Consider the following 55,413-nt stretch of genomic DNA (forward strand, 5'->3'; position numbering starts at 1 on the left):
TGCAGGAAGCGCATGGTGCCCCAGGGTGTCTCGTTGGACAGGCCGACATGGCGGATCTTGCCGGCGCGGACCTGCTCGTCGAGCGCTTCCAGGGTGTCTTCCAGTGCGGTGAAGTCTTCTTCCTTGTGCTGGTAGCCCAGCTGGCCGAAGAAATTGGTGCTGCGCTCGGGCCAGTGCAGTTGGTAGAGGTCGATCCAGTCGGTTTGCAGGCGCTTCAGGCTGCCGTCCAGTGCTGCGACGATGTTCTTGCGGTCGAGCCGGGGCTGGCCATCGCGGATATGGCTGATGGAGTTGCCTGGGCCTGCGATCTTGCTGGCGAGTACCCAGTCGGCGCGGTCACCGCGCTTCGCGAACCAGTTGCCGATGATCTGTTCGGTGCGGGTATAGGTCTCCGCGCGCGGCGGTACCGGGTACATCTCGGCGGTATCGATGAAATTCAGACCGGCGGCCTTGGCCCTCTCGATCTGGACGAAGGCTTCGCTTTCGCTGTTCTGCTCGCCCCAGGTCATGGTCCCCAGGCAGAGGGCGCTGACTTTCAGTTCGGTGCGGCCTAGCGGGCGGTACTCCATGCAGCTCTCCTCATGAAAACAAGTGCGTAAGACGGTTGAAAATTCTGCCGGAATCTGCATAATTCCGCAGCCTTTCATCGGTGGGGGATGCCAAAGCCTGCCGATCGATACATCTAGTCGTTACGGACGCACACCGACCCGAGCCCCAATTCGTGTCTGTCTTCGGCTGTCCTTGACTTGTCAAGGCAACCACTGTCCAGTAAGATTCGCCGTCTTATTTTCAGGCGGCCCCTGAGGCTATAACGAATGAAAACTTATACCGCGAAACCAGAAACTGTTAAGCGCGACTGGTTCGTCGTCGACGCTGCTGGCCTGACCCTGGGTCGTCTGGCTACCGAAATTGCTACCCGCCTGCGCGGCAAGCACAAGCCGGAATACACCCCGCACGTTGACACCGGCGACTACATCGTCGTCATCAACGCCGAGCAGGTTCGTGTCACTGGCGCCAAAGCTACCGACAAGATGTACTACCATCACTCGGGCTTCCCGGGCGGTATCAAGTCGATCAACTTCGAGAAGCTGATCGCCAAGGCTCCTGAGCGTGTTATCGAGACTGCCGTCAAAGGCATGCTGCCGAAGAACCCGCTGGGCCGCGACATGTACCGCAAGCTGAAAGTGTACAAGGGTGCCAACCACCCGCACACCGCTCAGCAGCCTCAAGAACTGAAGATTTAACGGGATAGCTCATTATGTCGGCGACTCAAAATTACGGCACTGGCCGTCGTAAGACCGCTACCGCTCGCGTCTTCCTGCGTCCGGGTACTGGCAAAATCTCCATCAACAACCGCTCCATCGAGCAGTTCTTCGGTCGTGAGACCGCTCGCATGGTTGTCCGTCAGCCGCTCGAGCTGACCGAGAACACCGAGAAGTTCGATATCTACGTTACCGTCGTTGGCGGTGGTGTAAGCGGCCAGGCCGGTGCGATCCGTCACGGTATCACCCGCGCTCTGATCGAGTACGACGAGACCCTGCGCAGCTCGCTGCGTAAAGCCGGCTACGTCACTCGCGATGCTCGCGAAGTTGAACGTAAGAAAGTCGGTCTGCGCAAAGCGCGTAAGCGTCCGCAGTACTCCAAGCGTTAATACGACGCTTCGAAAAAAAACGCCCGGTTCCTTTGGACTGGGCGTTTTTTTATGTCTTCAATAAGTTCGTGCGGCAAGGTGTCGCATCCGCGCAAGCCGCGCGGCGCAAGGGTTCCAGGGGTTGCGTAACAGGCTATTACCTTGTCATCACAAGGGCTTTTCTTTACCATTTGGCGAATTTTTTGCGCGGCTCGAATTTTTACTTAAAAGCCTGATTTGAACAGGCTTGAAGCTGATGGGAGACGACTGAATGAGTAATGACGGCGTGAATGCAGGCCGGCGTCGCTTCCTTGTCGCGGCCACTTCGGTGGTTGGTGCGGCAGGAGCGGTCGGAGCTGCGGTCCCGTTCGTGGGGTCATGGTTCCCTAGTGCCAAGGCGAAGGCTGCCGGCGCGCCGGTGAAGGTCAACGTAGGGAAGATCGAGCCGGGCCAGCAGGTCATCGCCGAATGGCGTGGCAAGCCGGTATTCCTGGTGCATCGCACCAAGGAAATGCTCGACGCGCTGCCGACCCTGGATGGGCAACTGGCTGACCCCGAGTCGAAGGCTTCGGACCAACCGCCCTATGTCGATCCCAAAGTGCGTTCGATCAAGCCGGAACTGGCCGTGATCGTCGGCATCTGCACCCACCTGGGCTGCTCGCCGACCTTCCGCCCGGAAGTCGCTCCCGCAGACCTCGGTCCGGACTGGAAAGGTGGCTACTTCTGCCCGTGCCACGGCTCCCATTACGACCTCGCCGGCCGCGTTTACAAGGGACAGCCCGCGCCCCTGAACCTGCCGATTCCGCCTTATTCGCTTGATGGTGACGAGTTGACCATCGGTGTGGACCAGGAGAAAGCCTGATGAACAAGTTCATGGCTTGGGTCGATGCCCGCTTCCCCGCGACCAAGATGTGGGAAGACCATCTGAGCAAGTACTACGCCCCGAAGAACTTCAACTTCTGGTACTTCTTCGGCTCCCTCGCACTGCTCGTCCTGGTTAACCAGATCCTCACCGGTATCTGGCTGACCATGAGCTTCACTCCGTCGGCCGAAGAAGCTTTCGCGTCCGTCGAGTACATCATGCGAGATGTAGATTACGGCTGGATTATCCGCTACATGCACTCCACCGGTGCATCGGCGTTCTTCGTGGTCGTCTACCTGCACATGTTCCGTGGCCTGCTGTACGGTTCGTACCAGAAGCCCCGCGAGCTGGTGTGGATCTTCGGCATGCTGATCTACCTCGCCCTGATGGCCGAGGCCTTCATGGGCTACCTGCTGCCCTGGGGCCAGATGTCCTACTGGGGTGCCCAGGTGATCATCTCGCTGTTCGGCGCCATCCCGGTCGTTGGCGAAGACCTGGCCCAGTGGATCCGTGGTGACTTCCTGATCTCCGGCATCACCCTGAACCGCTTCTTCGCCCTGCACGTGATCGCGCTGCCGATCGTCCTGCTCGGCCTGGTCGTGCTGCACATCCTGGCGCTGCACGAAGTCGGCTCGAACAACCCCGACGGCGTGGACATCAAGAAGAAGAAGGACGAGAACGGCATCCCGCTGGATGGCATCCCGTTCCATCCGTACTACACCGTGAAAGACATCGTCGGTGTCGTGGTCTTCCTGTTCGTCTTCTGCACCGTGATCTTCTTCTTCCCGGAAATGGGCGGTTTCTTCCTCGAGAAGCCCAACTTCGAGATGGCGAACCAGTTCAAGACCCCTGAGCACATCGCTCCGGTTTGGTACTTCACGCCGTTCTACGCCATCCTGCGCGCCGTTCCGGACAAGCTGATGGGCGTCATCGCCATGGGCGCCGCCATCGCCGTGCTGTTCGTGCTGCCGTGGCTGGACCGTAGCCCGGTTCGCTCGATCCGCTACAAGGGCTGGCTGAGCAAGATCTGGCTGGTGATCTTCGCGGTGTCCTTCGTGATCCTCGGCTACTACGGCTCGCAAGCGCCGTCGCCGCTGGGCACCACGCTGTCCCGCCTGTGCACCATTCTGTATTTCGCCTTCTTCATCCTGATGCCGTTCTACACCCGGATGGAGAAAACCAAACCGGTTCCGGAAAGGGTGACTGGCTGATGAAAAAGCAATTCGCTGCATTTGTTCTGGCTCTGCTGCCTGTCTTCGGCTTCGCCGCCGAAGGCCATGGCCCGGCCCTGGATCGTGTCGATATCGACCTGACCGACAAGGCCGCCATGCAGGATGGCGCGCGTACCTTCGCCAACTACTGCATGGGCTGCCACAGCGCCAAGTTCCAGCGTTATGAGCGTGTCGGCCGTGATCTGGGGATCCCGGAAGAGCTGATGATGAGCCACCTGGTGTTCACCGGTGCGAAGATCGGCGACCACATGGACATCGGCATGAAGCCGGCTGACGCCAAGGCATGGTTCGGCGCCGCGCCGCCGGACCTGACCCTGGTAGCCCGTGTGCGTGGTGCTGACTGGCTGTACACCTACCTGCGTTCGTTCTACGAAGATCCCAAGCGCCCGTGGGGCGTGAACAACAAGATCTTCCCGAACGTCGGCATGCCGAACGTGCTGGTGAGCCTGCAGGGCCGCCAGGTCGTCGGTTGCAAGCAGGTTCAGGTCGTCGAGGATGGCAAGAAGCAGTACGATCCGCTGACCGGTACCCCGCTGACCCACGAGGCCTGCGACCAGCTGACCATCGTGCCGAAGTCCGGGCAGCTGACCGAAGCTCAGTTCGACGAAAAGGTAAAGAACCTGGTGACCTTCCTGGCTTATTCGGCTGACCCGAACAAGCTGGACTCTCACCGCATCGGCACCTACGTCCTGCTGTTCCTGGCCTTCTTCTTCGTATTCGCCTACCTGCTCAAGCGCGAATACTGGAAGGACGTGCACTAAGCACCACCCGTCGTAGTAACAAGCGCGCGCCCTACGGGGCGCGCGTGCGTTTTTCTACCTCCCACAAGAAGATCCTGCGAGGAGGCGCGCGGCATGGCCGCAATCAACAAGCTCACCTGCTTCTCCGACCCTTCCTGCCATTACAGCCATCGCGTGCGCCTGGTGCTGGCGGAGAAGAGCGTCGTCGCCGACATCATCGACGTACCCGCCGGCAACATCCCGGCCAAACTCGCCGAAGTAAATCCCTATGGCAGCCTGCCGACCCTGGTGGATCGCGATCTCGCGCTCTACGAATCGACGGTGGTCATGGAATACCTCGACGAACGCTATCCGCATCCGCCGCTGCTGCCGGTCTACCCGGTGGCCCGCGCCAACAGCCGCCTGCTCGTGCACCGTATCCAGCGCGACTGGTGCAGCCTGGTGGACCGCATCCTGGACAAGCGCCAGAAGGAGGCCGAGCGTGCCTTGGCGCGCAAGGAATTGCGTGAGAGCCTGACGGGTGTTTCTCCGCTGTTCGCGGACAAGGCGTTCTTCCTCAGTGACGAGCTGAGCCTGGTGGATTGCTGCTTGTTGCCGATCCTCTGGCGTCTGCCGATCCTGGGCATTGAGCTGCCGCGACCGGCGAAGCCTCTGCTGGATTACATGGAGCGGAATTTTGCACGGGAAACTTTCCGTGCCAGCCTGTCCTCTATCGAACGTGATATGCGCTAAGGAGCCTGATGATGAACTCCAGTCGTCCCTACCTCGTGCGAGCCCTCTATGAGTGGATCGTCGACAACGGCTGCACGCCGCATATCCTGGTGAATTCCGAGTATCCGGGCGTACGGGTGCCGCCGGGTTATGCCAGCGACGGCCAGATCGTGCTCAATGTTTCGCCGACCGCGGTGCGCCATCTGCAGATGGACAACGAGGCGGTCAGCTTCGAAGGTCGCTTCGGTGGCGTCGCCCAGAGCCTTTATGTCCCGTCACAGGCGGTGATGGCCATCTATGCGCGGGAGAATGGCCAGGGCATGGTCTTCGACCTGGAACCGCCGGTACCCACTGATGATGAGGATCTGCCCGATGACGGCCCCTCCGACGAGCCGCCACGCCCCAGCGGCCGCCCGAGTCTGAAGGTGGTGAAGTAATAAAAAAGGCGACCCGAGGGTCGCCTTTTTCATGCCTGCAATCGGGTGATCAGTCGATGTACTCGAACAGGCGGACGATCTTCTGTACGCCGTCCACGCTCTGCACCACCTGGGTGGCCAGGTCGCCTTCCTTGCGGGTCACCAGGCCCAGCATGTAGACGATGCCGTTCTCGGTCAGGACCTTGATGCGGGTCGACGGCACGTTCGCGTCAGCGAGCATCTGGCTCTTGATCTTGGTGGTCAGCCAGGTGTCGTTGCTGCGGGCGGCCAGGGAGGAGGGCTGCAGGATCTGCAGCTCGTTGTGCACGGTCTTGACCTTCTGCACTTCCTTGGCGGCCTGTTCGGCCTTGTTCTTCAGGTCGGCGCGGGGCGTCTGGCCGGCCAGCAGCACCACGCCGTTGTAGCTGATCACCACGACGTGGGAATTGCGGTCGAGGTCCGCATCGGCCTTGGCGACGTTCACCGCCACCTTGGTTTCGATCAGCGAGTCGTCGATCTTGCTGCCAAGGGTGCGAGTGCCCTTGTCATCGTCGATCGGCTTGTCGCGGGTGGCGCTGACGAAGCTGCTGCAGCCACCCAGTGCCATGGTCACGGCCAGTGCGGCTGCGATCAGAGGGGTACGGGTCATTCTTCACTCCCGAACAGTTGACGGTCGATTAGGTCGCACAGGCAATGGATGACCAGCAGGTGGACTTCCTGGATGCGTGCGGTGACCTTGGCCGGAACGCGGATTTCCACGTCTTCGGGCAGCAGCAACGATGCCATGTTGCCGCCGTCGCGGCCGGTCAGAGCTACGACAACCATTTCGCGATCATGTGCGGCCTGAATCGCCTGAATGACGTTCGCCGAGTTGCCGCTGGTGGAAATCGCCAGCAGTACATCGCCGGGCTGACCCAGTGCGCGGATCTGCTTGGAGAACACTTCGTTGTAGCTGTAGTCGTTGGCGATGGAGGTGATGGTGGAGCTGTCGGTAGTCAGGGCGACCGCCGGCAGGCTCGGGCGCTCGCGCTCGAAGCGGTTCAGCAGTTCGGAGGAGAAGTGCTGCGCGTCGCCGGCGGAGCCGCCGTTGCCGCAGGAGAGAATCTTGCCCTCGTTCAGCAGGGCATTGACCATGACCATGCTGGCCTGCTCGATATGCGGGATGAGCACCTCGGTAGCCTGTTGCTTGGTCTCGATGCTGGCATGGAAGAGCTGGCGGATACGGGATTGCATGTCCATCAGGTGTGACCTTTCGTCGGGCGTCTGATCAGGTGTCAAAAGCGTTGGGAATCCAGTTCAAGTGCCCTGCGGAGCCTGGGGCGCACGCGTCGATGGCGACGATGTCGAACCGGCAGGGGTGACTGCTCCAGCGGGCGTTCTGTTGCAGGAAGAGTTCGGCGGAGATGGCCAGGCGCTGTCGCTTGCGCCAGTCCACGCTTTCCAGCGCTCCTCCCCAGGCCGAATGCCGGCGGGAGCGAACTTCGACGAATACTACTGTATCGCCGTCCAGCATGACCAGATCAAGCTCGCCTCGGCGGCATGTCCAGTTCTGCGCCAGGAGGCGCAATCCATGCTGTTCCAGGTGAGCCAGGGCGGCGGCTTCGGCCTGCCGCCCGGCTTTCTGGGTGGGGCTGTTGCCGATCAAATACCGCTGTTCTCCAGCGGCTGGACCTGGCCATTCTTGAACTCGGCCCAGGGCAGGCGGCGCTCGACGCGCTGGCTGGCACTGACGCTGAGGGTGCCGGTCAGGCCGTCTACCTGCATGCTCGGCACGGCCTTGAGTTCCGGCAGACGCGGGGCCAACTGGTAGGCGTCGGCGCCCATGGCGTACAGGCGGCCGAGGCTGCCGTTGGCGGCCGGCCATTGCGCGGCGACCTGCTGGCGCAGGGCGTTGTTCGGGTTCAGCAGCCACGGGGTCTCGCAGAAGCGGATGCCGTTCAGGTCCTGGTCCTGCGCCGGGTTGTTCACTCCGGTGTACAGGTTGGAGGTGGCGTAGACCGGCAGGTCGCCGGCGTACTGGAAGGCCAGGGTCGGCTTGATCTGGCGGGCCTGCTGCGGGGTGGCGGCGAGGAAGATGAAATCGATGTCCTGACGGCGCGACGGCTGGGTATCGACGCTGCTGTCGAGCACGCCCTGCAGGCGCTTGGCGCGGCCTTCGCTCTGGCGCAGTTGCAGCAGGTCGGCGATCTGTCGGGCCAGTTCCACCGGCTGGTCGACGTGCTCGGCGGCGATCAGGGTGCCACCGGCGGCCTGCCAGTTGCGGCTGAACGAGGCGAGCACGCGGTCGCCCCACTCGCCGCGCGGCACCAGGGCCACGGCGCGACGCATACCGTCATTCCAGGCGCGGTTGGCGACTTCGCGGGCTTCGTCCTCGGCGGACAGGCCGAACTGGAACAGCTGGGCCGGGCCTTCCTGGTTGCCGTCGGCGTAGTTCAGGGCCAGGGTGGTGATCGGCAGTTGCGGCTGGCTGCTCATCTGCTTGACCAGATTCTTCTCCAGCGGGCCTACGACCAGCTGTACGCCGTCGGCCTGGGCCTGGCGGTAGAACTCGTCCAGCGAGCGCACCTGGGTGCTGTCGTAGAGCTTGATGTCCGGCTGTGCCTGACCGCCCTGCTGGGCCTGGAAGTGAGCGGCGAGGAAGCCGTCCTGCAGGGCGCGGGCAACGGAGGCGAGCTGGCCCTGCTGTGGTAGCAGCAGGCCGATCTTGTTCAGCGGCTGGGCGGCCAGGGACTTCAGTTTGGTCAGGGCGTCCGGCAGTTGCTTGGCGGCCGGGTGATCCGGGTTCTGCGCGACCCAGTTGTCGATGTTCGACTGCTGTTCCTTCAGGGTCGAGGACGATTTGGTGATGCGTGCCAGCTCCAGCCAGCCGTTCAGGTCGCCTTCGTTGCTGCTGGCCTGCATCTGTTCGAGCGGCAGACTGGAGACCAGCTTCCAGATTTCTTCGTGGTTGGCCTTGCTGGCCTCGGCGTTGAGCAGCGGGTCGATGAATACGCGCTCGCGGGCGGCGCTGAGGGTCTGGCCGTCGGCGGCCAGGGCCAGGGATTTGACCATGCCGGCGCGGGCCTGCAGGTCCACCGGCATCTCGCCCAGGCGCTGGAAGCTGGGGTTGTCGAAGGCCTTCAGGGCGGCCTTGGTCTTGTTGCGGGCCAGTTCGAGCTGGGCGCGCAGGGTGCTGGCAAAGACCTGCTGGGCAGGCTTCAGGCTGTCCATCGGGATCTGGTCGAGGATCTGCGTGGAGCGGCCGAGATCCTTCTGCTTGTACGCCAGATCGGCTGCGGACAAGCGCAGGACGGCGGCTTCGTCCGGCTTGGCGGTGGAGGCCTGCTGCAGCAGCTGTTCGATGCTGGCGTCCGGGGTGCGCGGCAGTTCGCCGAGATTGGACGACGGGGAGGACGCACAGGCGGCGAGCAGGCCGGCCAGGAACAGAGCGGATAGCGGACGCAGGCGAGCGATCATATCGGGCTTCTCGTGACGCATTCAAAGAGCTGCCGATTGTACCCAAGCGGCGAGGGTGACGCGATGGCGGCTGCCGGAATCGGGATACAATGCGGCTTTTTCAGATACTTCCGGCGAGGTTAGCGCGTGACCCTTGGCACTCTCTATGTGGTGGCCACTCCCATTGGCAACCTGGACGACATCAGCGCCCGGGCGCTGAAGGTGCTGGCCGACGTGGCTCTGATCGCGGCCGAAGATACCCGTCACTCGGTGCGTCTGCTCCAGCACTTCGGTATCCAGACGCCGTTGGCGGCCTGTCATGAGCACAACGAGCGCGAGCAGGGCGGTCGCTTCCTCACCAAGCTGCAGGCCGGTGAGGACGTCGCGCTGATCTCCGACGCGGGCACGCCGCTGATCTCCGATCCGGGCTACCACCTGGTGCGCCAGGCGCGCGCCGCGGGCATCGCCGTGGTGCCGGTGCCTGGGGCTTGCGCGCTGATTGCTGCACTGTCCGCCGCCGGCCTGCCGTCGGATCGTTTCGTCTTCGAGGGTTTCCTGCCGGCGAAGGTTGCCGGTCGTCGCGGACGCCTCGAAGCGCTGGTGGACGAGCCGCGGACCCTGATCTTCTACGAGGCGCCGCACCGGGTGCTGGAGTGCATCGAGGACATGGCGGCGATCTTTGGCGACGAACGGCCGGCGCTGCTGGCGCGGGAGCTGACCAAGACCTTCGAAACCCTGAAAGGGCTGCCGCTGGGCGAGTTGCGCGAATTCGTGGCGTCCGACAGCAACCAGCAGCGCGGCGAATGCGTGCTGCTGGTGGCCGGTAAGCCGGCACCCGAAGGCGATGAGGCGGTGGATGCGCAGACCCTGCGGGTGCTCGATCTGCTGCTGGCGGAACTGCCGGTCAAGCGCGCTGCGGCGCTCGCTGCGGAGATCACCGGGGCACGCAAGAACCAGCTTTATCAGCTCGCGCTGGAGCGTCAGGGCAAGGCTTGAGCTTGTCCTGAGCGCCGGCAGCCGCTAATCTTGCGGACTGAGAGTCGATTGGACAGTCGCTGTTCCGTGGTGTTCCACCACGGGGTGGAGGAAAGTCCGGGCTCCACAGGGCAGAGTGCCAGGTAACGCCTGGGAGGCGCGAGTCTACGGAAAGTGCCACAGAAAATAACCGCCTAAGCGCGCAAGCGCCGGTAAGGGTGAAAAGGTGCGGTAAGAGCGCACCGCACGGCTGGCAACAGTTCGTGGCTAGGTAAACCCCACTCGGAGCAAGATCAAATAGGAACCCATTGGCGCGGCCCGCGTTGGGTTCGGGTAGATCGCTTGAGGCATGCAGTGATGTATGTCCCAGAGGAATGGCTGTCCTCGACAGAACCCGGCTTACAGATCGACTCTCAGCACTTTTCCTCCACTTCTTCCCACATGACCATTTGTCGCTGACCGGAAGAAGTTACAAACTTAAGAAATCACTTTAAGTGTGAAAGCCCAGTGTTTTGAAAACACTGGGCTTTTCTCTTTTCTGACGCGTCAAATTCCCTCCCCGAACATCGCAAAAGTACGCTAAATCTCGGTCCTGTAAGGATTTTTCCCCTCCGGCTCGCCTTGACGGTGGGGATCGCGGATTTCTATAGTGTGCGGAAGTGGTACGAAGTGGGTAAAAGTGGGATTAACAGGCATGGATAGCCAACCACAGGGGAAGCGCTGACGTGTTTCGCGGAGCTAACGCCATCAGTCTCGACGCCAAAGGGCGCCTCGCGATGCCGAGTCGGTATCGTGACGAGCTCGTTTCGCGTTGCAATGGCCAGCTCATCGTCACCATCGATGCCGTCGACACCTGTCTCACCGTATACCCCCTCCCTGAATGGGAACTCATCGAAGCCAAGCTGCGCGAGCTGCCCTCGCTGCGTGAAGAAACGCGGCGCCTGCAGCGTTTGCTGATTGGTAATGCCGTTGACCTGGAGCTGGATGGCGCCGGGCGTTTTCTCATTCCGCCGCGCCTGCGCGAGTACGCCGGTCTGGACAAGAAGGCGATGCTGGTCGGCCAGCTGAACAAGTTCCAGTTGTGGGACGAAGACAAATGGAATGCGGTTGCCGAGGCCGATCTCGCAGCCATCAAAGAACCCGGCGGCCTGCCGGATGAATTGCGCGACCTTATTCTGTGAGCCTGCCTGTGACCAGTACCTTCCAACACATCACCGTTCTGCTCGAGGAGGCCGTCGAAGCGCTGGCCCCCCTGGAGGGCGGCCGCTATGTGGACGGGACCTTCGGCAGGGGAGGGCACAGCCGGGCCTTGCTCGGCAAGCTCGGCCCGGGCGGTCAATTGCTCGGGTTCGACAAGGATCCCCAGGCGATTGCGACGGGAAAAACACTGGCGGCCGAAGACGGCCGCTTCGTCATTGTGCAAAGGTCCTTCGCCGAGATGGCGGAAGAGTTCTCCGCGCGTGGCCTGCAGGGCGCTGTGAATGGGGTTCTGCTGGACCTGGGTGTGTCCTCGCCGCAGCTGGATGACCCCGAGCGTGGCTTCAGCTTCCTCAACGACGGCCCGCTGGACATGCGCATGAACCCGGATCAGGGCGTCAGCGCTGCGCAGTGGATCGCCACTGCCGCGGAAGACGAGATCGCCCGCGTGTTCAAGGATTACGGCGAAGAGCGCTTCGCCAAGCGCATGGCGCGCGCCATCGTGCAGCGTCGTGCGGAAGCGCCGTTCGAGCGCACCGCCGATCTGGCAGCCGTGATCACCGAGGCCAACCCGGCCTGGGAGAAGGGCAAGAACCCGGCTACCCGTGCCTTCCAGGGTTTGCGCATCTTCATCAATAACGAACTGGGTGATCTGGAACGTGGCCTCGAAGCTGCACTGGAAGGCCTGGCCGTGGGTGGTCGCCTGGTGGTGATCAGCTTCCACTCGCTGGAAGACCGCATCGTCAAGCAGTTCATGCGTAAGCAGGTGAAGGGCGAGGCGGATAACCTGCCGCGCAACCTGCCGATTCAGGTCAAACCCTTTGACCCGCGCATGAAGCTGATCGGCAAGCCGGTCTACGCCTCCGAGGCTGAGCTCAAGGCCAACCCGCGCTCGCGCAGCGCGGTCATGCGCATCGCGGAGAAGCTCAGATGAGCCGGCTCTTCTCCAAGCGCCTGCCGACCGGCAGCTTCTTCATGCTGCTGCTGTTCATCGGCGTGCTGCTGTCGGCCATCTCCGTTTCCTACAGTGCGTACTGGAATCGCCAACTGCTCAACTCGCTGTACACCGAGCTCAACATTCGCGACAAGGCGCAGGCCGAGTACGGCCGACTGATCCTCGAGCAAAGTACCTGGACGGCCCATAGCCGTATCGAAGGCCTGGCGACTGACCAGTTGAAGATGCGCGTGCCCGATCCGACCGAAATCATCATGGTGGCGCCATGAGAGACCTGGCCGGCGCTCGCTATCCCTGGCGCTTCCGCGTCGTCATTGCCCTGTTGCTGGCGATGGTGGCGGCGATCGTCTGGCGGATCGTCGACCTGCACGTCATCGACCACGACTTCCTCAAGGGCCAGGGGGATGCACGCAGCGTGCGGCACATCACCATTCCTGCGCACCGTGGCCTGATCACTGATCGCAACGGCGAGCCTCTGGCGGTCAGTACACCGGTCGCTACCCTCTGGGCCAACCCCAAGGAACTGGTGCTCGAACGTGAAAAGTGGGGCTTCCTCGCCGACGCTCTCGGCCAGCCTCAGGCGGCGCTGGCCGAGCGCCTGGACGCGAACGCCGACAAGGAATTCATCTATCTGGTTCGTGGTCTGACGCCGGAGCAGGGCGAGGCCGTGATGGCCCAGGTGAAGACCCATCGCATCCCCGGTGTCTATTCGGTCGAGGAGTTCCGCCGCTTCTACCCGTCCGGCGAAGTCGCCGCGCAGGTGGTGGGCTTCACCGACGTCGACGACCGCGGCCGTGAAGGCGTGGAACTGGCCTTCGACAGCTGGCTGGCCGGCGTGCCGGGCAAGCGTCAGGTGCTCAAGGATCGTCGTGGTCACCTGATCCGCGACGTGCAGGTCACCCGCAACGCCAAGGCCGGCAAGACCCTGGCCTTGTCCATCGACCTGCGCCTGCAGTACCTCGCCAACCGCGAGCTGCGCAACGCGCTGGTGGAGAACGGTGCCAAGGCGGGAAGCCTGGTGATCCTCGATGTGAAGAGCGGCGAAGTGCTGGCCATGGCCAACCAGCCGACCTACAACCCGAACAACCGTCGCAACCTGCAGCCGGCAATGATGCGCAACCGCGCCATGATCGACGTGTTCGAGCCGGGCTCGACCATGAAGCCGTTCTCCATGAGCGCAGCCCTGGAAACCGGCCGCTGGAAGCCCTCCGACAAGGTCGAGGTGTATCCCGGCACCCTGCAGATCGGTCGCTACACCATTCGCGACGTATCCCGCACCGAAGGTCCGGTACTGGACCTGACCGGCATCCTGATTCGTTCCAGTAACGTCGGCATGAGCAAGGTCGCCTTCGATATCGGCGGCGAAGCCATCTACAACGTGATGCAGAAGGTCGGCCTCGGCCAGGACACCGGCCTGGGCTTCCCCGGCGAGCGCGTCGGCAACCTGCCGAACTACCGGGAATGGCGCAAGGCCGAAACGGCGACGCTGTCCTACGGCTACGGTCTCTCGGTCACCGCGATCCAGCTGGCCCACGCCTACGCGGCGCTGGCCAACAACGGTCGCAGTGTGCCGCTGACCATGGTCCGCGCCGATCGCCCGGCCGATGCCGTGCAGGTCATTCCCGAAACGGTCGCCAAGACCATGCAGGGCATGCTGCAACAAGTGATCGAAGCGCCGAACGGTGTGTACCGCGCCCAGGTGCCGGGTTACCACGTGGCTGGCAAGTCCGGCACCGCGCGCAAGACCGCCACCGGCACCAAGGGCTACGCCGAGAACTCCTACCGCTCCCTGTTCGCCGGCTTCGCGCCGATGAGCAACCCCCGCTACGTCGCCGTGGTGGTCATCGATGAACCCAGCAAGGCCGGCTACTTCGGTGGCCTGGTTTCCGCGCCGGTGTTCAGCAAGGTGATGTCCGGCACGCTGCGCCTGATGAACGTGCCGCCGGACAACCTGCCGGCGACCCCGCAGCAACAAGCTGATGCTGCGCCCGCTGCCAAAGGAGGGCGTGGCTGATGCCGATGAGCCTGAATCAACTGTTGCCGCAGGCTGAAAGCGGCGAACTGATCCGTGAGCTGACCCTGGACAGTCGCACCGTCAAGCCGGGCGACCTGTTCCTGGCGGTACCGGGCGGTCGCCAGGACGGCCGCGGGCATATCGCTGCCGCGCTGACCCAGGGTGCTGCCGCCGTTGCCTATGAAGCAGAAGGCGCAGTCGACCTGCCGCCCAGCGATGTGCCGATGATCGCCATCAAGGGGCTCGCCAAGCAGCTGTCCGCCATTGCCGGGCGCTTCTATGGCGAGCCGAGCCGTGGCGTCGAACTGGTCGGCGTCACCGGCACCAACGGCAAGACCAGCGTCAGCCAACTGGTGGCCCAGGCCCTGGACCTGCTCGGCGAGCGCTGCGGCATCGTCGGCACCCTCGGCACCGGTTTCTATGGCGCACTGGAGAGCGGTCGCCACACCACGCCTGACCCGCTGGCCGTGCAGGCGACCCTGGCGCGCCTGAAGCAGGCCGGCGCCAAGGCCGTGGCCATGGAAGTGTCCTCCCATGGCCTGGAGCAGGGCCGGGTTGCGGCGCTGGGCTTCGACGTGGCGGTGTTCACCAACCTGTCCCGCGACCACCTGGACTACCACGGCTCGATGGAAGCTTACGGTGCCGCCAAGGCCAAGCTGTTCGCCTGGCAGGGCCTGCGTTGCCGGGTGATCAACCTGGACGACGACTTCGGTCGCCAGCTGGCCGCCGAGTCTCACGAATCCCGCCTGATGGGTTACAGCCTGAGCGACCCGTCGGCCTACCTCTATTGCCGTTCCGCCACCTTCAGCGATGCCGGCGTGCAAGCGCAGATCGTCACGCCGCAAGGCGAAGGCCTGTTGCGCAGCTCGCTGCTGGGCAAGTTCAACCTGAGCAACCTGCTGGCCGTGGTCGGCGCGCTGCTGGGCCTGGACTACCCGCTGGGCGACGTGCTCAAGGTGCTGCCGCAGCTGGAAGGCCCGATCGGCCGCATGCAGCGCCTGGGCGGCGGCGACAAGCCGCTGGTGGTCGTGGACTACGCCCACACCCCGGATGCGCTGGAGAAAGTCCTGCTGGCCCTGCGCCCCCATGTACATGGCCAACTGCTCTGCCTGTTCGGCTGCGGTGGCGACCGCGACAGCGGCAAGCGCCCGATCATGGCGCAGATCGCCGAGCAGCATGCCGACCGCGTGCTGGTCACCGACGACAACCCGCGCACCGAGAAGAGCGAGGCGATCATCGCCGATATCCGTGCCGGTTTCGCCAAGCCCGAAACAGTCGAGTTCGTCCCCGGTCGTGGCGAGGCCATCGCCCGTCTGATCGCCTCTGCCGGCGTCGATGACGTCGTCGTGCTGGCGGGCAAAGGCCATGAGGATTACCAGGAGATCGACGGCGTTCGCCACCCGTTCTCCGATCTGGAACAAGCCGCCAAGGCGCTGGCTGCCTGGGAGGTGAAGCGTGCTTAAGCCCCTTTCGCTCAACGAAGTCGCGGGTGCGCTGCAGGGGCGTGTGGTTGGCGCTGACGCCAGCTTCGACGCCGTGAGCACCGACAGCCGCGCCATCGTGCCCGGCCAGCTGTTCATCGCCCTGACCGGTCCGCGCTTCGACGGCCACGACTACCTGGCCGATGTCGCTGCCAAGGGCGCGGTTGCCGCCCTGGTGGAGCGTGAAGTCGCCGGTGCGCCGCTGCCGCAACTGGTCGTGGCGGACACCCGTATCGCGCTGGGCCAGCTCGGTGCGCTGAACCGCGCCGCCTTCGGCGGCCGTGTCGCCGCCGTGACCGGTTCCAGCGGCAAGACCACCGTGAAGGAGATGCTCGCCAGCATCCTGCGGACCCAGGGCGAAGTCCTGGCGACCCGCGGCAACCTGAACAACGACCTTGGCGCGCCGCTGACCCTCCTGCAGCTGGCTCCCGAGCACAAGAGCGCGGTCATCGAACTGGGCGCCAACCGTGTCGGCGAGATCGCCTACACCGTCGCGCTGACCCGCCCGCAGGTCGCCATCATCACCAACGCCGGTACCGCCCACGTAGGTGAGTTCGGCGGGCAGGACAAGATCGTCCTGGCCAAGGGCGAGATTCTCGAAGGACTGGCCGCCGACGGCGTGGCCATCCTCAACCGTGACGACAAGGCCTTCGACACCTGGCAGGCCCGCGCCGCCGGTCGCCGCATCTCCAGCTTCGGCCTGCACGATGCCCGCGCCGATTTCCGCGCCAGCGACGTCAGGCGTGATGCCCGTGGTTGCCCGGGCTTCACGCTGCAAGGCCCGGCTGGCGAGGCTGCCATCCAGCTGAATCTGCTGGGTGAGCACAACGTCACGAACGCACTGGCTGCCGCCGCCGCCGCTCATGCCCTGGGCGTGCCGCTGGTCGGGATCGTTTCCGGCCTGCAGAACCTGCAGCCGGTCAAGGGTCGCGCCGTAGCCCAGCTGGCGACGAATGGCATGCGCGTGATCGACGACAGCTACAACGCCAACCCGGCTTCAATCTGCGCGGCGATTGATATACTCGCCGGCTTTTCCGGCCGGACCGTCCTGGTCCTCGGGGACATGGGCGAGCTGGGTGCCTGGGCGGAATCTTCCCACCGCGAAGTGGGAACCTACGCCATTGGCAAAGTCACCGCGCTCTATGCCGTCGGACCGTTGATGAGCCACGCCGTGCAGGCGTTCGGTTCCGCGGGCCGGCACTTCGCCGATCAGGCCAGCCTGATCAGCGCCCTGGCCGACGAAGCATCGACCACCACCATTCTGATCAAGGGTTCCCGTAGCGCGGCGATGGACAAGGTCGTCGCGGCGTTGTGCGGTTCCTCCGAGGAGAGTCACTAAATGCTGCTGCTGCTCGCCGAGTACCTGCAACAGTTCTACAAGGGCTTCGGCGTCTTCCAGTACCTGACCCTGCGCGGCATCCTGAGCGTGCTGACCGCACTCGCCCTGTCGCTCTGGCTGGGGCCGTGGATGATCCGCACCCTGCAGATCCGCCAGATCGGCCAGTCCGTGCGCAACGACGGCCCGCAATCGCACCTGTCCAAGAAAGGTACGCCGACCATGGGCGGCGCGCTGATCCTCACTGCCATCGCCATCAGCACCCTGCTCTGGTCCGACTGGTCGAACCGCTACGTCTGGGTCGTGCTGGCCGTGACCCTGCTGTTCGGTGCCATTGGCTGGGTGGATGACTACCGCAAGGTGATCGAGAAGAACTCCCGCGGCCTGCCGAGCCGCTGGAAGTATTTCTGGCAGTCGGTGTTCGGTCTGGGTGCGGCGATCTTCCTCTTCATGACTGCCGAGACGCCGGTCGAGACCACCCTGATCGTGCCGATGCTGAAGAACGTCGAGATCCCGCTGGGCATCGGCTTCGTGGTGCTGACCTACTTCGTGATCGTCGGCTCCAGCAACGCGGTGAACCTGACCGACGGCCTCGACGGCCTGGCGATCATGCCCACGGTGATGGTCGGCGGAGCGCTGGGGATCTTCTGCTACCTGTCGGGCAACATCAAATTCGCCGAATACCTGTTCATCCCGAGCGTTCCGGGCGCGGGCGAGCTGATCATCTTCTGTGGCGCGATCGTCGGTGCGGGGCTGGGCTTCCTCTGGTTCAACACCTACCCGGCGCAGGTCTTCATGGGTGACGTCGGCGCGCTGGCGCTGGGCGCCGCGCTGGGCACCATCGCCGTGATCGTCCGCCAGGAGATCGTGCTGTTCATCATGGGCGGCGTGTTCGTCATGGAAACCCTGTCGGTGGTGATCCAGGTCGCCTCCTTCAAGCTGACCGGCAAGCGGGTGTTCCGCATGGCGCCGATCCACCACCACTTCGAACTCAAAGGCTGGCCGGAGCCGCGCGTGATCGTGCGCTTCTGGATCATCACGGTGATTCTCGTGCTGATCGGCCTGGCCACGTTGAAACTGCGTTGAGGACTGATCGAGCATGAGCCTGATCGCTTCCGACCAATTCCGCATCGTTGTCGGCCTCGGCAAGAGCGGCATGTCCCTGGTGCGCTACCTGGCGCGCCAGGGCGTGCCATTTGCCGTGGCCGATACGCGCGCGAATCCGCCGGAGCTGGCGACCCTGCGCGAGCAGTACCCGCAGGTCGAGGTGCGCTGCGGCGACCTCGACGCCGATTTCCTCTGCCGCGCCCAGGAGCTCTACGTGAGCCCCGGCCTGTCGCTGCGCGTGCCGGCGCTGATCGAAGCGGCCGCCCGCGGCGTGCGCCTGTCCGGCGATGTCGACCTGTTCGCGCGTCACGCGAAGGCGCCCATCGTCGCCATCACCGGTTCCAACGCCAAGAGCACCGTCACCACCCTGGTGGGCGACATGGCCAGGGCTGCCGGCAAGCGTGTTGCCGTTGGCGGCAACCTCGGCACTCCGGCTCTGGATCTGCTGGCCGATGACGTCGAGCTTTACGTGGTGGAGCTGTCCAGCTTCCAGCTGGAAACCTGCGAGCGCCTGAACGCCGAAGTCGCCACCTGCCTGAACGTCAGCGAAGACCACATGGATCGCTACGACGGCATGGCCGACTACCACCTGGCCAAGCACCGCATCTTCCGTGGCGCGAAGCAGGTCGTGGTGAACCGTGCCGATGCCCTGAGCCGTCCGCTGATCGCCGACAACGTGCCGTGCTGGACCTTCGGCACCAACAAGCCGGACTTCAAGGGCTTCGGCCTGACCGAAGAGCACGGCGAGAAGTGGCTGACGTTCCAGTTCGAACCCCTGATGCCGGCCCGCGAGCTGAAGATCCGTGGCGCGCACAACCAGTCCAATGCCCTGGCCGCATTGGCGCTGGGGCACGCCGTCGGCCTGCCGTTCGAACCGATGCTGCAGACCCTGCGCGAATTTGCCGGTCTCGCCCACCGCTGTCAGTGGGTGCGCGAGCGCAACGGCGTGAGCTACTACGACGATTCCAAGGCCACCAACGTTGGTGCCGCTCTGGCGGCCATCGAAGGCCTGGGTGCCGACATCGACGGCAAGCTGGTGCTGATCGCCGGTGGCGATGGCAAGGGTGCCGACTTCCATGATCTGCGTGACCCGGTCGCCAGGCATTGCCGTGCCGTGGTGCTGCTGGGCCGCGATGCCGAGCTGGTCGGCGCCGCCATCGGCAACGCCGTCCCGAAGGTCCGCGTGAATACCCTGGAAGAAGCCGTCGAGCACGCTGCCGACCTGGCCCTGCCGGGTGACGCCGTGCTGCTGTCGCCAGCCTGCGCGAGCCTGGACATGTTCAAGAACTACGAAGAGCGCGGACGCCTGTTCGCCAGGGCCGTGGAGGAACTCGCCTGATGTTCTCCTTCCTGCGCCCTTATCCGTCCCCGCTGATCAGCCGTAATGGCATCGACATCGACTTCCCGCTGCTCGCGGGTTGTCTGGCGCTGCTCGGCCTCGGCCTGGTGATGGTCACTTCGGCTTCCTCCGAAGTCGCTGCGGCGCAGTCCGGCAACCCGCTGTACTTCTCGGTCCGCCACCTGATCTACCTCGCCATTGGCTTCGTCGCCTGTGGCGTGACCATGATGGTGCCGATGGAAACCTGGCAGCGCTGGGGCTGGAAGCTGCTGGCCGTGGCCTTCCTGCTGCTGGTGATGGTGATCACCCCCGGCATCGGCCGCGAGGTGAACGGTTCCATGCGCTGGATCGGCTTCGGCCTGTTCAACATCCAGCCCTCGGAGATCGCCAAGGTCTTCGTGGTGATTTTCATGGCCGGCTACCTCGTTCGTCGCCAGGAAGAAGTGCGCGAGAGCTGGCTGGGCTTCTTCAAGCCGTTCGTGGTGCTGCTGCCGATGGCCGGTCTGCTGCTGCGCGAGCCCGACTTCGGCGCCACCGTGGTGATGATGGGCGCGGCCGCCGCGATGCTGTTCCTTGGCGGTGTCGGCCTGTTCCGCTTCGGTCTGATGGTTGCGCTGGCCGTCGGTGCCGTGGTGCTGCTGATCCAGACCCAGCCTTACCGGATGGCGCGCCTGACCAACTTCACCGACCCCTGGGCCGACCAGTTCGGCGCGGGCTACCAGCTCAGCCAGGCGCTGATCGCCTTCGGCCGTGGCGGCTGGACCGGCATGGGCCTGGGCAACAGTATCCAGAAGCAGTTCTACCTGCCCGAGGCGCACACCGACTTCGTGTTCGCGGTCCTCGCGGAAGAGCTGGGCATCGTCGGCGCCATGGCCACCGTCGGCCTGTTCGTCTTCGTCAGTCTGCGCGCGCTGTACATCGGCATCTGGGCCGAGCAGTCGAAACAGTACTTCTCCGCGTACGTCGCGTACGGGCTGGCTTTCCTGTGGATCGGCCAGTTCCTGATCAACGTCGGCGTGAACGTCGGCCTGCTGCCGACCAAGGGCCTGACCCTGCCGTTCCTCAGCTACGGCGGCAGCTCCCTGGTGATCTGCTGCGCCCAGCTGGGAATGCTGCTGCGCATCGAATGGGAACGCCGCACCGTGATGGGCAGCGAGGAATATGAATTCAGCGAAGAGGACTTTGCCGATGAAAGGTAACGTCCTGATCATGGCAGGCGGCACCGGCGGACATGTGTTCCCGGCCCTGGCCTGCGCCCGTGAGTTCCAGGCGCGCGGTTACAGCGTGCACTGGCTGGGCACTCCGCGCGGCATCGAGAACGACCTGGTCCCCAAGGCCGGCCTGCCGCTGCACCTGATCAACGTCAGTGGCCTGCGCGGCAAGGGCCTCAAGTCCCTGCTGCGTGCGCCGTTCGATCTACTCAAGTCGCTGTTCCAGGCCCTGGGCGTGGTGCGCCAGCTCAAGCCGGTCTGCGTGCTCGGCCTGGGTGGCTACGTCACCGGCCCGGGCGGCCTGGCCGCCAAGTTGTCCGGCGTGCCGCTGGTGATCCACGAACAGAATGCCGTCGCCGGCACCGCCAACCGCAGCCTTGCGCCGCTGGCCAAGCGTGTCTGCGAAGCCTTCCCGGGGACCTTCGAGAGCAGCGCCAAGCGCCTGACCACCGGCAACCCGGTGCGCGTCGAGCTGTTCCTGGAAGAGGGCGCCCGCGCGCCGCTGGCCGGCCGCCGCGTCAACCTGCTGGTGCTCGGTGGCAGCCTGGGCGCCGAGCCGCTGAACAAGCTGCTGCCCGAAGCACTGGCGCAGGTTCCTGCCGAAATTCGCCCGGCCATTCGCCATCAGGCCGGTCGTCAGCATGACGAAATTACGGCGGAGCGTTATCGCGCTGCCGGTGTCGAAGCGGACGTAGCTCCGTTCATCGCTGACATGGCTGCCGCCTACGCCTGGGCCGATCTGGTGATCTGCCGCGCTGGAGCGCTGACCGTGAGCGAGCTGACCGCCGCTGGCCTCGCGTCTTTCCTGGTGCCGCTGCCCCACGCGATCGATGACCACCAGACCAAGAACGCCGAATTCCTGGTGCGGGAGGGCGCGGCCCACCTGCTGCCACAGAAATCTACCAGCGCCGCCGAACTGGCCGCGCAGTTGTCCGAGGTATTGATGCATCCCGATTCCCTGACCCGCATGGCCGCTCGCGCACGCAGCCTGGCCAAGCCCGAGGCTACCCGCACGGTAGTCGATGCCTGCCTGGAGGTGGCCCGTGGTTAAAGAACCCACCGGCGTCACCCGTACCATGCGACGCATCCGCCGCATCCACTTCGTCGGTATCGGTGGCGTGGGCATGTGCGGTATCGCGGAAGTGCTGCTCAACCTCGGCTACGAAGTCTCCGGCTCCGACCTCAAGGCTTCGCCGGTCACCGAGCGCCTGCAGAAGTTCGGCGCGGAAATCTTCATCGGCCACCGTGCGGAGAACTCCGACGGCGCCGACGTGCTGGTGGTTTCCAGCGCGGTGAACAAGTCGAACCCGGAAGTCGCCGCTGCGCTGGATCGTCGCGTGCCGGTGGTGCCGCGCGCGGAGATGCTCGCCGAGCTGATGCGCTACCGCCACGGCATCGCGGTCGCCGGTACCCACGGCAAGACCACCACCACCAGCCTGATCGCTTCGGTCTTCGCCGCCGGTGGCCTGGACCCGACCTTCGTCATCGGCGGCCGCCTGAACGCCGCCGGCACCAACGCGCAGCTGGGTACCAGCCGCTACCTGGTGGCCGAGGCCGACGAGAGCGATGCCAGCTTCCTGCACCTGCAGCCAATGGTCTCGGTAGTCACCAACATCGACGCCGACCACATGAGCACCTACGGCGGCGACTTCAACAAGCTCAAGCGTACCTTCGTCGACTTCCTGCACAACCTGCCGTTCTACGGTCTGGCGGTGGTCTGCGTGGACGACCCGGTGGTGCGCGAGATCCTGCCGCAGGTTGCCCGTCCGACCGTGACCTACGGCCTGAGCGAGGACGCCGACGTCCGCGCCATCAACATCCGCCAGGAAGGCATGCGCACCTACTTCACCGTGCTGCGCCCCGAGCGCGAGCCGCTGGACGTCTCGGTGAACATGCCCGGCCTGCACAACGTGCTGAACTCCCTGGCGACCATCGTCATCGCCACTGACGAAGGCATCTCCGACGAGGCCATCGTCCAGGGTCTGTCCGGCTTCCAGGGCGTCGGTCGACGCTTCCAGGTCTATGGCGACCTGCAGGTGGAAGGCGGCAGCGTGATGCTGGTCGACGACTACGGCCACCACCCGCGCGAAGTCGCGGCGGTGATCAAGGCTGTGCGCGGTGGCTGGCCGGAGCGCCGTCTGGTGATGGTCTACCAGCCGCACCGCTTCAGCCGTACCCGTGACCTGTACGACGACTTCGTGCAGGTGCTGGGCGAAGCCAACGTGCTGATGCTGATGGAGGTCTATCCGGCCGGCGAAGAGCCGATCCCCGGCGCGGACAGCCGTCACCTGTGCCACAGCATCCGCCAGCGCGGCCAGCTCGACCCGATCTACCTGGAGCGCGGCGGTGATCTCGCGTCGCTGCTCAAGCCGCTGCTGCGTCCGGGCGACATCCTGCTCTGCCAGGGCGCCGGTGATATCGGCGGGCTGGCGCCGGCACTGATCAAGAATCCGATGTTCGGCGCTGCCGCTGCTGGCGCCGAGGGGAAGAAGCAATGAGTGACGCCCTCAAATCCGCCCTCGAGCCCCGCGCCTTCGGTCGCGTCGCCGTGCTGTTCGGCGGCAGGAGCGCCGAGCGCGAGGTGTCGCTGAAGTCCGGCGCCATGGTCCTGCAGGCGCTGCAGGGCGCAGGCGTGGATGCCTTCGGCATCGACGTGGGCGACGATCTGCTGGAGCGTCTGACCCGCGAGAAGATCGACCGCGCCTTCATCATCCTCCACGGTCGTGGCGGTGAAGACGGCACCATGCAGGGCCTGCTGGAAATTGCCGGCATTCCCTACACCGGCAGCGGCGTACTGGCGTCCGCGCTGGCGATGGACAAGCTGCGCACCAAGCGCGTGTGGCTGAGCCTCGGCCTGCCGACGCCCGACCATGCCGTGCTGGCCAGCGAGGACGATTGCCGTGCCGCTGCTGCGAAGCTGGGTTTCCCGCTGATCGTCAAGCCGGCCAATGAAGGCTCGAGCATCGGCATGGCCAAGGTGAACAGCGTGGAAGAGCTGATCGCCGCCTGGGCCGGTGCCGCGAAATTCGATCCGCAGGTGCTCGTCGAGCAGTGGATCAGCGGCCCCGAATACACCGTCGCGATCCTCCGTGGCCAGGTGCTGCCGCCCATTCGCCTGGGCACCCCGCACACCTTCTACGACTACGACGCCAAGTACCTGGCCAACGATACCCAGTACCAGATTCCCTGCGGCCTTGATGCCGACAAGGAACAGGAGCTCAAGGACCTGACCGCGCGCGCCTGCGATGCCCTTGGCATCCAGGGCTGGGGTCGGACCGATGTGATGCAGGACGCCCAGGGGCGTTTCTGGCTGTTGGAAGTGAACACCGCACCGGGCATGACCGACCACAGCCTGGTGCCCATGGCCGCGCGCGCGGCCGGCCTGGATTTCCAGCAACTGGTGCTGGCGATCCTCGCCGACAGCGTCGAGGCAAGGGGGTAAGTCATGAACGGCGCGCAGCTTCGTCACCAGAACCCCGGAATCGGCCGTGCCCCGGCACGCAAGCCGGTGCCGCGCGGCGCCAGCCGTCTGGTGGCCAAGGAGCCGCTCAGCGCCCGCATGCCCAAGCCCAGCTTCGGCTTCCTGAAGGTGCTGCTGTGGCCTCTGGTGCTGGGCGTGCTCGGCGGTGGTGCGTATTACGGCGCGCAGTACGTGCTCCCCTATGCGGACCGGCCGATTGCCAAGGTCAGCGTGGAAGGCGACCTCAGCTACATCAGCCAGGCGGCGGTGCAGCAGCGGATCAGCCCCTACGTCTCGGCCAGCTTCTTCACCATCGACCTGGCCGGCATGCGCCAGGAGCTGGAGCAGATGCCCTGGATCGCCCACGCCGAGGTACGTCGCGTATGGCCCGATCAGGTGGTTGTCCGCTTGGACGAGCAGTTGCCCATCGCGCGCTGGGGCGATGAAGCCCTGCTGAACAACCAGGGTCAGGCCTTCGCCCCGCGTGAAGTGGCCAACTACGAGCACCTGCCGCGCCTGTCCGGCCCGCAGCGCGCTCAGCAACAAGTGATGCAGCAGTACCAGATTCTCAGTCAGATGCTCCGCCCGCTGGGTTTCACCATCGCCAGCCTGGACATGAGTTCGCGCGGCGCCTGGACCCTGGGCACCGCGCAAGGCGTGGAGATCATGCTGGGCCGCGACCACGCGGTAGAACAGATTCGCCGGTTCGTGACCATCTACGACAAGGCGCTGAAAGACCAGATTACGAAAATTGCCCGCATCGACATGCGCTACCCCAACGGCCTGGCCGTAGGTTGGCGCGATCCGATGCCGGAAGCGACGGTGGCTCAGACCACCGCCGCGCAGTGAGTTGAGGAGACTTCTATAAACATGGCAAGCGTGCAGAGCGGCAAAATGGTCGTCGGCCTGGACATCGGCACCTCCAAGGTGGTGGCGCTGGTGGGCGAGGTGGCGGCCGATGGCAAGCTGGAAATCGTCGGCATCGGGACGCATCCGTCGCGCGGCCTGAAAAAGGGCGTGGTGGTGAACATCGAGTCCACCGTGCAGTCGATCCAGCGCGCCATCGATGAAGCCCAGCAGATGGCTGGCTGCCGTATCCACTCGGCCTTCGTCGGCATCGCCGGCAACCATATCCGCAGCCTGAACTCCCACGGCATCGTGGCGATCCGCGACCGCGAAGTGAGCGGTGCGGACATCGAGCGTGTGCTGGACGCGGCCCAGGCCGTGGCCATCCCGGCCGACCAGCGTGTGCTGCACACCCTGGCCCAGGACTACGTGATCGATAACCAGGAAGGCGTGCGCGAGCCGCTGGGCATGTCCGGCGTACGCCTGGAAGCCAAGGTGCACGTGGTGACCTGCGCGGTGAACGCCGCACAGAACATCGAGAAGTGCGTGCGTCGCTGCGGCCTGGAAGTGGACGACATCATCCTCGAGCAGCTGGCCTCGGCCTACTCGGTGCTCACCGAGGATGAAAAGGAACTGGGCGTGTGCCTGGTGGACATCGGTGGTGGCACCACCGACATCGCCATCTTCACCGAAGGTGCCATCCGCCATACGGCTGTTATCCCGATCGCCGGCGATCAGGTCACCAACGACATCGCCATGGCGCTGCGGACCCCGACCCAGTACGCCGAAGAGATCAAGATTCGATATGCTTGTGCCTTGGCCAAACTGGCCGGTCCGGGCGAAACCATCAAGGTGCCCAGCGTAGGGGATCGGCCACCGCGGGAACTGTCGCGCCAAGCGCTTGCCGAAGTGGTCGAGCCTCGTTACGACGAGCTCTTCACCCTGGTTCAGGCGGAGCTGCGTCGCAGCGGCTATGAGGACCTGATTCCAGCCGGGATCGTCCTGACCGGTGGCACCTCCAAGATGGAAGGCGCCGTCGAGCTGGCCGAAGAGATCTTTCACATGCCGGTGCGCCTGGGCGTACCACACAGCGTCAAGGGACTGGCCGACGTCGTGCGCAATCCAATCTATTCCACCGGTGTGGGGCTGCTCCTGTACGGACTGCAAAAGCAATCCGACGGCATCTCCATGTCCAGCAGCTTCAGCAGCGACGAACCCAAGACACCGGTACTGGAAAAGCTTAAACGCTGGGTCCAGGGCAATTTCTGATTTACCACCGCGGTAAACGTAGGCAACACAACTAGAAAGGAAGGAGAGGGGAAATGTTTGAACTGGTAGATAACGTCCCGCAAACAGCAGTCATCAAGGTTATCGGCGTAGGTGGTGGCGGCGGCAACGCCGTGAACCACATGGCCAAGAACAACGTTGATGGCGTCGAATTCATTTGCGCCAACACCGATGCGCAGGCGCTGAAGAACATCGCCGCGCGCACCGTGCTGCAGCTCGGCCCGGGCGTGACCAAGGGTCTGGGCGCTGGCGCCAACCCTGAAGTAGGCCGCCAGGCCGCCATCGAGGACCGCGAGCGTATTGCCGAAGTCCTGGAAGGCGCCGACATGGTCTTCATCACCACCGGCATGGGTGGCGGTACCGGTACCGGTGCTGCGCCGATCATCGCCGAGGTTGCCAAGGAAATGGGCATCCTCACCGTGGCCGTGGTCACCCGTCCGTTCCCGTTCGAAGGTCGCAAGCGCATGCAGATCGCCGACGAGGGCATCCGCTCGCTGGCTGAAAGCGTTGACTCGCTGATCACCATCCCGAACGAAAAACTGCTGACCATCCTGGGCAAGGACGCGAGCCTGCTGGCCGCCTTCGCCAAGGCTGACGATGTGCTGGCCGGTGCCGTTCGCGGTATCTCCGACATCATCAAGCGCCCGGGCATGATCAACGTCGACTTCGCCGACGTGAAAACCGTCATGAGCGAAATGGGCATGGCCATGATGGGTACCGGCTGCGCCAGCGGTCCGAACCGTGCTCGCGAGGCTACCGAAGCCGCGATCCGCAACCCGCTGCTGGAAGACGTCAACCTGCAGGGCGCCCGCGGCATCCTGGTGAACATCACCGCCGGTCCCGACCTGTCCCTGGGCGAGTACTCCGACGTGGGTAACATCATCGAGCAGTTCGCTTCCGAGCACGCCACCGTGAAAGTCGGCACCGTGATCGATCCGGACATGCGCGACGAACTGCACGTCACCGTGGTCGCCACCGGTCTGGGCGCTCGCCTGGAGAAGCCGGTCAAGGTCGTTGACAACACCGTTCAGACCCAGGCCGTCAGCACCCAGGCTCCGGTTCAGCGCGAGCAGCAGTCGGTGAACTACCGTGACCTGGACCGTCCGACCGTCATGCGCAACCAGAGCCACGGCGGCGCAGCCACCGCAGCCAAGCTGAACCCGCAGGACGATCTGGACTATCTGGATATCCCGGCCTTCCTGCGTCGTCAGGCCGATTGAGTCGATTTATCAGGAGTATCAATGTGATTGGTGTTCAGCAAAGGGCGGTTCTGCTATCATCGCCGCCCATTGTTGACAACAGTTCGCAACTTGCGCGAAAGCGGCCAAAGCCATGATCAGACAACGCACCTTGAAGAACATCATCCGGGCGACCGGTGTCGGCCTGCACTCCGGGGAAAAGGTTTACCTGACCCTGAAGCCGGCTCCCGTCGATACTGGCATCGTGTTCTGCCGGACCGATCTCGACCCTGTGGTGGAAATTCCCGCCCGGGCCTCGAACGTCGGCGAAACCACCATGTCGACCACCCTGATCAAGGGTGACATCAAGGTGGATACCGTGGAGCACCTGCTCTCGGCCATGGCCGGCCTGGGTATCGACAACGCCTATGTCGAGCTGTCCGCGTCGGAAGTACCGATCATGGACGGCAGCGCAGGTCCCTTCGTATTCCTGATCCAGTCCGCTGGCCTGCAAGAGCAGGAAGCGGCCAAGAAGTTCATCCGCATCAAGCGCGAAATAACGGTGGAAGAGGGCGACAAGCGCGCCACCTTCGTTCCGTTCGACGGCTTCAAGGTGAGCTTCGAGATCGATTTCGATCACCCGGTCTTCCGTGGTCGCACCCAGAAAGCCGTGGTGGATTTCTCCAGCACTTCCTTCGTCAAGGAAGTCAGCCGCGCCCGTACCTTCGGGTTCATGCGCGACATCGAGATGCTGCGTTCGCAGAACCTGGCGCTCGGTGGCAGCGTGGAGAACGCCATCGTGGTCGACGAGTATCGAGTGCTCAACGAAGACGGTCTTCGTTACGAGGATGAATTCGTCAAGCACAAGATCCTGGACGCCATTGGTGACCTGTACCTGCTGGGTAACAGCCTCATCGGCGAGTTCATCGGCTACAAGTCCGGTCATGCCCTGAACAACCGTCTCCTGCGGACCCTCATCGCAGACAAGGACGCTTGGGAAGTGGTGACCTTCGAGGACGCCAAGACTGCGCCGATCTCCTATATGCGACCCGCTGCGGCCGTATAAGGAAACCTCCTCCTTTCAGCTACAACTTCAAAGGCCACCCTCGGGTGGCCTTTTTTTATGCCTGAGCTTTTATTCCTGGTCCGCTTCCGGCGGTTTGCGGCTGCGGCTGGCGAGGCGCTCGAGGGCGGCCTTGAGTTGCGGATTGCTGATGCCTTCGGCGGCTTCGTGCAGGGTGGCGGAGGCGGACTCGGTGATGCGGTTGGTATTCACCCGGGTGGGCGCCTGGATCACCGGCTGCACCTTGAACAGAATGCGCGCCAGGCCCCTGAATTCCTCGAACGAGGCCAGTTGCCGCAGCAGGCGGTTCTGCTGGTAGCGCAGGCGCGTGGCCCAGTGGCCGTCGGTGACCACCAGCAGCAGGCTGCCTTCGCGCAAGGAGGCAACGCGGCAAAACGGGCGGGCGGCGGGCTGCAGTTGCGAGTCGAGCAGTTCCTGCAGGCGCGAGAGGCGCTGCGCCTGGGCGAACAGCGACTGCAGCGGCTTGGCTTCGCGCAGCAGCTTGGTCATCGCCTTGGCGGGCAGGGGGCGGAAGGCCATCGAGAACAACCGGGAATGAATGAAGAAGGATGGTAACAGATGCGCTCTGGGCCAGATGCCACCGTCGGGCCTTGAAGTTGCCCGCCCGCGTCACCATATCACTCACTCGGATTCAAAGTTGTCCGCTCATGCATTGCCCCCAAGCTCGCAGAATGCGAAGCTTCGGAGGATGACTTCGGCACTTTTTTCCCGGTAGTTTCCGGGTAGAATGCCCGCTTCATTGCCGTTCCGCGCCGCGGCCAGCCAGTCGGGCAGCCCTCCAATTCTCCAGTTCGGATGACCCAGTCGATATGTTTGCGCCTTTGTTGAAAAAACTCTTTGGAAGCAAGAACGAGCGCGAAGTGAAGCGCATGGCCAAGCAGGTTCAGGCCATCAATGCACTCGAGCCCCAGATGGTCCCGCTTTCCGATGAGCAACTGAAGGCCAAGACCGAAGAGTTCAAGGCACGTGTCGCCAAGGGTGAGACCCTCGACCAGATTCTTCCGGAAGCCTTTGCCGTCGCCCGCGAGGCCGGCAAGCGCGTGATGGGCATGCGTCACTTCGACGTCCAGCTGATCGGCGGCATGTCCCTGCACGAAGGCAAGATCGCCGAGATGCGTACCGGTGAGGGCAAGACCCTCGTGGGTACCCTGGCCGTCTACCTGAACGCCCTGTCCGGCAAAGGCGTGCACGTGGTCACCGTGAACGACTACCTGGCCCGCCGCGACGCCAACTGGATGCGCCCGCTGTATGAGTTCCTCGGCCTGACCGTCGGCATCGTCAGCCCGTTCCAGCCGCCGGAAGAGAAGCGTGCTGCCTACGCCTCCGACATCACCTACGGCACCAACAACGAATTCGGTTTCGACTACCTGCGCGACAACATGGCGTTCAGCCTGGAAGACAAGTTCCAGCGCGAACTGAACTTCGCCGTGGTCGACGAAGTGGACTCCATCCTCATCGACGAGGCGCGGACTCCGCTGATCATCTCCGGCCAGGCCGAAGACAGCTCCGAGCTGTACATCAAGATCAACAAGCTGATCCCGCGCCTGAAGCGTCATATCGAGGAAGTCGAAGGCCAGGTGACCCAACAGGGCCACTACAGCATCGACGAGAAGACCCGCCAGGTCGAACTCAACGAGCAGGGCCATGCCTACGTCGAGGAACTGCTGACCCAGAACGGCCTGCTGGCCGAGGGCGAGAGCCTCTACTCGGCGCACAACCTCAGCCTGCTGACCCACGTCTATGCCGCGCTGCGCGCCCACACCCTGTTCCACCGCAACGTGGAATACATCGTCCAGGGCGACCAGGTCCTGCTGATCGACGAGCACACCGGCCGTACCATGCCGGGCCGCCGCCTCTCCGAGGGTCTGCACCAGGCCATCGAGGCGAAGGAAAACCTGCCGATCCAGGCCGAGAGCCAGACCCTGGCCTCGACCACCTTCCAGAACTACTTCCGCCTCTACACCAAGCTGGCCGGCATGACCGGTACCGCTGACACCGAGGCCTTCGAATTCCGCCAGACCTACGGCCTGGACGTGGTGGTGATCCCGACCCACCGTCCGGTTGCCCGTAAGGACTTCAACGACCTGGTCTACCTGACCCAGGACGAGAAGTACGCCGCCATCATCACTGACGTGCAGCAGTGCCAGGCACTGGGCCGCCCGATCCTCGTGGGTACCGCTTCGGTCGAGACGTCCGAGTACGTTTCGCAGCTGCTGCAGAACGCCGGCATCGAGCACAAGGTACTGAACGCCAAGTACCACGAGAAGGAAGCCGAGATCATCGCCCAGGCCGGTCGTCCGGGCGCGGTCACCATCGCCACCAACATGGCCGGTCGGGGTACCGACATCCTGCTGGGCGGCAACTGGGAAGTGGAAGTCGCTGCACTCGAGAACCCCACCGACGAGCAGGTCGCGCAGATCAAGGCCGACTGGCAGAAGCGTCACCAGCAGGTCATCGAGTCGGGCGGCCTGCACGTGATCGCCTCCGAGCGCCACGAATCCCGCCGTATCGACAACCAGCTGCGTGGCCGTGCCGGTCGTCAGGGCGACCCGGGCTCCAGCCGCTTCTACCTGTCGCTGGAAGACCACCTGATGCGCATCTTCGCCTCCGACCGGGTGAAGAACTTCATGAAGGCCCTCGGCATGCAGCCGGGCGAGGCGATCGAGCACCGCATGGTGACCAATGCCATCGAAAAGGCACAGCGCAAGGTCGAAGGCCGCAACTTCGATATCCGCAAGCAACTGCTGGAGTTCGACGACGTCGCCAACGAGCAGCGCAAGGTGATCTACCACATGCGCAACACACTGCTCGCGGCCGACAACATCGGCGAGACCATCACCGAGTTCCGCGAAGAGACCCTGAACAACACCGTCAGCGAGCACATTCCGCCGCAGTCGCTGCCCGAGCAGTGGGACGTCGCTGGCCTGGAAGCTGCGCTGTACAGCGATTTCGGCCTCAAGTTGCCGATCCAGCAGTGGCTGGACGACGACGAGAAGCTCTACGAAGAGACCCTGCGCGAGAAGATCCTCACCGAGCTGGTGGCTGCCTACAACGAGAAGGAAGAGCTCGCTGGCGAGGAAGCCCTGCGCACCTTCGAGAAGCAGATGCTGCTGCGCGTACTGGACGACCTGTGGAAGGACCACCTGTCCACCATGGATCACCTGCGCCACGGCATCCACCTGCGCGGCTACGCGCAGAAGAACCCGAAGCAGGAATACAAGCGCGAGTCCTTCAACCTGTTCCAGGAACTGCTGAACTCCATCAAGCGCGACACTATCCGCGTGCTGTCCTTCGTTCAGGTTCGCCGCGAAGATCCGGCCGAAGAAGAAGCCCGCCTGCGTCGCGAGGCCGAGGAAATGGCCAAGCGCATGCAGTTCCAGCACGCCGCCGCGCCGTCCATGGACCAGGTGACGGCCGAGCCGGAAGAAGAGGGTGAAGTGCCCGCTGACAACGTGGTGCCGATGGAGCCCGTCCGCAACGAACCGAAGATCGGCCGCAACGAGCCGTGCCCCTGCGGTTCGGGCAAGAAGTACAAGCACTGCCACGGTCAGGTGGAATAACGCCTCCCGACCCTGATACCAACGCCGCGACCGGCCCTGCCGCTCGCGGCGTTTTTCTCATTTGATCCACTGATTAGATGATTCACTGACTCGATTCTTTGACTAGATAGGAGCGCGCCACATGGCTGTTGGTCTCGGCCCCATGTCCACCCTGCACCCGGTCCCCGGTTTCGAACTCGGCATCGCCTCTGCCGGCATCAAACGACCCGGCCGCAAGGACATCGTGGTGATGCGCTGCGCCGAAGGTTCCACCGTGGCCGGTGTGTTCACCACCAACGCCTTCTGCGCAGCTCCCGTGATCCTGGCGCGCAAGCGCTTCCTGGGCCCGGTACGCTACCTGCTGACCAACACCGGCAACGCCAACGCCGGCACCGGCGAGCCGGGCCTGGCCAATGCCACCCGCACCTGCGCCAAGCTGGCCGAGCTGGCCGGCGTGCCGGAAAATGCCGTGCTGCCGTACTCCACCGGCGTGATCGGCGAGCCGCTGCCGGTCGAGAAGATCGAAGCCGCGCTGCCTGCCGCGCTGGCCAACCTGTCTGTGGATAACTGGGCCGACGCTGCTACCGGCATCATGACCACCGACACCCTGCCCAAGGGCGCCAGCCGCCAGTTCCAGCACGACGGCGTGACCATCACCGTCACCGGCATCAGCAAGGGCGCCGGCATGATCAAGCCGAACATGGCCACCATGCTCGGTTACATCGCCACCGACGCCAAGGTTGCCCAGGGCGTACTGCAGGACCTGCTGCGCGACGCGTCGAACAAGTCCTTCAACCGCATCACCATCGATGGCGATACCTCGACCAACGACTGCTGCATGCTGGTTGCCACCGGCCAGGCCGCGCTGCCGGAGATCACCGCTGCCTCCGGCGCGCTGTTCGCCGCGCTGAAGCAGGCCGTGCTGGAAGTCTCCATGGAGCTGGCCCAGGCCATCGTCCGTGACGGCGAAGGCGCCACCAAGTTCGTCACCGTGCAGGTGAACGGCGGTGCGACTCACCAGGAGTGCCTGGACGTCGGCTACGCCGTGTCCCACTCGCCGCTGATCAAGACCGCGCTGTTCGCTTCCGACCCGAACTGGGGGCGTATCCTCGCGGCCGTCGGCCGTGCCGGCGTGCCCGACCTGGACGTGAGCCTGATCGACGTGTTCCTCGATGACGTGGCCATCGCCAGCCGTGGCTGCCGCGCTACCAGTTACACCGAGGACCAGGGCGCCAAAGTCATGGCCCAGGAAGAGATCACCATCCGCATCGATCTCGGCCGCGGTACCTGCAGCGAGACCATCTGGACCACCGACCTGTCCCATGAGTACGTGAAGATCAACGCGGAATATCGCACCTGACGGCGGCCATGGGCTGCAAGCTTCAGGCTGCCGGCAAGAGCGCGCCTGAAGCCTGTAGCTTGTAGCCGGTTGACTTCGCATTCCCGATTTTCATGGATAGATGAAAATCGGGAATTTGTTTTCATGGCTGCCGCGCTCTAAGGTCTTCTGACTGACCCTCAAGAGCATCGCGTCCATGTCCCTTACCCTGATCATCGGCAGCAAGAATCTCTCCTCCTGGTCCCTGCGCGGCTGGCTGGCCATGCAGCTCACCGGCGCCGAGTTCGAGGAAATCCTCATTCCCCTCGGCGGGCAGGACACTGCGCGGCGCATCCGCGAGCACTCGCCCAGCGGCAAGGTGCCGGCGCTCAAATGCGAACACGGGCTGATCTGGGATTCCCTGGCGATCGCCGAGTATCTCGCCGAACGCTTCCCCGAAGCGCACCTCTGGCCTCGTGGCGAAGCGGCCCGCGCCCTGGCGCGCTCGGTCTGTGCCGAGATGCACAGCGGCTTCATGGCGCTGCGTTCGCACATGCCCATGGATATCCAGCGTAACCAGCCGCTGACCAACGTGCCCGACGCGGTGGAGGCGGATATCGCCCGGGTCGTCGAGCTCTGGGCGCTGTGCCGCCAGCAGTTCGGCCAGGACGGTCCGTTCCTGTTCGGTCACGCGAGCATTGCCGATGCCTTCTACGCTCCCATTGCCACGCGCCTGCGCAGCTACTGCGTGACCTTGCCCATCGAGGCGCAGAACTACGTCGATGCGATCTACGCCTGGCCGGCTTTCCGTCCCTGGCTGGACGCGGCGATGGTCGAACGCGCCTGATCCCGACCGCCAATGACGGTAGAATGCCCGCCTGCGCGGGCCCTGCCTGAATCGGATTGAGGAGTAGCACTGTGAAACGAGTACATGTCGCCGCCGCCGTGATTCGCGGACTCGATGGCCGGGTGTTGATCGCTCGCCGTCCGGACGACAAGCACCAGGGCGGTCTCTGGGAGTTTCCCGGTGGCAAGGTGGAAGAGGGCGAAGCGGTGCAGGTCGCCCTGGCCCGCGAGCTGAAGGAAGAACTCGGCATCGACGTCGAGCAGGCGCGTCCGCTGATCCGCGTGCAGCACGACTACAGCGACAAGCACGTGTTGCTGGATGTCTGGGAAGTCTCCGCCTTCTCCGGCGCGCCCCACGGCGCCGAGGGCCAGCCGCTGGCCTGGGTCGCCCCGCGCGACTTGCCGGACTACGAGTTCCCGGCGGCCAACGAGCCGATCGTGCAGGCCGCGCGTCTGCCGGATCGCTACCTGATCACCCCTGATGGCCTGGAAATCCCGCAACTGGTGCAGGGCGTGCGTGCCGCTGTTGCCAGCGGCATCCGGCTGATCCAGTTGCGCGCGCCGAACATGTACAGCCCCGAGTACCGCGACCTCGCTGTCGACGTGCAGGGCCTGTGTGCCGGCAAGGCGCAGCTGATGCTCAAGGGCCCGCTGGAATGGCTGGGCGACTTCCCGGCGGCTGGCTGGCACCTGACTTCCGAGCAACTGCGCAAGTACGCGCCGAACGGCCGGCCGTTCCCCCGCGAGCGCCTGCTGGCGGCGTCCTGCCATAGCGCCGAAGAACTGGAGCTGGCGGCGCGCATGGGCGTGGATTTCGTCACTCTGTCGCCGGTGCAGCCCACCGAGAGCCATCCGGGTGAGCCGGCGCTGGGCTGGGACGCTGCGGCGGAGCTGATCGAGGGCTTCAACCAGCCGGTGTTCGTGCTGGGTGGCGTCGGTCCGCAGGACCTCCAGCGCGCCTGGCAGGCCGGTGCCCAAGGCGTAGCAGGTATTCGCGCGTTCTGGCCGAAAAGCGAAGGCTGATCCACATGAACCACGCCGTTACCAGTCTCTAGCGCCGGCGTTCACCTGCAGGAGCGGGCCATGCCCGCGATCACGCGTAGGGCGCGCTCCGGCAGATCTATCAGGCCGGCTTTTCGGCCGCCTGCCAGAGAATCTCTTCCACGCCCTGGCGACGGGCGATGAACCGCGCGGCGACGAACAGCAGGTCGGACAGGCGGTTCAGGTAGCGCAGACCGGCACCTTCCAGCGGTTCTTCGGCATTCAGCTGCTGGCAGCGGCGCTCGGCATTGCGCGCCTGGGCGCGGCACAGGTGGGCGAGGGCGACCAGGCGCGAGCCGCCGGGCAGGATGAAGTTCTTCAGTGGCCCGAGTTCTTCGTTCCAGCGGTCGATCACCTGCTCCAGGCGCTCCACTTCGGCATCGTTCAGTGCGCGGTACTCCGGCATCGCCAGCTCCCCGCCCAGGTCGAACAGGCGGTGCTGGATCGGTGCCAGCACGCCGATCACTTCCTCCAGCGCGCTGCTACGCGCCTCATGCAGCCCGGCCAGCAGCAGGCCGAGGTGGCTGTTCAGCTCGTCCACCGCGCCCATGGCTTCCACCCGTGGATGGTGCTTGGGCACGCGGCGGCCGTCCGCCAGGCCGGTTTCGCCGGCATCGCCGGTGCGGGTGTAGATCTTCGACAGGCGATTGCCCATGGCTCAATGCTCCTTGTCGCCCTGCGCCAATAGCGGCAGGGGCGGGGAAATCTCGGCGGCCAGCGGCAGACGGATGGTGAAACAGGTGCCAACGCCCAGTTCGGACTGCACCTCCATCTGCCCCTTGTGGTTGTTGGTGACGATGAAGTACGAGACCGACAGGCCCAGCCCGGTGCCCTGGCCGACTTCCTTGGTGGTGAAGAAAGGCTCGAAGATGCGCTTGCGCACGTTCTCCGGCATGCCGCAGCCGTTGTCCTCCACGTGGATTTCCGCCCACGGTGGGTTGAGGCGGGTACGCAGGGTGATGCGGCCGTATTCGCCTTCCTCTTCGTCGTCGCGCAGGTGGATGGCCTGGGCGCCGTTCTTCAGCAGGTTGAGCAGGACCTGTTCGATCTCGTTGGCGATCACCGGCACCGGGCCCAGGCGCGGGTCGTACTCGTGGACGATCTCCAGCGACTTGAAGTCGAAGCCGCCGGTGAGGTCGAAGTCGTTGCCGGCGATCTCCACCGCCTGCTCCAGCAGCGCCGGCAGCTCGCAGGCGGCCATCTGGCGGTGGCTGCGGCGGCTGAAGGAGAGCATGTGGGTGACGATCTTCGCGGCACGGGAGCCGGCGTACTGGATGCCATCCATCAGCTTGGGAATCTCCCGCGCCTCCAGGTAGTGGTTGAGGTCGTCCAGGCGCACGCCCACTTCGCCGGCCACTTCGAGGTTTTTCGGCAGATCCTGCGACAGGCGCCGGCGGATGTTCTGCACGTTGTGCAGGATGGCACCCAGCGGGTTGTTGATTTCGTGGGCCATGCCGGCGGCGAGACCGCCGACGGAAAGCATCTTCTCCGACTGCACCATCATCTCTTCCATCCCCAGGCGATCGGTGATGTCGTCGATGCGGATCACCGCACCACGGCCGGTGCCGCCCATCAGCGGGTAGAAGGTCAGGGCATAGTGGCGCGGGGCGTCGGTAAGGGCCCAGGTGACACGTTCGACGCGCTCGACCTTGTGCTGCTCGGCGGCGCGGGTGAGTTGCGGGAGGAACGGCTTGAGCGACGGGAAGGCGAGGAACACCGGCTGGTTCACCGCGTCGTCCAGGCTGGTGCCGGAGAGCTGGCTGGCTTCCTGGTTCCACTGGGTGACGTAGAGCTGCTCGTCCACCGCGATCAGCGCCGAGGGCATGGAGTCGATGATGCTGTTGAGGTAGTGCTGGAAGCCGGTGAGCTTCTTCTCGATCTTGCTGCGTACCTGCACTTCCAGCTCCAGCTTGCGGTTCGAGCGGCGGGTTTCCTCGGCCAGCGACTGGGCCTGCTCGACGGCTTCCTGGGCATCGTCGCGGGCGCGCTTGAGCTGCTGCTCGCGGGCTTCGATACGGGTCAGCATGGTGTTGAAGGCATCGGCCAGGCGGCCGATCTCGTCGGCGTTGCCGCGCTCGGCGCGCAGGGCATAGTTCTCCTCGCGGGTGACCTGGCGCGAAAGCTCTTCCAGGCTGCGGATCGGCCGGGTGATCAGACGGCGGATCTGCTGGGCGATAAGCAGCCAGAGCAGCACCGACACGGCAAGGATCACCAGGCTGGCGGTGAGCGTACCGGTGTAGAAGGCGCCGGGCAGCTCGCTGCTCGCCACCAGCAGCAGATAGCCGCTGTTGCGGCCAGCCTGGGGCAGCTCGAACAGCGCATTGAGGCGGTATTCGTGCTGGCGCCAGCGCTCCAACTGGTCCAGGCGCTCGGGCAGGGCGACCGGACCGTTGCCTGGCGTCTGTGCGATGCGCTCGCCATTGCTGTCGTAGAGCGCGGCGGCGCGCAGTGGCTGGTAGTCGTCCAGCTGGCGCAGCAGCACCTGCGCCTGGGTCGGCGAGGACAGCGCCGGTTCGCTGAGCGCCGGGTTGGCGATCAGCCGGCCAATGGTCTGCAGGGCCTGGGGCGCGACGCTGTCCTGGGAAATCCAGTAGGCCGCGCTGATGAAGGCGAGGTTGGCCACCAGCATCACGGTCGCCAGCAGCACCAGCAGGGCGGCGAGGATTTTCTGGCCGACCGGCAGGTCTTCCAGGCGCTGGCGCAGGTTCATGGGTGAAGGCATGGGCGTGTCAAAGAGAAAAACAGGGGAGGCGGGCAGGGTAGCCCGCCATCAGTTGTCGGGCAATCCGCGGGCTGCCAGGTAGGCTCGCAGGCGCGCGTGCAATGCGCGCAGCTGCGGTAGTGGCAGGTGCCGGCGGTCGCCTTCGCCGCAGGCGTGGCCGAGCAGGTAGGCGATCTCGCTGCGCCGGCCCTTGGCGACGTCCTGGTACATGGAGGAGAAGTTCGCCGCGGTGGCGGCAATCACCCGCTCCACGTCGCCCTGCAGCTCCCGTGCGGCGGCGGGGTAGCCGGCGGCATGCAGCAGTTGGCCAAGCTCATCGCAGAGCCCGGCGACCTCGCCGGGGTGGCTGGCCAGCTCGCCGTTGCGGCACTGGTGCAACACGGTGAGCGGGTTGATCGCACAGTTCAGCGCGAGCTTGCGCCACAGGCGTTCGAGGATGTCGCCGCTCCACTGCACGGGAATTTCTGCGCGGTGCAGGTCGGCCAGCCATTGCGGCTCGGCGCCGCCCTGTTCGTCGCCCAGCCAGGTCTGCCCAGCGCCTGCGAAGACCACACGGAAGTCGGACTCGCGGAAGGCGCCTTCGGTGCTGGAGGCATACAGGCAGCGGGCGCGGGGCAGGTGGGCGCTGACCGCCTGCTGGCTGCCCAGGCCGTTCTGCAGCAGGATCAGCTCTGCACCGGGGGCCAGGCGCGCGGCCACGCTGGCGGCGGCGGATTCGGCGTCGTAGGCCTTGCAGGCCAGTAGCAGGCGCTGGATCGGCGCGCCCTGGGCGGCGGTTTCCGCCGGAATCGGGTAGAGGCTCGCGCGGCCGTCTTCCACCAGGGTGATACCGCCGAGGGCGCGGTAGGCGTTGAGGCGCTGGCGGTCACGCAGCAGCAGGCGCACCGGCAGGCCGGCGCGGGACAGACGGGCGGCCCACAGGCAACCGAGGCTGCCGGCGCCGAGGATGGTCCAGGTCATGGGAGGAACTTCGCGGTTTCGGGGGCTTACCGCGAAGTTTAGCGCAGGCCGGTCAGGCGGCTGGCGTTGATTCGCCCGCTGGCGAAGGCATCGGGCAGCAGCGCGCGGCCTTGCTGCATCAGGTGCTCGACCTCCAGGGGCAGCGCTTTGGCGTCCAGGCCCACCAGGCTGATGCCGGCCTTGAGGGTGATGAAGCCTTCGCTGGTCTTGAACGCCTTGAGGTTCAGGCCTTCGTGCAGGCGGCGGAAGCTGCTCGGCGAGCATTCCTGCAGGTCTTCGAGCAGGGTGATCAGGGCGAAGTGCTGGTCATCGATGCGCGCCAGGACATCCAGCGGCCGCACCAGTTGCTGCAGGCGCCGGGCGACGCCATGGAGCAGCTCGTTCTGGAACGATTGGCCGTATTTCTGCCCCAGTTCGGCCAGCTCCGGCAGGCCGATCAGCATGTAGCAGACCGCGCCGCCACGGGATTCCACCTGGCGGATGCTGTCGGCCAGCTTCTGTTTCAGGTAGCGCTGGTTGCCCAGGCCGGTGGCGCTGTCCACCAGGTTGCGCTCTTCCAGGCTGGTGATGTTCTGGGTGAGCAGGCGGTTTTCCATCAGCAGGCGCTGCAGGGTGTTGCTCAGGCGGTCGGCGGCCAGGACGCGGGGCACCAGTTGTTCATTCATCGACGACTTGCTGACGAAATCGTCGACGCCGCGGTCGAAGGCCTCGGCCAGGGCGTTGTCGCCCTCCTTGCCGGTGAGCAGGATGATGTAGGTGTAGTGGTCGCCGCTCTCGTCGAGCTGGCGTACCCGCGCGGTCAGCTCAAGACCGTCCATCTCGGGCATCAGCCAGTCGGCGAGCAGCACGCTCACCGGCTCCTTTTCCAGCAGGTCGAGCGCTTCGCTGGCGCTGCTGGCGAAGCGCACGTTCTGATAACCGGCCTGGCTCAGCGCGCGGCCGATCATGGCGCTGGAGAACTTGGCGTCGTCGACCACCAGAATGCTGAGATGGTTGGTTGGCATGGAAAGGAATGTCTCGCAAACGAGTGGGAAATGCCGACTCTCAGTGTCGGAGGCCGGGCGCAGTCTTGTCCGTCAGTTATAATGACCGCGCATTTTTATCGTCAAGCCAGGCTCGATGCTGACTGTGAACCGCATCGCGCCGTCCATCTGGAGAGATGTCATGCCTTCGTTCGACGTGGTGTCCGAACTGGACAAACACGAACTGACCAACGCCTTGGATAACGCCACCAAGGAACTGGACCGCCGTTTCGACCTGAAGGGCAAATGCAGCTTCGAGGCCAAGGAAAAGTCCATCACCCTGACCGCCGAGGCGGATTTCATGCTCGAGCAGATGCTCGACATTCTTCGCTCCAGCCTGGTCAAACGCAAGATTGACGCGCAGTGCATGGAAGTGAAGGACTCCTTCGCCTCCGGCAAGGTGGTCAAGCAGGAAGTCGACTTCCGTGAGGGCATCGACAAGGACCTGGCGAAGAAGATCGTTGCCCTGATCAAGGACAAGAAGCTCAAGGTACAGGCCGCCATTCAGGGTGAGCAGGTGCGTGTCACCGGCAAGAAGCGCGATGACCTGCAGGAAGCCATTGCGCTGCTGCGCGGCGAGTCCCTGGGGATGCCGCTGCAGTTCAACAACTTCCGCGACTGATCGACCGCTTCTGCGGAACCTCAGCGCCCGCGCGACGTCGCAGTAATAGAGTCGCTCGGCGAACTCCCGACCGCCATGGCTTGCCATGGCGGTTTTGTTTTTGGAATGGCAATAGACAAGGGGCCTGCATCCATGGATATGAATTACGAGCAGATCATGAACAGCGCGGAGGCCTGGACGCCGGTTGTCCTGGCCTACCTGGGCAATGCCACGCTGGCGCTGCTGACCCTGCTGATCGGCTGGTGGGTGATCAACCTGTTCACCCGCCGCGTGGGCGGAATGCTGTCCACCAAACACGTGGACAAGACGCTGCAGGGCTTCATCGGCAGCATGGTCAACATCATCCTGAAGATCCTGCTGATGGTCAGCGTGGCCTCGATGATCGGCATCCAGACCACCAGCTTCGTCGCCGCCATCGGTGCCGCCGGCCTGGCCATCGGCCTGGCGCTGCAGGGCAGTCTGTCGAATTTTGCCGGCGGGGTGCTGATCCTGCTGTTCCGCCCGTTCAAGGTCGGCGACTGGATCGAGGCGCAGGGCGTTTCCGGCACCGTGGACAACATCATGATCTTCCACACCGTGCTGCGTACCGGTGACAACCGCACGGTGATCGTGCCCAACGGTGCGCTGTCCAACGGCATCATCACCAACACCTCGACCCAGACCTCGCGCCAGGTGATCTTCGACGTGAAACTTGCCTACGACGCTGATCTGGATAGCGCCCGCGCCATCCTCAAGGAGCTGGCCGAGGACTCCCGTGTGCTCAAGTCGCCGGCGCCGGTGGTGGTGGTCGCTGGCCTTGGCGAGAACTCGGTGACCCTGTCGCTGCGCCTGTGGACTGCCAACTCGGACTACTGGGGCGTGACCTTCATGCTCAACGAGCAGGTGCGCCTGCGTCTGCTCGACAGCAGCATTGACCTGGCGCCGAGCAAGGTAGTGCGCGTGGTCAAGGGCGAAGAGGGCTCGGTCCTGGTGGATTGATCCCCTTCGCAGAAGCGAAAAAGGCCGGCAATTGCCGGCCTTTTTCATGGGCGCTGTTTCACCAGCGACGAGTCTTGGGCAAGGATCAGTGACGTTCGGCGCTGGGCTGTTGCGCAGGTGTGTCCGAGGCCTCTTCGACGGCACCGTTGGTGATGTCGTTCTTGCGCTGCAGCCACAGCCAGCCAATCAGTAGCAGCGTCGGTACGCCGAGCAGTGCGGTGAAGAAGAAGAAGCGCTCGTAGCCCATGCCCTCGACCATGGCGCCGGAATAGCCGCCGATGAAGCGTGGCAACAGCAGCATGGTGGAACTGAGCATGGCGTACTGGGTGGCGGAGAACTTCAGGTTGGTCAGGCTCGACAGGTAGGCGACGAAGGCCGAGGTGGCGAGGCCGCCGCTGAAGTTGTCGAGCATGATGGTCACCACCAGCATGGTGACGTGGGGCTCCAGGACCTTGAGCAGGGCGAAGACGTTCTGCCCCATCAGGTGCGGGTCGTCGATCGCGCCCATCTGCGCGAGTATGGCGAACAGCAGGTTCGTCGCCGCCGAGGCCGCGCCGCCGATGAACAGGATCGGCAGGATGCTGAAACGCGCGATCAGCACGCCGCCGGCCGCGGCGCCCACCAGGGTCATGACCACGCCGAACAGCTTGCTGACGGTGGCGATGGTGTCCTTGGTGAAACCCATGTCGATGTAGAACACGCTGGCCATGGTGCCCATGACAGTGTCGGACATGCGGTAGGTGGAGATCAGCCCGAGCAGCAGCAGTGCCTGCCAGCGGTAGCGGCGGACGAACTCGGTGATCGGCGTGAGCACCGGCGCCATCAGCAGGCGGCCGGGGGCGGAAATACAGCTCAGGGCGATCAGCAGATACAGAATGGCGAGCCACCACTTGGCCGCTTCGACCATGTTGATGAAGGCGGTGCCGGTGACCAGCAGGATGATCAGCACGATCACCGAGACGGCCTGGTGGACGAAGTCGAACTGCGGCAGGCCGCGCCCGTGTACCGCCAGCAGCAGCGGCCGGCGCACCTTCGACAGCAGCTCACGTACCGGGCGGATCTGCCGGCGGCCGTGGGGCGTCATGCAGATGCCGATGAAAATCCCGTACAGCGCAGCGCGCGGCCAGGCCTGGGCGGTCAGCGCGGTCAGCATGGCCGGTACGGAAATCAGCAACACCAGCAGGGTCAGTACCGAGAGCAACTGGTGGTTGAAGGCAAACGCCGAGCTGCCCGCCTGAGGCTGCACGTTCACCGGTGGCTCTTTCATCAGCAGCGTGGTGATCAGGCCGGGCAGGATGGCCAGCGAGCACACCGCGTAGGTCAGGGCCCAGGCCGACTGGCTGTAGTGCAGGGCGCTGGAGCCGGCCCATTCGGCGAGGAACAGCACGCCGGCGGTGGCGAACAGCACGGCGACCCGGTAGCCGGTCATGTAGCAGGCGGCCAGCGCGGCCTGGCGAGTGTTCTCGGCGATTTCCAGGCGGTAGGCGTCGATGGCGATGTCCTGGGTGGCCGAGGCGAAGGCCACCACCATGGCCAGGGCGATCAGCCAGTTCAGGTGCGACTGTGGATTGCACAGCGCCATGCCGAGCAGGCCGAGGGCGATCAACCCCTGGGAAAACACCAGCCAGGAGCGGCGGCGACCCAGGCGGCCGATGAAGGGCAGACGCCACTGGTCGAGCATGGGTGACCACACCCACTTGAAGGCGTAGACCAGCCCGATCCAGCTGGCGAAGCCGATGGTTTCCCGAGCGACACCCGCTTCACGCAGCCACACCGAGAGGGTGGAGAGCACCAGCATGTACGGCAGGCCGGCGGCGAAACCCAGCAGCAAAAGCGCGAGGCTGGCGGGAGACTTGTAGGCAATCCATGCCTCGCGCCAGGAATGCTCTTTCATGGGGGGTGTTTTCCAGCAGGACGAAAAATTACGCGAACTCTACTAGGACTGCTCGCCGCTAGGCCAGCCGTGCCGACGTATGTCCACCCGATCGTTATGGATTCTGACACCCTCGGCACGCAATCGTGCGCGCTGTTCGTTACCCGAAACGCTGCCCTGCGGCAGGCTGATCCGGCCGCCCGCGGCGATCACCCGGTGCCAGGGCAGGCGCGTGCCGTCGGGTAACTGGCTCATGATGCGTCCCACCAGGCGCGCGGAGCGGCCCAGGCCGGCGAGGCGGGCGACGTCGCCATAGGTGATGACGCAGCCTTCGGGCACCTGGGCGATCACCAGGTAGATCGCCTCGCGGCGCATCTGCAGGCTTTCCTGGGTGAGATTGACGGGGGAGTCTTTGCATCGATCTGGCATGGGGCGTCACAGGTATCGGCTTGACGCACAGGATAGCTGGACGTGCCACAGCGGCATACTCGTGGGTGCCACGGCCGAAGTGCGATCGTGCTCCCGGCTGGAACATACGATCGGGAGCTCGCCTGGCCGGAGCGGCTAAGCGCCGGTATTAGCCAAGATAATTCGCGGCTGTTTCCTGGCCTGTCTGCCCCGCGATGATTTCCAGAATCCTGCTGTTTCTCGCTCTCTGCCCCTACAGCCTTCCAAGCCTCGCTGACACTGTCTGGCTCAAGAGCGGCGACCGGCTCTCCGGCAAGATCAAACTCTATGACAGCGGCAAGTTGCTGCTGAGCACCGACTTTGCAGGCGTGATAACGATCGAAGGCAGCAAGATTTCCAGTGTTGAAAGCGCCCAGGACCTGATGGTTCGCTTCAAGCAAGGCGAACAGCAACTGCTTCATGGATTGCAGGCTGGCGAGCCGGGCGAGGTTGGCCTGGATGGCAGCGCTCCGGCCCCCGTGGCTCTTGCCGATGTTCGGCAAGTCGTACCGCACAAGCCCATCACCAGGGATTGGCGCTGGAGCGGCAACATTGACGCAGCTCTGGACCGGAAGCGGGCGGAGAAGGACACCGACAAGATCGACGTCAGGGCCAAGACGGTCGTGCGGAACCGTTATTGGCGAAACACCCTTGAGGGTGAGTATCACCGTGAGCTCAAGGATGATTCTGTTACCACTGACAATTACAACCTGCAGTACGCCCTCGACCGATTCTGGGGAGAGCACTGGTTCTGGCAGGGGCGTCTGGAATACTGGCGCGACGAGGTCGATGCATTGGCGCTTGAGCGGGATGTGGCGACCGGCCCGGGGTATCAGTTCTGGGATGATGAAACGGGCGCCTTCTCCCTGACGGCGCTGGTCTATCGCAGCGCACTGGAACTCACTTACCCCGAAAAACTGAGCGTCTATTCGTCAGCCCTGGCTTGGGACTACAAGCATTTTCTGTTGGCCAAGCGCCTTGAGCTGTACAGCGATGGCACGTACCAGAAAATGATGGAAAGAATGGACTCGGAGTATTTGTACGACATCGACACCCTGACGCGAGGGCAGCTGGGGCTTCGTTACAAAATGAATTCCTGGGCGTCCCTGAGCGTGCGTACGGAATTGGAAAAGATAACCTTCAAGGCGGCGGATGCTCCGGACAGCAGTGACAGGCGCCTGGTGATGGGGGTGGGAGTCAACTGGTAGTCCAGTTATCCGATGAGCATTTATTCCGCCATCTGTCAGTGATTGTGAACTCCCTGCAACTGGGTCTGTCAGTCGTTGCTCTAGTGTCGGGTATCTGGATAATGCCCGGCTTTTTGCCCATTCCATCCAGTTGAATCCGACTCATGTTCTCCAGAACCCTGCTTACCGTCGCCCTCGCATCCTGTTCCCTGTCCGCCCTTGCCGATACCGTCTGGTTGAAGAACGGTGACCGCCTCACTGGCACCATCAAACTGTATGACGGCGGCAAGCTGCTGCTGGCGACCGACTACGGCGGAGAGATCGCCCTGAAGTGGGACAAGATCAAGACGCTGGAAACCGACCAGAACCTGCTGGTGAAGTACGACGAGGAAACCGGCGAGCACTCCAAGGGCCTGAAGGCGTCCGACCAGGGCAAGGTCACGCTGGTCAATGGCGAAGCGCGTACGGTGGAGCTGGCGAAGATCGAGCAGATGATGCCGCCCAAGCCGATCCTCGAGGACTGGGTATGGACTGGTAACGTCGACTTCTCCCTGGACCACAAGCAGGCGGAGAACGATGTCGAGGATTACGACATCGACTTCAAGACCAATGCCCGCCACGGCCGTTGGCGCCACAACCTGCAGGGCGAGTACAACCGCGAGAAGAAGGACGACCAGGTCAGCACCAACAACTATTCGGCGCAATACGCGCTGGACCGCTTCCTCGACGAGCACTGGTTCTGGCAAGGCCAGGCACAGTACAAACGAGACTGGATCGAGGACCTGCAGAAGAAACGCACCATCGGTACCGGTCCGGGCTACCAGTTCTGGGACAACGAGCTGGGCGCGTTCTCCCTGGCCACCCTGGTCAACCGCAACGACTACGAGTTCGTCGACGACGAGAAATCCCACTTCTACAGCACCAGCCTGAAGTGGGACTACAACCGTTACCTGCTGGCCAAGCAGTTCGAGGTGTTCACCAACGGCGAAGTCAGCAAGCCGCTGGAGTCCAACGTGGAGTACGAACTGGAGAGCGAGGCGGGCATCCGCTACAAGCTCACTTCCTGGGCGTCCCTGAGCCTGAAGGCCGAGTGGGACAAGCTCAGCGGCAACGACGGCGACGTCAACGAGCGCCGCTACACCCTCGGCCTGGGCGTCGGCTGGTAAGACAGCTCGCTCCGGCAGACGAGTTCCGCGTACGAGTGCGCAGAAAAAAGCCCCGCACCTGGCGGGGCTTTTTCATGGGCGGGCGAGTTACAGGCGCAGGCCGCCGTCCAGCTCCAGCACACGGCCGGTGTAGTAGTCGTTCTCGAGGATGTAGGCCACCGAGTGGGCGATTTCCAGCGGCTTGCCCAGGCGCTTGAGCGGAATCCCGGCAGTCATCTTCTCCAGGGCCTCGGGCTTCATGCTGGCGACCATGTCGGTCTCGATGAAGCCGGGCGCCACGCCCGCCACGCGGATGCCGTAGCGCGCCAGCTCCTTCGCCCACACCACGGTGTCGGCGGCGACGCCGGCCTTGGCCGCGGAGTAGTTGGCCTGGCCCATGTTGCCGGCGCGGGAAATGGAGGAAATGTTGACGATCGCGCCTTCGTTCTTCAGCTCGATCATCTTTGCCGCCACTTCACGGGTGCAGAGGAACACGCCGGTCAGGTTGACGTCGATCACTGCCTGCCACTGCGCCAGGCTCATCTTGCTCAGCTCGCCGTCCTTGACCTTGATGGTCAGGCCGTCGCGCAGGATGCCGGCGTTGTTGACCAGGCCGTTGATGGCGCCGAAGTCGCTGGCGACCTGGGCCACCATGTGGGTAACCTGTTCTTCATTGGCGACGTTGCACAGATAGGCGCGGGCGTCACCGCCAGCGGCCTTGCAGGCAGTCACGGCTTCGTCCAGTTTTTCGGCATTGAGGTCAACCAGCGCGACGCGCGCGCCCTTGCCGGAGAGGTACTCGCCCATGGCGCGGCCCAGGCCCTGGCAGCCACCGGTGATGATGATGACCTTGTCTTTCAATTGCATCGGAACAACCCCACGAACAGTTTCTGGTGAAAGGCCCCGCCGGCAGCTGTGCACAGAGTCAGTCCTGCCCGTCCGTTTGCGACGGATTCTTTGCGAGGAGTCATAAGTTGAGCGTGAAAGCTGCCAAGCATGCCCGAGAACTGCTGCTCAAGGAATACCGCGGCGTCCTCTCCACCCACTCGAAGAAGTGGCCCGGATTCCCCTTCGGCTCCGTGGTGCCGTATTGCCTGGACGAGGCAGGCCGTCCGCTGATCCTGATCAGCCGTATCGCCCAGCACACCCATAACCTGCAGATGGACGGCAAATGCTCGCTGCTCATCGGCGAGCGTGGCGTCGACGACATCCAGGCCGCCGGTCGCCTGACCCTGCTGGCCGAGGCGCTGCTGATCGAGGACGTCGACGCCATCGCCGGCGCCGCCGAGCGTTACTACCGCTATTTCCCCGGCTCGCAGGACTACCACATCGTCCACGACTTCGATTTCTGGGTGCTGGAGCCGGTGCAGTGGCGCTACATCGGCGGCTTCGGCGATATCCACTGGCTGGGCGCCAACAGCGTGCCGCTGGCCAACCCCTTCGTCGGCGAAGCGGAAAAGAGCATGGTCGAGCACATGAACAGCGACCATGCCAACGCCATCGAGCACTACGTCGAACTGGCCGGGCTATCTGCCGGCAAGGACCCGCAACTGGCGGGAATTGATACAGAAGGTTTCCACCTGCGCGTCGGCCAGGGGCTGCACTGGCTGCCGTTCCCCGCGCCTTGCGGCAATGCTGGCGCGGTGCGCCAGGCGCTGGTGCAGCTGGCCAAGGCGGACGTCTGGCCGGGAAATGAAGTGATCCAGGCCTGATCGGTCCGTTGTCCTCCCTTGGCTTATCCCTTGGCTATCCCTTGAAATCGGAGCGGGGCGTCGCCACCTAGCTTTCTACCCGGGCAATGACCCCGCCAAGGATTCATCGATGCGAGTTCCCCTGTTTCTGATTCTTCTGTTCCCGCTGATCGAGCTGGCCGTGATGATCAAGGTCGGCAGCGTGATCGGCGTGGGCTGGACCCTTCTGCTGATCATCGCCGGCGCCTTCATCGGCGCGGCGGTGCTGCGTGTGGCTGGCGTCGCCACTGCGCTGCGTGCCCGCGAGCGCCTGAATCGCGGCGAGCTGCCCGAGCAGGAAATGCTCGAGGGCCTGGTCATCGCCCTCGGCGGTGGCCTGCTGATGCTGCCGGGCTTCATCAGCGACGTGGTCGGGCTGCTCTGCCTGATCCCCTTCACCCGTCGCCTGATGCTTGGCCGCGTACGCCAGCGCATGCAGGAGCAGGCCGAGCGCCGTCGCGCTTTCGCCGACGATCCGGCCGCCCAGCACCGCAGCGGCCCCAGTGTCATCGAAGGCGAATACCAGCGCCGCGAGGAAGACCGCGACCGCCTGCGTTGAGCCTCGGGCGGTTTCGCGCGCCCGAAGCACCCTCCGTTAGCAAAAAAAATTTCGTCACACCCTTGAAATGCCTTGTAGCGACCTTATGTACCGGTCACCGCAAGGTCCCTGTCACACGGACAGGCTGCTCTTTACGCGTCTCGCCAGCCGGGACGCAAACCGGCACCGCCGGCTTCAATAAAACCTGCCGGGCATCGACCCGGCCGTTGGAAATCACAGTTTGGGAGAGTTACGACTATGAAGCTTCGTCCTCTGCATGACCGCGTCGTCATCCGTCGCAGCGAGGAAGAGACCAAGACCGCAGGCGGCATCGTGCTGCCGGGTTCCGCCGCCGAGAAGCCGAACCGCGGTGAAGTGGTTGCTGTTGGTGCCGGCCGTGTCCTGGACAACGGCGAAGTTCGCGCTCTGGCCGTGAAGGTCGGTGACAAGGTGGTCTTCGGTCCGTACTCCGGCAGCAACGCCATCAAGGTCGACGGCGAAGAACTGCTGGTGATGGGCGAGTCCGAGATCCTCGCCGTCCTGGAAGACTGATTTCAGTCCGTCCACTCCCCACCGAATTCGATTTAGAGGAAACAGAACATGGCTGCCAAAGAAGTTAAGTTCGGCGATTCCGCTCGCAAGAAAATGCTGGTCGGCGTAAACGTCCTGGCCGACGCGGTAAAAGCGACCCTCGGCCCGAAAGGCCGTAACGTGATTCTGGACAAGAGCTTCGGCGCTCCGACCATCACCAAGGACGGCGTTTCCGTCGCCAAGGAAATCGAACTCAAAGACAAGTTCGAGAACATGGGCGCCCAGCTGGTGAAAGACGTTGCCTCCAAGGCCAACGACGCTGCCGGTGACGGCACCACCACCGCTACCGTTCTGGCCCAGGCCATCGTCAACGAAGGCCTGAAGGCCGTCGCTGCCGGCATGAACCCGATGGACCTCAAGCGCGGCATCGACAAGGCCACCGTGGCCATCGTTGCCCAGCTCAAGGAGCAGGCCAAGCCCTGCGCCGACACCAAGGCGATTGCCCAGGTAGGCACCATCTCCGCCAACTCCGACGACTCCATCGGCAACATCATTGCCGAAGCCATGGACAAGGTCGGTAAAGAAGGCGTGATCACCGTTGAAGAAGGCTCGGGCCTGGAAAACGAACTGTCCGTCGTAGAAGGCATGCAGTTCGACCGCGGCTACCTGTCCCCCTACTTCATCAACAAGCCGGACACCATGGTGGCCGAGCTCGACGGCCCGCTGCTGCTGCTGGTCGACAAGAAGATCTCCAACATCCGCGAAATGCTGCCGGTCCTGGAAGCCGTTGCCAAAGCTGGCCGTCCGCTGCTGATCGTGGCTGAAGACGTCGAAGGCGAAGCCCTGGCTACCCTGGTCGTCAACAACATGCGTGGCATCGTCAAGGTCGCAGCCGTCAAGGCTCCGGGCTTCGGCGACCGCCGCAAGGCCATGCTGCAGGACATCGCCATCCTCACCGGCGGTACCGTCATCTCCGAAGAAGTCGGTCTGAGCCTGGAAGGCGCCACCCTGGAGCACCTGGGTAACGCCAAGCGCGTGGTTCTGAGCAAAGAAAACACCACCATCATCGATGGCGCTGGCGCTCAGGCCGACATCGAAGCTCGCGTCCTGCAGATCCGCAAGCAGGTCGAAGAGACTTCCTCCGACTACGACCGTGAGAAGCTGCAAGAGCGTCTGGCCAAGCTGGCTGGCGGTGTTGCCGTGATCAAGGTTGGCGCTGCCACCGAAGTCGAGATGAAAGAGAAGAAAGCCCGCGTTGAAGACGCCCTGCACGCCACCCGCGCTGCTGTGGAAGAAGGCGTGGTTCCTGGCGGCGGCGTCGCCCTGGTGCGTGCTCTGCAAGCCATCGAAGGCCTGAAGGGCGACAACGAAGACCAGAACGTCGGTATCGCTCTGCTGCGTCGCGCTGTTGAAGCGCCGCTGCGCCAGATCGTTGCCAACTCCGGTGACGAGCCGAGCGTCGTGGTCGACAAGGTCAAGCAGGGTTCGGGCAACTTCGGCTACAACGCTGCTACCGGCGTGTACGGCGACATGATCGAGATGGGTATCCTCGATCCGGCCAAGGTCACCCGTTCGGCTCTGCAAGCTGCTGCTTCCATCGGCGGCCTGATGGTCACCACCGAGGCCATGGTTGCCGAAGTGGCTGACGACAAGGCTGCTCCGGCCATGCCGGACATGGGCGGCATGGGCGGCATGGGCGGCATGATGTAAGCCACCCGGCACCTGCTGTAAGAAAAAGCCCCGCCTAGGCGGGGCTTTTTCATGGGCGCGGCTTATGCCAGACTGCGCCTCAGGAGATGGCATTCCTCCTTCAACCGCCCTTGTGGCTGATGATGCCTACGCATAGACCTGGAAAGGCGCGTAGGCGCTCGCCTGCAGCCTGTCCAAGACACCCTCCCCAGGACAGGACCATGTGGAAATCCATTCTCGCCGTCTCCCTCGGAGCCGCCCTCGGCGCACTGCTGCGCTGGATGCTCGGGCTCAAGCTCAACACCCTTCTGCCTTCCATGCCGCCGGGCACGGTGGTCGCCAACCTGGTCGGCGGCTACATCATTGGTGCGGCCATCGCCTTCTTCGCCAACTCACCTGGTCTGGCGCCAGAATGGCGGTTACTGATCATCACCGGCTTCTGTGGTGGCCTCACCACCTTCTCGACCTTCTCCGCCGAGGTCGTCGTGCTGCTGCAGCAAGGCCGCCTGGCCTGGGCCATGGGCACTATCGCCACGCACCTCGCCGGTTCCCTGCTGATGACCCTGGCCGGACTCTGGTCGGTGAATGCGCTGATGGGCCGCTAGGGCTCGGGAGAACGACATGAACGGCTACCAGTTGAAGTTCTTCACCCAGCAGGACCGCAAGCATGCCGGCCTGCCGCTGGCCCAATGGCTGCTGGAGGAAGCGCGCCGGCAAGGTGTGCGCGGCGCCACCCTGATGACGGCCAGTGAAGGGTTCGGCAAGACCGGGCGTATTCACTACGCGCATTTCTTCGAGCTGGCCGACCAGCCGCAGGAGGTCACCATGGCGGTGAGCGAGGAGGAATCCGAGCGCATCTTCGAAGTGATCCGCCAGGCGGGCGTGAAGCTCTTCTACGTAAAGACGCCCATCGAGTTCGGCGTCACCGGCGAGGGTGACTGAGCCGGCGCTGGACCCGCCTTAGAAGAAATCGGTAGGTCGAATGTGAAAATTTCGTCAAAGGCGTTTAAGTTCTATTTAAGCTGGTTAGGCTAACGTGCATTGCGTTCGAGGAGAGCATATGCGCATTTTGTTGGTTGAAGACAATCGGGACATCCTGGCCAATATGGCCGACTACCTGGGCCTGAAGGGCTACACGGTGGATTGCGCCCAGGACGGCCTGTCCGGATTGCACCTCGCGGCGACGTCCCATTACGACCTGATCGTGCTGGACGTGATGCTGCCGGGGCTGGACGGTTTCACCCTGTGTCGCCGCCTGCGTGAAGATGCGCGCCGCGACACCCCGGTGATCATGCTCACCGCCCGCGATCAGCTGGACGACCGCCTGCAAGGCTTCCGTTCCGGCGCCGACGATTACCTGCTCAAGCCCTTCGCGCTCTCCGAGCTGGCTGCCCGTATCGAAGCGGTGCTGCGTCGCAGCCAGGGCGGCGGGCGTCGCGAGCTGCAGGTCGCCGACCTGAGCTACAACCTCGACACCCTCGAAGTGAACCGTGCCGGCAAGCCGCTCAAGCTCAACCCCATCGGCCTCAAGCTGCTGGCGGTGCTGATGCAGAAGAGCCCGCATGTGGTGCGCCGCGACGTGCTCGAGGAAGCCGTGTGGGGCGACGACTGCCCCGACAGTGACAGCCTGCGCAGCCACGTTCACCAGTTGCGCCAGGTGATCGACAAGCCCTTCGCATCCTCCCTGCTGCACACGGTGCATGGCGTCGGCTACAAGCTGGCGGAGGAAGCGCATGGAGTATAAGCAGAGCCTTTCCCGACGGATTGTCTTTGCCTTCGTACTCATGACCGCCGCCGTTGGCGGCCTGTTTTCGGTGGGAATCGTCGGCGTTGTTCATATTGTCGAAGAGCGCCTGATCTCCCGCGACCTGGGCGGTGAACTGGACCGCATCATCAACGAGGACCTGGGCAACGGCCAGGCTCCCAAGCTCGATCCGGGCATGCGTTTCTTCATCAGCGACGGCGCTGGTGTCTACGCCATGCCGCCGGCGCTGCGCCGGCTGGATGAAGGATTCCACGAAGTCTTCGATGGCGAGTTGTCCTTCCACGCGCTGGCGCGTGACGTCGATGGTCGCCGATTCGTCCTGCTGCAGGACCAGAGCGATTTCGAGGCGCGCGAGCAGATTCTCTACGCCGCCGTGGTCACCGGCTATGTGCTCAGCCTGGTGTTGTCCGGGATGCTGGGCTGGCTGTTGGCGCGCAAGGTGATGGAGCCAGTCTCGCGTCTGGCACGTCAGGTCCGCCACCGTGACCAGTTGTTGGACCTCGCGCCACCCATGTCGCCGGACTACGCCAACGACGAAGTGGGCGAGCTGGCGGCGGCCTTCGATTACGCCATGGGCCGGCTGCACGACGTGCTGACTCGGGAAAAACTGTTCACCAGCGACGTCAGCCACGAACTGCGCACGCCGCTGATGGTGATTGCCACCAGTTGCGAGCTGCTGGCGGAGGAGCCGGGGCTCAGCTCGCGGGCCAAGGCCCAGTTGGCGCGCATGTCCAGCGCCTGCGAGGAAATGCGCGATCTGGTGCAGACCTTCCTGATGCTGGCGCGGGCCCAGCGCAAGGACATGGGCATTGTGACCCAGGCCGGGCTGCGGCAGATCGGCGACGAGTTGGTTGCACAATGGCGCGGCCCCATCGAGGCAAAAGGCCTGACCCTGGAATACGCCGTCAGCCAGGAGATGCAGGGGCAATTCAATGCGTCGTTCCTGCGTTCGGTAATGAGCAATTTATTGCGCAATGCCATGCATTACACCGAAACCGGCAGCATCCGCTTACAACTTGGGCCGAACGGATTCTGGGTCGAGGACACCGGCGCCGGCATCCCGGAAGAACAGCGCGAGCGCGTCTTCCAGCCTTTCGTGCGCGGCCAGAACCCGCGTGGTGAGGGGCTCGGGCTGGGGTTGTCGCTGGTCAAGCGGATCTGCGCCTCCGAAGGCTGGGACGTCACGTTGCGCCCCGCGGAACCCCATGGCTGTCGCTTCGAAGTTCGCCTAGCCATCGTTTGACGAAAACTTCACAAGTGCATGACCCGGCTGTGACAGGCTGGTTCGTATCGTTCGCCCTGAATTCGGGAAAGGTAATATCCGATGACTGAAAAACCCGTCGACCTGGAGTTCTCCCAAAAGTACGACCGCCAGCACGCAGAACGCTATCTGCGCAAGCACCAGGCCGGACTGTCCAGGAAACTTTCCCACTGGCGCGATGTCCAAGTTGCCCGCCAGGCACTCAAGCTTGCCGGCCAGCCCAACCTGGTCCTCGACCTGCCGTGCGGTGCCGGACGCTTCTGGCCGATGCTGGCCGAAAAGGAGAACCGGGTGATCATCGGGGCGGACAATTCCCCGGACATGATCGCCGTCGCCTGCGCCGGTCAACCGAATGAGGTTGTAAAACGCGTCCGACCTTTGCAGACTTCGGCGTTTGCCATTGATCTGCCCGACAACGCGGTCGACAGCATCTTCTCGATGCGCCTGATGCACCACATCGGCGAATCCGATGATCGTTTGACGATGTTGCGCGAATTTCATCGCGTATCCCGCGATTCGGTGATCCTGTCGATGTGGGTCGATGGCAACTTCAAGTCCTGGAAACGTGCGCGCGCCGAGTCGAGTCGCAAGAAACACGCCTACCAGAACCGCTTCGTGATTCCCGCCAAGACCATCGAGGCGGAGTTCCGCCAGGCTGGTTTCAGGGTCCAGGATCATATTGATTTCGTCCCGCTCATTCATATGTGGCGGGTCTACATTCTGCGTAAGGAGTGATGGATGGCCGTTGATCTGGCGTCGCTGCAGCAAATTTCCGGTGAGAACGCCATCGACCGTTGGCTCCAGGTACCCGGCAAGTGGGTCGAGGAGCCTAACCGTCGTCGCGGTGGCGAGAGCGGTGTGCAGCGGGTCCTGACCTCCGACGGCCGGATGCTCTATCGCAAGCAGCAGATGGGCCACATCTACCGCGACCTGCTGCATCCTTTCGGCTATCCCACTGCCATCCGCGAGCGCAATGCGCTCAAGGCCGCCGAAGCGCTGGGTGTGCGGGTGCCGACTCTGGTCTATGCCGGCTGCCGCAAGGTCGATGGCGAGTGGCAGGCGCTGCTGGTGACCGAGTCCCTGGACGGCTTCAGCAGCCTGGAAGACTGCTACGCCCGTGGCGACCAGGAGCGCTGGGGCGAAGCCCTGCACCAAAGAATTCTGCAACATTACGGTAGTACCCTTGCAAAGCTTAACGCCGGCCGTTGGCAGCATGGCTGCCTCTACCTGAAGCACGTGTTCGTGAAGGTGGACGGCGACAAGATCGAAGTGGCCCTGATTGACATGGAAAAAGCCCGCCAGCGCTTCAGCGCCCAGCGTGCTGCCCGTCACGATCTTCGCCAGGTGAAACGCCGCTCGTCGTGGACAGAGGCGCAATGGCAGGCTTTTGTCTATGGTTACCAAGCGGCGTTTGGCAGCGCCATCAAAGGGTTGCAGACATGAAGTTAGAAATTACGCGAGGTTTGCTCCTCATCGGCGCGCTCGGGGTGGCGACCCTGGCGGCGGCGGCCTGGCACGAGCCGGGGCCTTCGGTCATTTCCGGACAAGGCGGCCTGGACAGCTGCCCCATGCCGCCCAACCTGCGCGCCAAGCAACAGGACATCCGTCCGGATGACGACCTGCTGCTTTTCCTGTTCGGGATGTCACAGAGCAAGGCACGCTGATTTCTGATTCCAACTCAAAACCCCGCCTCGGCGGGTTTT

56 protein-coding genes, 1 other RNA gene and 1 riboswitch (1 of these 58 only partly in view) are annotated in these 55,413 nt (G+C 64.0%); of the genes, 44 read left to right on the forward strand and 13 right to left on the reverse strand.

The window, feature by feature from the left end; all coding sequences use genetic code 11:
• A protein-coding gene (locus J2T47_RS24140; protein WP_253452570.1) for an NADP(H)-dependent aldo-keto reductase crosses the window boundary here: on the reverse strand, positions 1-569 show its 5' portion. Its footprint begins 469 nt before the window's first position; 569 of the gene's 1,038 nt are visible here — the first part of the coding sequence; its start codon is at positions 567-569; its stop codon lies beyond the left edge, outside the window.
• A 246-nt stretch (positions 570-815) separates the two neighbouring features.
• Here J2T47_RS24140 and rplM point away from each other — a divergent pair, with 246 nt between their 5' ends.
• The 7 genes from rplM to J2T47_RS24175 all read left to right on the forward strand — a co-directional run bounded on the left by rplM (position 816) and on the right by J2T47_RS24175 (position 5,612).
• Complete coding sequence (rplM, locus tag J2T47_RS24145) at positions 816-1,244, forward strand: 50S ribosomal protein L13 (protein ID WP_015475857.1); 429 nt, start codon at positions 816-818, stop codon at positions 1,242-1,244.
• Between the two features lie 14 nt (positions 1,245-1,258).
• Positions 1,259-1,651, forward strand: a complete 393-nt coding sequence (rpsI, locus tag J2T47_RS24150) for a 30S ribosomal protein S9 (RefSeq protein WP_015475858.1) — start codon at positions 1,259-1,261, stop codon at positions 1,649-1,651.
• Between the two features lie 250 nt (positions 1,652-1,901).
• A complete protein-coding gene (gene petA / locus J2T47_RS24155; RefSeq protein ID WP_253452572.1) occupies positions 1,902-2,492 on the forward strand; it encodes a ubiquinol-cytochrome c reductase iron-sulfur subunit in 591 nt (196 codons plus the stop codon).
• Positions 2,492-3,703 (forward strand): cytochrome b, encoded by a 1,212-nt coding sequence (locus J2T47_RS24160; protein ID WP_045209611.1) that lies wholly within the window; start codon positions 2,492-2,494, stop codon positions 3,701-3,703. Before petA ends, J2T47_RS24160 begins: the two co-directional genes overlap by 1 nt.
• Positions 3,703-4,485: a cytochrome c1 gene (locus J2T47_RS24165; protein ID WP_045209612.1), complete on the forward strand. Its 783-nt coding sequence runs from the start codon at positions 3,703-3,705 to the stop codon at positions 4,483-4,485. The genes J2T47_RS24160 and J2T47_RS24165 overlap by 1 nt, the downstream gene beginning before the upstream one ends.
• A gap of 93 nt (positions 4,486-4,578) precedes the next feature.
• Positions 4,579-5,196 carry a glutathione S-transferase N-terminal domain-containing protein gene (locus J2T47_RS24170; protein ID WP_253452574.1) on the forward strand — a complete coding sequence of 206 codons (618 nt, stop codon included), beginning with the start codon at positions 4,579-4,581 and terminating at the stop codon, positions 5,194-5,196.
• Between the two features lie 11 nt (positions 5,197-5,207).
• Entirely contained in the window at positions 5,208-5,612 is a 405-nt protein-coding gene (locus J2T47_RS24175) for a ClpXP protease specificity-enhancing factor (protein ID WP_081517483.1), read from the forward strand.
• Between the two features lie 49 nt (positions 5,613-5,661).
• Here J2T47_RS24175 and J2T47_RS24180 read toward each other — a convergent pair whose 3' ends face one another.
• Genes J2T47_RS24180 through J2T47_RS24195 form a run of 4 tightly spaced genes read right to left on the reverse strand, consistent with a single transcriptional unit; the run spans position 5,662 to position 9,047 of the window.
• Positions 5,662-6,240 carry a BON domain-containing protein gene (locus J2T47_RS24180; protein WP_253452576.1) on the reverse strand — a complete coding sequence of 193 codons (579 nt, stop codon included), beginning with the start codon at positions 6,238-6,240 and terminating at the stop codon, positions 5,662-5,664.
• Entirely contained in the window at positions 6,237-6,830 is a 594-nt protein-coding gene (locus tag J2T47_RS24185) for a phosphoheptose isomerase (protein ID WP_017518113.1), read from the reverse strand. The genes J2T47_RS24180 and J2T47_RS24185 overlap by 4 nt, the downstream gene beginning before the upstream one ends.
• A gap of 28 nt (positions 6,831-6,858) precedes the next feature.
• Positions 6,859-7,236: a YraN family protein gene (locus tag J2T47_RS24190; protein ID WP_253452578.1), complete on the reverse strand. Its 378-nt coding sequence runs from the start codon at positions 7,234-7,236 to the stop codon at positions 6,859-6,861.
• Complete coding sequence (locus tag J2T47_RS24195; protein ID WP_253452580.1) at positions 7,233-9,047, reverse strand: penicillin-binding protein activator; 1,815 nt, start codon at positions 9,045-9,047, stop codon at positions 7,233-7,235. The genes J2T47_RS24190 and J2T47_RS24195 overlap by 4 nt, the downstream gene beginning before the upstream one ends.
• A gap of 126 nt (positions 9,048-9,173) precedes the next feature.
• Here J2T47_RS24195 and rsmI point away from each other — a divergent pair, with 126 nt between their 5' ends.
• The 18 genes from rsmI to lpxC all read left to right on the forward strand — a co-directional run bounded on the left by rsmI (position 9,174) and on the right by lpxC (position 28,478).
• On the forward strand, positions 9,174-10,022 hold the full coding sequence (gene rsmI / locus J2T47_RS24200; protein WP_151189485.1) for a 16S rRNA (cytidine(1402)-2'-O)-methyltransferase: 849 nt from the start codon (positions 9,174-9,176) through the stop codon (positions 10,020-10,022).
• Positions 10,023-10,062: 40 nt separating this feature from the next.
• Positions 10,063-10,419: RNase P RNA component class A (gene rnpB / locus J2T47_RS24205), an RNA gene on the forward strand.
• 307 nt (positions 10,420-10,726) lie between these two features.
• Positions 10,727-11,182: a division/cell wall cluster transcriptional repressor MraZ gene (gene mraZ / locus J2T47_RS24210; protein WP_081517487.1), complete on the forward strand. Its 456-nt coding sequence runs from the start codon at positions 10,727-10,729 to the stop codon at positions 11,180-11,182.
• Positions 11,183-11,190: 8 nt separating this feature from the next.
• Positions 11,191-12,132, forward strand: coding sequence for a 16S rRNA (cytosine(1402)-N(4))-methyltransferase RsmH (rsmH, locus tag J2T47_RS24215; protein ID WP_253452581.1), 942 nt, complete (start codon positions 11,191-11,193; stop codon positions 12,130-12,132).
• On the forward strand, positions 12,129-12,422 hold the full coding sequence (ftsL, locus tag J2T47_RS24220; RefSeq protein WP_045209619.1) for a cell division protein FtsL: 294 nt from the start codon (positions 12,129-12,131) through the stop codon (positions 12,420-12,422). The genes rsmH and ftsL overlap by 4 nt, the downstream gene beginning before the upstream one ends.
• Positions 12,419-14,167: a peptidoglycan D,D-transpeptidase FtsI family protein gene (locus tag J2T47_RS24225; RefSeq protein ID WP_253452583.1), complete on the forward strand. Its 1,749-nt coding sequence runs from the start codon at positions 12,419-12,421 to the stop codon at positions 14,165-14,167. Before ftsL ends, J2T47_RS24225 begins: the two co-directional genes overlap by 4 nt.
• Positions 14,167-15,630, forward strand: coding sequence for a UDP-N-acetylmuramoyl-L-alanyl-D-glutamate--2,6-diaminopimelate ligase (locus J2T47_RS24230; RefSeq protein ID WP_253452584.1), 1,464 nt, complete (start codon positions 14,167-14,169; stop codon positions 15,628-15,630). The genes J2T47_RS24225 and J2T47_RS24230 overlap by 1 nt, the downstream gene beginning before the upstream one ends.
• Positions 15,623-16,987, forward strand: a complete 1,365-nt coding sequence (locus J2T47_RS24235) for a UDP-N-acetylmuramoyl-tripeptide--D-alanyl-D-alanine ligase (protein ID WP_253452586.1) — start codon at positions 15,623-15,625, stop codon at positions 16,985-16,987. The genes J2T47_RS24230 and J2T47_RS24235 overlap by 8 nt, the downstream gene beginning before the upstream one ends.
• Entirely contained in the window at positions 16,988-18,070 is a 1,083-nt protein-coding gene (mraY, locus tag J2T47_RS24240) for a phospho-N-acetylmuramoyl-pentapeptide-transferase (protein WP_253452588.1), read from the forward strand.
• A gap of 13 nt (positions 18,071-18,083) precedes the next feature.
• Positions 18,084-19,430 carry a UDP-N-acetylmuramoyl-L-alanine--D-glutamate ligase gene (gene murD / locus J2T47_RS24245; protein WP_253452590.1) on the forward strand — a complete coding sequence of 449 codons (1,347 nt, stop codon included), beginning with the start codon at positions 18,084-18,086 and terminating at the stop codon, positions 19,428-19,430.
• Positions 19,430-20,629: a putative lipid II flippase FtsW gene (gene ftsW, locus J2T47_RS24250; RefSeq protein WP_253452592.1), complete on the forward strand. Its 1,200-nt coding sequence runs from the start codon at positions 19,430-19,432 to the stop codon at positions 20,627-20,629. Before murD ends, ftsW begins: the two co-directional genes overlap by 1 nt.
• Complete coding sequence (gene murG / locus J2T47_RS24255) at positions 20,619-21,692, forward strand: undecaprenyldiphospho-muramoylpentapeptide beta-N-acetylglucosaminyltransferase (protein ID WP_253452594.1); 1,074 nt, start codon at positions 20,619-20,621, stop codon at positions 21,690-21,692. Before ftsW ends, murG begins: the two co-directional genes overlap by 11 nt.
• A complete protein-coding gene (murC, locus tag J2T47_RS24260) occupies positions 21,685-23,139 on the forward strand; it encodes a UDP-N-acetylmuramate--L-alanine ligase (protein WP_253452596.1) in 1,455 nt (484 codons plus the stop codon). Before murG ends, murC begins: the two co-directional genes overlap by 8 nt.
• Positions 23,136-24,083 carry a D-alanine--D-alanine ligase gene (locus J2T47_RS24265; protein ID WP_253452598.1) on the forward strand — a complete coding sequence of 316 codons (948 nt, stop codon included), beginning with the start codon at positions 23,136-23,138 and terminating at the stop codon, positions 24,081-24,083. Before murC ends, J2T47_RS24265 begins: the two co-directional genes overlap by 4 nt.
• Before the next feature lie 3 nt (positions 24,084-24,086).
• Positions 24,087-24,950 carry a cell division protein FtsQ/DivIB gene (locus J2T47_RS24270; RefSeq protein WP_138212316.1) on the forward strand — a complete coding sequence of 288 codons (864 nt, stop codon included), beginning with the start codon at positions 24,087-24,089 and terminating at the stop codon, positions 24,948-24,950.
• A 21-nt stretch (positions 24,951-24,971) separates the two neighbouring features.
• The gene (gene ftsA, locus J2T47_RS24275; RefSeq protein ID WP_253452601.1) at positions 24,972-26,216 is read left to right on the forward strand and encodes a cell division protein FtsA; all 1,245 of its coding nucleotides are present in this window, start codon (positions 24,972-24,974) and stop codon (positions 26,214-26,216) included.
• A 53-nt stretch (positions 26,217-26,269) separates the two neighbouring features.
• Positions 26,270-27,454, forward strand: coding sequence for a cell division protein FtsZ (gene ftsZ / locus J2T47_RS24280; protein WP_045209631.1), 1,185 nt, complete (start codon positions 26,270-26,272; stop codon positions 27,452-27,454).
• 112 nt (positions 27,455-27,566) lie between these two features.
• Complete coding sequence (gene lpxC / locus J2T47_RS24285; RefSeq protein WP_045209632.1) at positions 27,567-28,478, forward strand: UDP-3-O-acyl-N-acetylglucosamine deacetylase; 912 nt, start codon at positions 27,567-27,569, stop codon at positions 28,476-28,478.
• A 69-nt stretch (positions 28,479-28,547) separates the two neighbouring features.
• Here lpxC and J2T47_RS24290 read toward each other — a convergent pair whose 3' ends face one another.
• Complete coding sequence (locus tag J2T47_RS24290; protein WP_253452603.1) at positions 28,548-29,015, reverse strand: DUF721 domain-containing protein; 468 nt, start codon at positions 29,013-29,015, stop codon at positions 28,548-28,550.
• A gap of 290 nt (positions 29,016-29,305) precedes the next feature.
• Here J2T47_RS24290 and secA point away from each other — a divergent pair, with 290 nt between their 5' ends.
• The 4 genes from secA (at position 29,306) to J2T47_RS24310 (ending at position 35,222) form a co-directional block, all read left to right on the forward strand.
• Positions 29,306-32,056: a preprotein translocase subunit SecA gene (gene secA / locus J2T47_RS24295; protein ID WP_253452605.1), complete on the forward strand. Its 2,751-nt coding sequence runs from the start codon at positions 29,306-29,308 to the stop codon at positions 32,054-32,056.
• Positions 32,057-32,177: 121 nt separating this feature from the next.
• Entirely contained in the window at positions 32,178-33,395 is a 1,218-nt protein-coding gene (argJ, locus tag J2T47_RS24300; protein WP_253452606.1) for a bifunctional glutamate N-acetyltransferase/amino-acid acetyltransferase ArgJ, read from the forward strand.
• Positions 33,396-33,570: 175 nt separating this feature from the next.
• Positions 33,571-34,200, forward strand: coding sequence for a glutathione S-transferase family protein (locus J2T47_RS24305; protein WP_253452608.1), 630 nt, complete (start codon positions 33,571-33,573; stop codon positions 34,198-34,200).
• A 71-nt stretch (positions 34,201-34,271) separates the two neighbouring features.
• Complete coding sequence (locus J2T47_RS24310; RefSeq protein ID WP_253452610.1) at positions 34,272-35,222, forward strand: Nudix family hydrolase; 951 nt, start codon at positions 34,272-34,274, stop codon at positions 35,220-35,222.
• 100 nt (positions 35,223-35,322) lie between these two features.
• On the opposite strand, the gene J2T47_RS24315 is transcribed toward J2T47_RS24310, so the two are convergent.
• Genes J2T47_RS24315 through J2T47_RS24330 form a run of 4 tightly spaced genes read right to left on the reverse strand, consistent with a single transcriptional unit; the run spans position 35,323 to position 39,926 of the window.
• Positions 35,323-35,895, reverse strand: a complete 573-nt coding sequence (locus J2T47_RS24315) for a cob(I)yrinic acid a,c-diamide adenosyltransferase (RefSeq protein ID WP_081517502.1) — start codon at positions 35,893-35,895, stop codon at positions 35,323-35,325.
• A 3-nt stretch (positions 35,896-35,898) separates the two neighbouring features.
• Positions 35,899-37,950 (reverse strand): sensor histidine kinase, encoded by a 2,052-nt coding sequence (locus J2T47_RS24320; RefSeq protein WP_253452736.1) that lies wholly within the window; start codon positions 37,948-37,950, stop codon positions 35,899-35,901.
• A 60-nt stretch (positions 37,951-38,010) separates the two neighbouring features.
• The gene (locus tag J2T47_RS24325) at positions 38,011-38,922 is read right to left on the reverse strand and encodes a putative 2-dehydropantoate 2-reductase (RefSeq protein WP_253452612.1); all 912 of its coding nucleotides are present in this window, start codon (positions 38,920-38,922) and stop codon (positions 38,011-38,013) included.
• 38 nt (positions 38,923-38,960) lie between these two features.
• Positions 38,961-39,926, reverse strand: a complete 966-nt coding sequence (locus J2T47_RS24330) for a response regulator (protein ID WP_253452613.1) — start codon at positions 39,924-39,926, stop codon at positions 38,961-38,963.
• A gap of 160 nt (positions 39,927-40,086) precedes the next feature.
• Between J2T47_RS24330 and J2T47_RS24335 the strand changes: the two genes are divergently transcribed.
• Both J2T47_RS24335 and J2T47_RS24340 read left to right on the forward strand, forming a co-directional pair.
• Entirely contained in the window at positions 40,087-40,566 is a 480-nt protein-coding gene (locus tag J2T47_RS24335; protein ID WP_138521343.1) for a YajQ family cyclic di-GMP-binding protein, read from the forward strand.
• 132 nt (positions 40,567-40,698) lie between these two features.
• On the forward strand, positions 40,699-41,544 hold the full coding sequence (locus J2T47_RS24340) for a mechanosensitive ion channel family protein (RefSeq protein ID WP_253452615.1): 846 nt from the start codon (positions 40,699-40,701) through the stop codon (positions 41,542-41,544).
• A gap of 85 nt (positions 41,545-41,629) precedes the next feature.
• Here the strand turns inward: J2T47_RS24340 and J2T47_RS24345 are convergent, their stop codons facing one another.
• Both J2T47_RS24345 and J2T47_RS24350 read right to left on the reverse strand, forming a co-directional pair.
• On the reverse strand, positions 41,630-43,438 hold the full coding sequence (locus J2T47_RS24345) for an AmpG family muropeptide MFS transporter (RefSeq protein WP_253452617.1): 1,809 nt from the start codon (positions 43,436-43,438) through the stop codon (positions 41,630-41,632).
• Positions 43,439-43,480: 42 nt separating this feature from the next.
• The gene (locus J2T47_RS24350) at positions 43,481-43,846 is read right to left on the reverse strand and encodes an MGMT family protein (RefSeq protein WP_253452619.1); all 366 of its coding nucleotides are present in this window, start codon (positions 43,844-43,846) and stop codon (positions 43,481-43,483) included.
• A gap of 194 nt (positions 43,847-44,040) precedes the next feature.
• Between J2T47_RS24350 and J2T47_RS24355 the strand changes: the two genes are divergently transcribed.
• Positions 44,041-45,072 (forward strand): DUF481 domain-containing protein, encoded by a 1,032-nt coding sequence (locus J2T47_RS24355; RefSeq protein WP_253452620.1) that lies wholly within the window; start codon positions 44,041-44,043, stop codon positions 45,070-45,072.
• 143 nt (positions 45,073-45,215) lie between these two features.
• Positions 45,216-46,217 (forward strand): DUF481 domain-containing protein, encoded by a 1,002-nt coding sequence (locus J2T47_RS24360; RefSeq protein WP_253452622.1) that lies wholly within the window; start codon positions 45,216-45,218, stop codon positions 46,215-46,217.
• Positions 46,218-46,304: 87 nt separating this feature from the next.
• On the opposite strand, the gene J2T47_RS24365 is transcribed toward J2T47_RS24360, so the two are convergent.
• On the reverse strand, positions 46,305-47,063 hold the full coding sequence (locus J2T47_RS24365; RefSeq protein WP_236174460.1) for an SDR family oxidoreductase: 759 nt from the start codon (positions 47,061-47,063) through the stop codon (positions 46,305-46,307).
• 107 nt (positions 47,064-47,170) lie between these two features.
• On the opposite strand from J2T47_RS24365, the gene J2T47_RS24370 reads away from it, so the two are divergent.
• The 11 genes from J2T47_RS24370 (at position 47,171) to J2T47_RS24420 (ending at position 55,374) form a co-directional block, all read left to right on the forward strand.
• A complete protein-coding gene (locus J2T47_RS24370) occupies positions 47,171-47,908 on the forward strand; it encodes a HugZ family protein (protein ID WP_253452623.1) in 738 nt (245 codons plus the stop codon).
• A gap of 109 nt (positions 47,909-48,017) precedes the next feature.
• The gene (locus J2T47_RS24375; protein WP_253452625.1) at positions 48,018-48,485 is read left to right on the forward strand and encodes an FxsA family protein; all 468 of its coding nucleotides are present in this window, start codon (positions 48,018-48,020) and stop codon (positions 48,483-48,485) included.
• Between the two features lie 237 nt (positions 48,486-48,722).
• Positions 48,723-49,016 carry a co-chaperone GroES gene (locus J2T47_RS24380; RefSeq protein ID WP_009617968.1) on the forward strand — a complete coding sequence of 98 codons (294 nt, stop codon included), beginning with the start codon at positions 48,723-48,725 and terminating at the stop codon, positions 49,014-49,016.
• Between the two features lie 48 nt (positions 49,017-49,064).
• Positions 49,065-50,705, forward strand: a complete 1,641-nt coding sequence (groL, locus tag J2T47_RS24385; protein WP_045209649.1) for a chaperonin GroEL — start codon at positions 49,065-49,067, stop codon at positions 50,703-50,705.
• 73 nt (positions 50,706-50,778) lie between these two features.
• A riboswitch (Fluoride riboswitch) is annotated at positions 50,779-50,841 on the forward strand.
• Between the two features lie 64 nt (positions 50,842-50,905).
• A complete protein-coding gene (gene crcB / locus J2T47_RS24390) occupies positions 50,906-51,289 on the forward strand; it encodes a fluoride efflux transporter CrcB (RefSeq protein WP_253452626.1) in 384 nt (127 codons plus the stop codon).
• A gap of 16 nt (positions 51,290-51,305) precedes the next feature.
• A complete protein-coding gene (locus J2T47_RS24395; RefSeq protein ID WP_045209651.1) occupies positions 51,306-51,626 on the forward strand; it encodes a DUF190 domain-containing protein in 321 nt (106 codons plus the stop codon).
• A 118-nt stretch (positions 51,627-51,744) separates the two neighbouring features.
• Positions 51,745-52,428, forward strand: coding sequence for a response regulator transcription factor (locus J2T47_RS24400; protein WP_081517514.1), 684 nt, complete (start codon positions 51,745-51,747; stop codon positions 52,426-52,428).
• The gene (locus J2T47_RS24405) at positions 52,418-53,692 is read left to right on the forward strand and encodes a sensor histidine kinase (RefSeq protein ID WP_253452628.1); all 1,275 of its coding nucleotides are present in this window, start codon (positions 52,418-52,420) and stop codon (positions 53,690-53,692) included. The genes J2T47_RS24400 and J2T47_RS24405 overlap by 11 nt, the downstream gene beginning before the upstream one ends.
• A gap of 81 nt (positions 53,693-53,773) precedes the next feature.
• Positions 53,774-54,445: a class I SAM-dependent methyltransferase gene (locus J2T47_RS24410; RefSeq protein WP_253452630.1), complete on the forward strand. Its 672-nt coding sequence runs from the start codon at positions 53,774-53,776 to the stop codon at positions 54,443-54,445.
• A gap of 3 nt (positions 54,446-54,448) precedes the next feature.
• On the forward strand, positions 54,449-55,153 hold the full coding sequence (locus J2T47_RS24415; protein WP_233299314.1) for a lipopolysaccharide kinase InaA family protein: 705 nt from the start codon (positions 54,449-54,451) through the stop codon (positions 55,151-55,153).
• On the forward strand, positions 55,150-55,374 hold the full coding sequence (locus J2T47_RS24420) for a hypothetical protein (protein ID WP_253452632.1): 225 nt from the start codon (positions 55,150-55,152) through the stop codon (positions 55,372-55,374). Before J2T47_RS24415 ends, J2T47_RS24420 begins: the two co-directional genes overlap by 4 nt.
• Positions 55,375-55,413 lie beyond the last annotated feature (39 nt).

It is taken from the genome of Pseudomonas nitroreducens, assembly GCF_024170165.1.
GTDB lineage: Bacteria > Pseudomonadota > Gammaproteobacteria > Pseudomonadales > Pseudomonadaceae > Pseudomonas > Pseudomonas nitroreducens_C.

Coding starts and splice junctions, on each gene's coding strand:
- rplM (WP_015475857.1), top strand. CDS start 816: ATGAAAACTTATACCGCGAAACCAGAAACTGTTAAGCGCGACTGGTTC.
- rpsI (WP_015475858.1), top strand. CDS start 1,259: ATGTCGGCGACTCAAAATTACGGCACTGGCCGTCGTAAGACCGCTACC.
- petA (WP_253452572.1), top strand. CDS start 1,902: ATGAGTAATGACGGCGTGAATGCAGGCCGGCGTCGCTTCCTTGTCGCG.
- J2T47_RS24160 (WP_045209611.1), top strand. CDS start 2,492: ATGAACAAGTTCATGGCTTGGGTCGATGCCCGCTTCCCCGCGACCAAG.
- J2T47_RS24165 (WP_045209612.1), top strand. CDS start 3,703: ATGAAAAAGCAATTCGCTGCATTTGTTCTGGCTCTGCTGCCTGTCTTC.
- J2T47_RS24170 (WP_253452574.1), top strand. CDS start 4,579: ATGGCCGCAATCAACAAGCTCACCTGCTTCTCCGACCCTTCCTGCCAT.
- J2T47_RS24175 (WP_081517483.1), top strand. CDS start 5,208: ATGAACTCCAGTCGTCCCTACCTCGTGCGAGCCCTCTATGAGTGGATC.
- J2T47_RS24180 (WP_253452576.1), bottom strand. CDS start 6,240: ATGACCCGTACCCCTCTGATCGCAGCCGCACTGGCCGTGACCATGGCA.
- J2T47_RS24185 (WP_017518113.1), bottom strand. CDS start 6,830: ATGGACATGCAATCCCGTATCCGCCAGCTCTTCCATGCCAGCATCGAG.
- J2T47_RS24195 (WP_253452580.1), bottom strand. CDS start 9,047: ATGATCGCTCGCCTGCGTCCGCTATCCGCTCTGTTCCTGGCCGGCCTG.
- ftsL (WP_045209619.1), top strand. CDS start 12,129: ATGAGCCGGCTCTTCTCCAAGCGCCTGCCGACCGGCAGCTTCTTCATG.
- J2T47_RS24225 (WP_253452583.1), top strand. CDS start 12,419: ATGAGAGACCTGGCCGGCGCTCGCTATCCCTGGCGCTTCCGCGTCGTC.
- J2T47_RS24230 (WP_253452584.1), top strand. CDS start 14,167: ATGCCGATGAGCCTGAATCAACTGTTGCCGCAGGCTGAAAGCGGCGAA.
- mraY (WP_253452588.1), top strand. CDS start 16,988: ATGCTGCTGCTGCTCGCCGAGTACCTGCAACAGTTCTACAAGGGCTTC.
- murD (WP_253452590.1), top strand. CDS start 18,084: ATGAGCCTGATCGCTTCCGACCAATTCCGCATCGTTGTCGGCCTCGGC.
- ftsW (WP_253452592.1), top strand. CDS start 19,430: ATGTTCTCCTTCCTGCGCCCTTATCCGTCCCCGCTGATCAGCCGTAAT.
- murG (WP_253452594.1), top strand. CDS start 20,619: ATGAAAGGTAACGTCCTGATCATGGCAGGCGGCACCGGCGGACATGTG.
- J2T47_RS24265 (WP_253452598.1), top strand. CDS start 23,136: ATGAGTGACGCCCTCAAATCCGCCCTCGAGCCCCGCGCCTTCGGTCGC.
- J2T47_RS24270 (WP_138212316.1), top strand. CDS start 24,087: ATGAACGGCGCGCAGCTTCGTCACCAGAACCCCGGAATCGGCCGTGCC.
- ftsA (WP_253452601.1), top strand. CDS start 24,972: ATGGCAAGCGTGCAGAGCGGCAAAATGGTCGTCGGCCTGGACATCGGC.
- ftsZ (WP_045209631.1), top strand. CDS start 26,270: ATGTTTGAACTGGTAGATAACGTCCCGCAAACAGCAGTCATCAAGGTT.
- lpxC (WP_045209632.1), top strand. CDS start 27,567: ATGATCAGACAACGCACCTTGAAGAACATCATCCGGGCGACCGGTGTC.
- J2T47_RS24290 (WP_253452603.1), bottom strand. CDS start 29,015: ATGGCCTTCCGCCCCCTGCCCGCCAAGGCGATGACCAAGCTGCTGCGC.
- secA (WP_253452605.1), top strand. CDS start 29,306: ATGTTTGCGCCTTTGTTGAAAAAACTCTTTGGAAGCAAGAACGAGCGC.
- argJ (WP_253452606.1), top strand. CDS start 32,178: ATGGCTGTTGGTCTCGGCCCCATGTCCACCCTGCACCCGGTCCCCGGT.
- J2T47_RS24305 (WP_253452608.1), top strand. CDS start 33,571: ATGTCCCTTACCCTGATCATCGGCAGCAAGAATCTCTCCTCCTGGTCC.
- J2T47_RS24315 (WP_081517502.1), bottom strand. CDS start 35,895: ATGGGCAATCGCCTGTCGAAGATCTACACCCGCACCGGCGATGCCGGC.
- J2T47_RS24320 (WP_253452736.1), bottom strand. CDS start 37,950: ATGAACCTGCGCCAGCGCCTGGAAGACCTGCCGGTCGGCCAGAAAATC.
- J2T47_RS24325 (WP_253452612.1), bottom strand. CDS start 38,922: ATGACCTGGACCATCCTCGGCGCCGGCAGCCTCGGTTGCCTGTGGGCC.
- J2T47_RS24330 (WP_253452613.1), bottom strand. CDS start 39,926: ATGCCAACCAACCATCTCAGCATTCTGGTGGTCGACGACGCCAAGTTC.
- J2T47_RS24335 (WP_138521343.1), top strand. CDS start 40,087: ATGCCTTCGTTCGACGTGGTGTCCGAACTGGACAAACACGAACTGACC.
- J2T47_RS24340 (WP_253452615.1), top strand. CDS start 40,699: ATGGATATGAATTACGAGCAGATCATGAACAGCGCGGAGGCCTGGACG.
- J2T47_RS24345 (WP_253452617.1), bottom strand. CDS start 43,438: ATGAAAGAGCATTCCTGGCGCGAGGCATGGATTGCCTACAAGTCTCCC.
- J2T47_RS24350 (WP_253452619.1), bottom strand. CDS start 43,846: ATGCCAGATCGATGCAAAGACTCCCCCGTCAATCTCACCCAGGAAAGC.
- J2T47_RS24355 (WP_253452620.1), top strand. CDS start 44,041: ATGATTTCCAGAATCCTGCTGTTTCTCGCTCTCTGCCCCTACAGCCTT.
- J2T47_RS24360 (WP_253452622.1), top strand. CDS start 45,216: ATGTTCTCCAGAACCCTGCTTACCGTCGCCCTCGCATCCTGTTCCCTG.
- J2T47_RS24365 (WP_236174460.1), bottom strand. CDS start 47,063: ATGCAATTGAAAGACAAGGTCATCATCATCACCGGTGGCTGCCAGGGC.
- J2T47_RS24375 (WP_253452625.1), top strand. CDS start 48,018: ATGCGAGTTCCCCTGTTTCTGATTCTTCTGTTCCCGCTGATCGAGCTG.
- J2T47_RS24380 (WP_009617968.1), top strand. CDS start 48,723: ATGAAGCTTCGTCCTCTGCATGACCGCGTCGTCATCCGTCGCAGCGAG.
- groL (WP_045209649.1), top strand. CDS start 49,065: ATGGCTGCCAAAGAAGTTAAGTTCGGCGATTCCGCTCGCAAGAAAATG.
- crcB (WP_253452626.1), top strand. CDS start 50,906: ATGTGGAAATCCATTCTCGCCGTCTCCCTCGGAGCCGCCCTCGGCGCA.
- J2T47_RS24395 (WP_045209651.1), top strand. CDS start 51,306: ATGAACGGCTACCAGTTGAAGTTCTTCACCCAGCAGGACCGCAAGCAT.
- J2T47_RS24400 (WP_081517514.1), top strand. CDS start 51,745: ATGCGCATTTTGTTGGTTGAAGACAATCGGGACATCCTGGCCAATATG.
- J2T47_RS24405 (WP_253452628.1), top strand. CDS start 52,418: ATGGAGTATAAGCAGAGCCTTTCCCGACGGATTGTCTTTGCCTTCGTA.
- J2T47_RS24410 (WP_253452630.1), top strand. CDS start 53,774: ATGACTGAAAAACCCGTCGACCTGGAGTTCTCCCAAAAGTACGACCGC.
- J2T47_RS24415 (WP_233299314.1), top strand. CDS start 54,449: ATGGCCGTTGATCTGGCGTCGCTGCAGCAAATTTCCGGTGAGAACGCC.
- J2T47_RS24420 (WP_253452632.1), top strand. CDS start 55,150: ATGAAGTTAGAAATTACGCGAGGTTTGCTCCTCATCGGCGCGCTCGGG.